45 protein-coding genes and 1 pseudogene (1 of these 46 running past the window's edge) are annotated in these 57,671 nt (G+C 48.0%); 21 read left to right on the top strand and 25 right to left on the bottom strand.

Features of this window, described 5'->3' with window-relative positions; all coding sequences use genetic code 11:
- The 4 genes from GC178_12660 to GC178_12645 form a co-directional block, all read right to left on the bottom strand.
- A protein-coding gene (locus GC178_12660) for a DEAD/DEAH box helicase (protein ID MBI1288415.1) crosses the window boundary here: on the bottom strand, nucleotides 1-1,147 show its 5' portion. 137 nt of this gene lie to the left of the window's left edge; the window shows 1,147 of its 1,284 coding nt (coding positions 1-1,147); it begins with the start codon at nucleotides 1,145-1,147; the stop codon falls past the left edge of the window.
- Between the two features lie 90 nt (nucleotides 1,148-1,237).
- A complete protein-coding gene (locus GC178_12655) occupies nucleotides 1,238-2,248 on the bottom strand; it encodes a hypothetical protein (GenBank protein ID MBI1288414.1) in 1,011 nt (336 codons plus the stop codon).
- Between the two features lie 418 nt (nucleotides 2,249-2,666).
- Nucleotides 2,667-3,662, bottom strand: a complete 996-nt coding sequence (locus GC178_12650; protein MBI1288413.1) for a T9SS type A sorting domain-containing protein — start codon at nucleotides 3,660-3,662, stop codon at nucleotides 2,667-2,669.
- 131 nt (nucleotides 3,663-3,793) lie between these two features.
- Nucleotides 3,794-6,277, bottom strand: coding sequence for a T9SS type A sorting domain-containing protein (locus GC178_12645; GenBank protein MBI1288412.1), 2,484 nt, complete (start codon nucleotides 6,275-6,277; stop codon nucleotides 3,794-3,796).
- A gap of 126 nt (nucleotides 6,278-6,403) precedes the next feature.
- On the opposite strand from GC178_12645, the gene GC178_12640 reads away from it, so the two are divergent.
- The 10 genes and pseudogenes from GC178_12640 to GC178_12595 all read left to right on the top strand — a co-directional run bounded on the left by GC178_12640 (nucleotide 6,404) and on the right by GC178_12595 (nucleotide 15,856).
- Nucleotides 6,404-6,766 (top strand): hypothetical protein, encoded by a 363-nt coding sequence (locus tag GC178_12640; protein MBI1288411.1) that lies wholly within the window; start codon nucleotides 6,404-6,406, stop codon nucleotides 6,764-6,766.
- 280 nt (nucleotides 6,767-7,046) lie between these two features.
- Nucleotides 7,047-7,751 (top strand): hypothetical protein, encoded by a 705-nt coding sequence (locus tag GC178_12635; GenBank protein MBI1288410.1) that lies wholly within the window; start codon nucleotides 7,047-7,049, stop codon nucleotides 7,749-7,751.
- Between the two features lie 215 nt (nucleotides 7,752-7,966).
- Nucleotides 7,967-8,188: pseudogene (locus GC178_12630) on the top strand (hypothetical protein).
- A gap of 184 nt (nucleotides 8,189-8,372) precedes the next feature.
- Nucleotides 8,373-10,010 carry a hypothetical protein gene (locus GC178_12625; GenBank protein ID MBI1288409.1) on the top strand — a complete coding sequence of 546 codons (1,638 nt, stop codon included), beginning with the start codon at nucleotides 8,373-8,375 and terminating at the stop codon, nucleotides 10,008-10,010.
- A gap of 854 nt (nucleotides 10,011-10,864) precedes the next feature.
- The gene (locus GC178_12620; GenBank protein ID MBI1288408.1) at nucleotides 10,865-11,419 is read left to right on the top strand and encodes a transposase; all 555 of its coding nucleotides are present in this window, start codon (nucleotides 10,865-10,867) and stop codon (nucleotides 11,417-11,419) included.
- Nucleotides 11,416-11,907 carry a hypothetical protein gene (locus GC178_12615; protein MBI1288407.1) on the top strand — a complete coding sequence of 164 codons (492 nt, stop codon included), beginning with the start codon at nucleotides 11,416-11,418 and terminating at the stop codon, nucleotides 11,905-11,907. The genes GC178_12620 and GC178_12615 overlap by 4 nt, the downstream gene beginning before the upstream one ends.
- A 188-nt stretch (nucleotides 11,908-12,095) precedes the next feature.
- Nucleotides 12,096-12,662 (top strand): chalcone isomerase, encoded by a 567-nt coding sequence (locus tag GC178_12610; protein ID MBI1288406.1) that lies wholly within the window; start codon nucleotides 12,096-12,098, stop codon nucleotides 12,660-12,662.
- A 75-nt stretch (nucleotides 12,663-12,737) separates the two neighbouring features.
- A complete protein-coding gene (gene lysA / locus GC178_12605) occupies nucleotides 12,738-13,979 on the top strand; it encodes a diaminopimelate decarboxylase (GenBank protein ID MBI1288405.1) in 1,242 nt (413 codons plus the stop codon).
- 36 nt (nucleotides 13,980-14,015) lie between these two features.
- A complete protein-coding gene (locus tag GC178_12600; protein ID MBI1288404.1) occupies nucleotides 14,016-14,537 on the top strand; it encodes a hypothetical protein in 522 nt (173 codons plus the stop codon).
- Between the two features lie 125 nt (nucleotides 14,538-14,662).
- Nucleotides 14,663-15,856: a T9SS type A sorting domain-containing protein gene (locus GC178_12595; GenBank protein MBI1288403.1), complete on the top strand. Its 1,194-nt coding sequence runs from the start codon at nucleotides 14,663-14,665 to the stop codon at nucleotides 15,854-15,856.
- 61 nt (nucleotides 15,857-15,917) lie between these two features.
- On the opposite strand, the gene GC178_12590 is transcribed toward GC178_12595, so the two are convergent.
- From GC178_12590 to GC178_12575, 4 genes are all read right to left on the bottom strand, one after another.
- Nucleotides 15,918-17,549, bottom strand: a complete 1,632-nt coding sequence (locus GC178_12590; GenBank protein MBI1288402.1) for a T9SS type A sorting domain-containing protein — start codon at nucleotides 17,547-17,549, stop codon at nucleotides 15,918-15,920.
- 161 nt (nucleotides 17,550-17,710) lie between these two features.
- Nucleotides 17,711-19,597 carry a T9SS type A sorting domain-containing protein gene (locus GC178_12585; protein ID MBI1288401.1) on the bottom strand — a complete coding sequence of 629 codons (1,887 nt, stop codon included), beginning with the start codon at nucleotides 19,595-19,597 and terminating at the stop codon, nucleotides 17,711-17,713.
- 33 nt (nucleotides 19,598-19,630) lie between these two features.
- Nucleotides 19,631-20,356, bottom strand: coding sequence for a response regulator (locus GC178_12580; GenBank protein MBI1288400.1), 726 nt, complete (start codon nucleotides 20,354-20,356; stop codon nucleotides 19,631-19,633).
- Entirely contained in the window at nucleotides 20,353-22,260 is a 1,908-nt protein-coding gene (locus tag GC178_12575) for a tetratricopeptide repeat protein (GenBank protein ID MBI1288399.1), read from the bottom strand. The genes GC178_12580 and GC178_12575 overlap by 4 nt, the downstream gene beginning before the upstream one ends.
- A 416-nt stretch (nucleotides 22,261-22,676) precedes the next feature.
- Between GC178_12575 and GC178_12570 the strand changes: the two genes are divergently transcribed.
- The 3 genes from GC178_12570 to GC178_12560 all read left to right on the top strand — a co-directional run bounded on the left by GC178_12570 (nucleotide 22,677) and on the right by GC178_12560 (nucleotide 25,862).
- Nucleotides 22,677-24,725, top strand: coding sequence for a tetratricopeptide repeat protein (locus GC178_12570; GenBank protein MBI1288398.1), 2,049 nt, complete (start codon nucleotides 22,677-22,679; stop codon nucleotides 24,723-24,725).
- A gap of 39 nt (nucleotides 24,726-24,764) precedes the next feature.
- A complete protein-coding gene (locus GC178_12565) occupies nucleotides 24,765-25,196 on the top strand; it encodes a DUF4279 domain-containing protein (protein MBI1288397.1) in 432 nt (143 codons plus the stop codon).
- 72 nt (nucleotides 25,197-25,268) lie between these two features.
- The gene (locus GC178_12560; GenBank protein ID MBI1288396.1) at nucleotides 25,269-25,862 is read left to right on the top strand and encodes a DUF1949 domain-containing protein; all 594 of its coding nucleotides are present in this window, start codon (nucleotides 25,269-25,271) and stop codon (nucleotides 25,860-25,862) included.
- Between the two features lie 3 nt (nucleotides 25,863-25,865).
- On the opposite strand, the gene GC178_12555 is transcribed toward GC178_12560, so the two are convergent.
- The 12 genes from GC178_12555 to GC178_12500 all read right to left on the bottom strand — a co-directional run bounded on the left by GC178_12555 (nucleotide 25,866) and on the right by GC178_12500 (nucleotide 42,945).
- Nucleotides 25,866-27,971, bottom strand: coding sequence for an acylase (locus GC178_12555; GenBank protein MBI1288395.1), 2,106 nt, complete (start codon nucleotides 27,969-27,971; stop codon nucleotides 25,866-25,868).
- Between the two features lie 403 nt (nucleotides 27,972-28,374).
- Nucleotides 28,375-31,467, bottom strand: coding sequence for an ATP-binding cassette domain-containing protein (locus GC178_12550; protein ID MBI1288394.1), 3,093 nt, complete (start codon nucleotides 31,465-31,467; stop codon nucleotides 28,375-28,377).
- 70 nt (nucleotides 31,468-31,537) lie between these two features.
- Complete coding sequence (locus GC178_12545) at nucleotides 31,538-31,966, bottom strand: hypothetical protein (protein MBI1288393.1); 429 nt, start codon at nucleotides 31,964-31,966, stop codon at nucleotides 31,538-31,540.
- Nucleotides 31,963-32,880: a hypothetical protein gene (locus tag GC178_12540; protein MBI1288392.1), complete on the bottom strand. Its 918-nt coding sequence runs from the start codon at nucleotides 32,878-32,880 to the stop codon at nucleotides 31,963-31,965. The genes GC178_12545 and GC178_12540 overlap by 4 nt, the downstream gene beginning before the upstream one ends.
- 194 nt (nucleotides 32,881-33,074) lie before the next feature.
- Nucleotides 33,075-35,519: a TonB-dependent receptor plug domain-containing protein gene (locus GC178_12535; protein ID MBI1288391.1), complete on the bottom strand. Its 2,445-nt coding sequence runs from the start codon at nucleotides 35,517-35,519 to the stop codon at nucleotides 33,075-33,077.
- 15 nt (nucleotides 35,520-35,534) lie between these two features.
- Nucleotides 35,535-36,650 (bottom strand): hypothetical protein, encoded by a 1,116-nt coding sequence (locus tag GC178_12530; protein ID MBI1288390.1) that lies wholly within the window; start codon nucleotides 36,648-36,650, stop codon nucleotides 35,535-35,537.
- A gap of 3 nt (nucleotides 36,651-36,653) precedes the next feature.
- Nucleotides 36,654-37,796, bottom strand: coding sequence for a DUF4856 domain-containing protein (locus tag GC178_12525; GenBank protein ID MBI1288389.1), 1,143 nt, complete (start codon nucleotides 37,794-37,796; stop codon nucleotides 36,654-36,656).
- Between the two features lie 139 nt (nucleotides 37,797-37,935).
- Nucleotides 37,936-38,850 (bottom strand): T9SS type A sorting domain-containing protein, encoded by a 915-nt coding sequence (locus tag GC178_12520; protein MBI1288388.1) that lies wholly within the window; start codon nucleotides 38,848-38,850, stop codon nucleotides 37,936-37,938.
- A gap of 42 nt (nucleotides 38,851-38,892) precedes the next feature.
- Entirely contained in the window at nucleotides 38,893-39,270 is a 378-nt protein-coding gene (locus GC178_12515) for an anti-sigma factor antagonist (protein ID MBI1288387.1), read from the bottom strand.
- Between the two features lie 80 nt (nucleotides 39,271-39,350).
- The gene (locus GC178_12510) at nucleotides 39,351-40,277 is read right to left on the bottom strand and encodes an aspartate carbamoyltransferase catalytic subunit (protein MBI1288386.1); all 927 of its coding nucleotides are present in this window, start codon (nucleotides 40,275-40,277) and stop codon (nucleotides 39,351-39,353) included.
- Nucleotides 40,274-40,819, bottom strand: coding sequence for a bifunctional pyr operon transcriptional regulator/uracil phosphoribosyltransferase PyrR (pyrR, locus tag GC178_12505; protein ID MBI1288385.1), 546 nt, complete (start codon nucleotides 40,817-40,819; stop codon nucleotides 40,274-40,276). The genes GC178_12510 and pyrR overlap by 4 nt, the downstream gene beginning before the upstream one ends.
- An 83-nt stretch (nucleotides 40,820-40,902) precedes the next feature.
- On the bottom strand, nucleotides 40,903-42,945 hold the full coding sequence (locus GC178_12500) for a 30S ribosomal protein S1 (GenBank protein ID MBI1288384.1): 2,043 nt from the start codon (nucleotides 42,943-42,945) through the stop codon (nucleotides 40,903-40,905).
- A 329-nt stretch (nucleotides 42,946-43,274) separates the two neighbouring features.
- Between GC178_12500 and GC178_12495 the strand changes: the two genes are divergently transcribed.
- The 3 genes from GC178_12495 (at nucleotide 43,275) to GC178_12485 (ending at nucleotide 45,119) form a co-directional block, all read left to right on the top strand.
- The gene (locus tag GC178_12495) at nucleotides 43,275-44,504 is read left to right on the top strand and encodes a 4-hydroxy-3-methylbut-2-enyl diphosphate reductase (protein MBI1288383.1); all 1,230 of its coding nucleotides are present in this window, start codon (nucleotides 43,275-43,277) and stop codon (nucleotides 44,502-44,504) included.
- A gap of 106 nt (nucleotides 44,505-44,610) precedes the next feature.
- On the top strand, nucleotides 44,611-44,865 hold the full coding sequence (locus GC178_12490; GenBank protein MBI1288382.1) for a type II toxin-antitoxin system prevent-host-death family antitoxin: 255 nt from the start codon (nucleotides 44,611-44,613) through the stop codon (nucleotides 44,863-44,865).
- Entirely contained in the window at nucleotides 44,862-45,119 is a 258-nt protein-coding gene (locus GC178_12485; GenBank protein MBI1288381.1) for a Txe/YoeB family addiction module toxin, read from the top strand. Before GC178_12490 ends, GC178_12485 begins: the two co-directional genes overlap by 4 nt.
- Before the next feature lie 547 nt (nucleotides 45,120-45,666).
- Here the strand turns inward: GC178_12485 and GC178_12480 are convergent.
- The 3 genes from GC178_12480 to GC178_12470 form a co-directional block, all read right to left on the bottom strand.
- Nucleotides 45,667-46,359: a (d)CMP kinase gene (locus GC178_12480; GenBank protein ID MBI1288380.1), complete on the bottom strand. Its 693-nt coding sequence runs from the start codon at nucleotides 46,357-46,359 to the stop codon at nucleotides 45,667-45,669.
- The gene (gene porQ / locus GC178_12475) at nucleotides 46,349-47,434 is read right to left on the bottom strand and encodes a type IX secretion system protein PorQ (protein MBI1288379.1); all 1,086 of its coding nucleotides are present in this window, start codon (nucleotides 47,432-47,434) and stop codon (nucleotides 46,349-46,351) included. The genes GC178_12480 and porQ overlap by 11 nt, the downstream gene beginning before the upstream one ends.
- 68 nt (nucleotides 47,435-47,502) lie before the next feature.
- Nucleotides 47,503-48,321 carry a 4-(cytidine 5'-diphospho)-2-C-methyl-D-erythritol kinase gene (locus GC178_12470; protein MBI1288378.1) on the bottom strand — a complete coding sequence of 273 codons (819 nt, stop codon included), beginning with the start codon at nucleotides 48,319-48,321 and terminating at the stop codon, nucleotides 47,503-47,505.
- Nucleotides 48,322-48,443: 122 nt separating this feature from the next.
- Between GC178_12470 and GC178_12465 the strand changes: the two genes are divergently transcribed.
- From GC178_12465 to GC178_12445, 5 genes are all read left to right on the top strand, one after another.
- Nucleotides 48,444-49,397 (top strand): acetyl-CoA carboxylase carboxyltransferase subunit alpha, encoded by a 954-nt coding sequence (locus GC178_12465; GenBank protein ID MBI1288377.1) that lies wholly within the window; start codon nucleotides 48,444-48,446, stop codon nucleotides 49,395-49,397.
- Between the two features lie 159 nt (nucleotides 49,398-49,556).
- A complete protein-coding gene (gene gatB, locus GC178_12460) occupies nucleotides 49,557-51,011 on the top strand; it encodes an Asp-tRNA(Asn)/Glu-tRNA(Gln) amidotransferase subunit GatB (GenBank protein MBI1288376.1) in 1,455 nt (484 codons plus the stop codon).
- Between the two features lie 193 nt (nucleotides 51,012-51,204).
- On the top strand, nucleotides 51,205-52,347 hold the full coding sequence (locus GC178_12455) for a redoxin domain-containing protein (GenBank protein ID MBI1288375.1): 1,143 nt from the start codon (nucleotides 51,205-51,207) through the stop codon (nucleotides 52,345-52,347).
- 123 nt (nucleotides 52,348-52,470) lie between these two features.
- The gene (locus GC178_12450; protein ID MBI1288374.1) at nucleotides 52,471-55,626 is read left to right on the top strand and encodes a hypothetical protein; all 3,156 of its coding nucleotides are present in this window, start codon (nucleotides 52,471-52,473) and stop codon (nucleotides 55,624-55,626) included.
- A gap of 124 nt (nucleotides 55,627-55,750) precedes the next feature.
- Nucleotides 55,751-56,512, top strand: a complete 762-nt coding sequence (locus GC178_12445) for a UDP-2,3-diacylglucosamine diphosphatase (protein MBI1288373.1) — start codon at nucleotides 55,751-55,753, stop codon at nucleotides 56,510-56,512.
- Nucleotides 56,513-56,579: 67 nt separating this feature from the next.
- On the opposite strand, the gene GC178_12440 is transcribed toward GC178_12445, so the two are convergent.
- Both GC178_12440 and GC178_12435 read right to left on the bottom strand, forming a co-directional pair.
- Complete coding sequence (locus tag GC178_12440) at nucleotides 56,580-56,942, bottom strand: hypothetical protein (GenBank protein MBI1288372.1); 363 nt, start codon at nucleotides 56,940-56,942, stop codon at nucleotides 56,580-56,582.
- Nucleotides 56,943-57,062: 120 nt separating this feature from the next.
- Nucleotides 57,063-57,671, bottom strand: a 609-nt coding sequence (locus GC178_12435; protein MBI1288371.1) for a suppressor of fused domain protein, incomplete at its 5' end; no start/stop codon positions are given.

Raw genomic sequence — 57,671 nt, 5'->3', positions numbered from 1 at the left:
GCGCGGTCTCAGGATCCTGCGGTTCAAAACCCGGAATGATCTGTCGTGTGAGCTTTTCACCCAGCAGTTTCTCAATGCCTGTTAGGTAATCCACCTCATCGCCACCTACCAATGAGATGGCCTCACCGCTTGCACCTGCTCTGCCTGTTCTGCCAATGCGGTGCACATAATCTTCCGGCACATTCGGCAATTCGTAATTGATCACGTGTGGAAGCAACGGAATATCCAAACCACGGGCGGCAATGTCGGTGGCCACCAGCACACGGATCTTCCCGCTCTTAAAACCTGCCAACGCGCTGGTACGTGCGTTCTGCGTCTTGTTGCCATGGATAGCCGCTGAAGTGATCTTGGCCTTCTCCAACTTCTGACTGAGGCGATTGGCCCCGTGCTTGGTGCGAGTAAAGATGAGCACCTGCTGCCAATTGCCCTCCGAAATGAGCTTAATGGTAAGCGCGGTCTTCTTTCCCTTATCTACACGGATGGTGCGCTGCTCTATCTTCTCTACCGTAGTGTTCTCAGGCGTAGCCGAAACCGATACCGGATGCGTAAGGTAGGTCTGCGCCAGCTTCTTTATCTCTTTGCTGAAGGTGGCAGAGAACAGAAGATTCTGTCGCTTGGCAGGCAGAAGGTGGATAATGCGGTTCAGGTCGCGCTGAAAGCCCATGTCGAGCATGCGGTCGGCCTCATCCAGCACCAGCATCTCCACATTATCGAGACGGAGAAGGTTCTGACCGTGCAGGTCCAAAAGTCGGCCCGGGGTGGCAACCAAAATATCTGCACCTTGCTTAATGGCACGAACCTGCGGATTCTGATTCACGCCTCCGAAGATGACCGTGTACCGCAGATGCAGATACTTGCTGTAATCCTTGAGCTCCTCACCGATCTGTGCCGCCAGTTCGCGGGTCGGTGTGAGGATGAGCGCCCTTACTGGACGATTATGCTTTTCCCTTCCCTGCGAAAGCAGTTGCAACATGGGAAGCGAAAAGCCTGCGGTCTTACCCGTGCCCGTTTGGGCAGATGCCAAAACATCCTTGCCTTCGAGCACTACCGGAATACACTTTTCTTGAATGGGTGATGGGGTTTCGTAGCCTTTATCGTTGATGGCACGAAGCAGAGGTTCGGCCAAGCCGAGGTCTTTAAATGACATATAGTTTGATAGATAGTTGTGAAACAGCCATCAAATCGTTCAATGCCATTTCCGTTTTTGCTGGCGCGAAGGTACTCTTATTAACAAGAGTTAGATTTCAAGGAAATCATTGAAGCGTACGGCAACACCTGTTCTGATGGATTCCAACGCAGCATCGGCCAGTTGGTGCGAGAGCACACATTCCTCGTGCGACACATTGGTCAACTTTCTGTTGCGAATGCCATCTGCAAACTGCACCATCTCCTCAAAGTACGCTTCCTTATACCGCTGCGGGAAACTGTAGTTGTACGGCTCGTGGCTTCCACCCTTTTCGGTGTACACGTTCACGGAGTTGTTGCGCTCGTTCTCCACGGTGGCCATGCCGTTCTTCCCGAAAACCTCTATGCGCTGGTCGTAGCCATAGGCGGCAATGCGGCTGGTATCGATGCTGCACACGAGTCCATCGGGGTACTTGATGGTCACCATCACGGTATCGTAATCGTTGTAGCTGGCAATGGTCTCATCGTAAGCGTGCCCTGCGGCAAATACCGTTTCGGGACGTTTGGCCCCGAAGAGGAACATGAGCATGTCGAAATCGTGAATGAGCATATCGTGGAAGATGTTTCCCGATATTTTGAGGTATTCGTACGATGGCCGCGGATTATCGCGCGAACTGGCCTTCACGATACGTGCATCGCCCAGTTCGGGCAATCTGCGTTTAAGGGCCATGAAGTTTTTATCGAACCTGCGCTGAAATCCCAGATGCAAGGCCAAACCATGCTTTGATGCCAGCTCAAAACACGTGTTTATCTCCTCTACCGTGTGCCCCACGGGCTTTTCCGTAAAAACGTGTTTGCCTGCGTTCAGCGCATCGCAGATGTACTGGAAATGCGCATCCGTTGGCGATGCCACAATGACGGCATCCAAGGCATCATCCGTTAGGAGTTCGGTCAACTCGGTACTCCACTTGCAACCGCGAGCTTCACCTTCGCGCTGCGCCAAGGCGGCATCGGTATCTACTACCGAATGCAGTTCGAGGCCGTCCATACGTTCAATGGATGTAAGATGGAAGTTGCCTGCCCTACCAAGGCCGACAATACAGATGCGGAGGGTGTCTTTCATGCCCGCAAATTAGTGTGGAATTTCTTCGTTTTTGTGATGATGAGGAACCAACCAACACTGAATCGAACAACAACAATATCATTGAGGTCCGCTGTGCTGAACAGAGGGCTCCTCGCACACTTGGAACGACAACAACACCCTCACAAGAAGCAGGGTTAGCATCCATGTATAAGCAGCATTCAGCGTTTCCTTTGAGGTCGACAAAAACTTCAATGAGATGGAAACAAGAATGCTACATTACCAAATTGAGTGGCCTGAGCACTTCGACAGGCTCAGCAGCCACGAAGTGGAATGATGTATCGAGAAGTGCGCGGGTATGCCTCCCCACGGTCCTCGATACGTCCGCTTGTGGCGGACACTCGGACTGCCCCACGCACAGACAGCGGCAGCAACCCAAAAGCGAAGAGCAATATTCTTTTCATTCCTTCTGTATAACGTTTCTGAATTTTCCCTGCTCGGTAGCTACCACCACCACGTAGGTGCCTCTGGCAAGGAGTCTGATGTCAATGGTTGGGCTGTAGGCCTGTTGGTGAACCTGGCGGCCCATCATATCATACAGGCAAATGCCCGTGGCCTGCCGCACATTATCGGGCAACTGTATGCGCAGGGTGGTTGTGGTAGGGTTGGGGTAAATGGTGAGGGGCAGATAGTCGGTTTCGGAAACGGAGCCATATAGGTCAAATCGTCCAACAACAATTTTCCTGATCATCCATCCAGCCTGTTCCGATTCAATGTCATCACTTTGAAAAACAAACCTCATATACAGTTTATTGCCAGCTGTTGCATGGCTGCCATTTGCTTCAACCGACCGATTTTCATCTCCCTGAAAAACTGGATAGCCCCAAATGAACTGAACCCCACTCCATATCCAGTCCGGTAATGTCCCAGAGAACATATATCCCGTATCGTACATGGTTGTGCGTGTTTGATTGATGGGATAATGGTAAAAACGTGTGGTAGGACATGACACCTCTTCTGCTTTATACCAATTCAAGCTGTCGAATGAAATTTCGATAAAAGCGCCTTCAAGATCAGATTGAATATCCAATTTGTGTTGGAACAGGATGAAATTTCCTCCAGGCCATCCTCCATAAAAATCTCCAATTGAGATATTCAGGTGTGCATTTGCCCCAATGGGGTAACTATTTACCGAATCAGTTATCCACCCCTGAAAAGGTGAAATACTATCAAACATCGGTTTATAGCCATGACCATATTGCCAAAGACCTGTCTCATCCACCCAAAAAAGTGACGTATCTGCAATAGGGTCAATGGTATCTGTAAAGCTGTGCATCGATTCAGAACTATAGCATTCGAACTCACTTGGCAGATCACCACAACTTACCGACTGCCAATTCTGCCCCACCCCTACCAGCGGCAGCAACCCAAAAGCGAAGAGTAATATTCTTTTCATTTTTTCTTTTTTGTCATTTCACCTTTCCTGTCATTCCGAGTGTGCGATGAATCTCAGTTCAGCGCACTTATCTCAGAGACCCTTCCCTTCGACAAGCTCAGGGCAGGCGCTCCGTCAGGGTGACAAACGGTCTATTCCTTCTGTATCACATTTCTGAATCTTCCCTGCTCGGTAGCAACCACCACCACGTAGGTGCCTTTGGCAAGGGGGCTTATGTCAATAGTGGGGCTGTAGGCCAATTGCTGCACCTGTCGGCCCATCATATCATACAGGCAAATGCCCGTGGCCTGCCGCACATTATCGGGCAACTGGATGCGCAGGGTGGTTGTGGCGGGGTTGGGGAAGATGAGAATCGCATGCTTTTCCCGTTCGTATATAGCATCAATACATCTGTAGGCAAAAAATGCCCCTGAGTATTTATTGAAAATACTGTCATTTGCATAGCAGAGATTCTGAGGTTCAATTCGGACATCGTAACCATACCAATTCCCATAATAGGTGTCTGGTGTACAAGTGACCGAGTCAATCATTATCAATTCCGTGCAGGATCCAGGAGGGATATCTCCAATATTCAGAACCATGATGGAATCTAAAGGGTCATAGCTGGACCATGGAATACTACTTGCCAAAGGAATTACTCTATCAGAATACTGTATCTCGACAGACACATCACGAACCGTGTCCAGACCATGATTGCAAAAGATATGGGAATACTGAAGAACGGAATCACAGCATACCGACTCACCCATTGAACTTTTACCTGTAAGCAGTCCGCACAAATTGTAATTATTGGCAAAATCAAAACCATCAGCCACAGAGTCAATCGTATGTAACTGAACCGAATATTCGTTGGTTACCGGACAATTAAGCGCATTTGTAAACTGATGCGACTGGACTTCTATCTGAGAGATGACATACTCGCCCGTATCTACAGCTACTGTGTAATTGCCCAATGAATCAGAGGTTCCGTAGTAAGGGCCGGGAATTGCAACTACTGAGAATCCTTCAATCGGATCATCAACAGAGTCGATAAGGCAATTGGAATTATTATCGTTAAAGATATTTCCGGTAATGGTGTTGTTCGATACTGGAGCGTAAGACCTATCATAAATAAGTGCGGCATAGTCGAAATAAGCATCATCCGTCCCGCTCAAAACGTTCTCATCAAACACATAACTGAAACCACTCACTCCTCCGTAGCCGAATAATATGGAACCATTGCCCGAAGCAGCTATTCTCATACCTCCATTGCCGGACTTAACGTATTTGACCCACTGAACGGTGCCGGAGGTGTTAACCTTCATTACAGCACTTTCATCTTCCTGATATTCTATTTCAAAACCATTGAAAAAAAGCGAGTCTGTTGCAAAGATGGAACCGATGTGCATATACGTATTCCCATCCTTTGCTGTAACGGACGACCTACATAATACATCCCTACCTGACTTTGTCCAGATCGATTGGCCAGATGGATTCAATTTATCGAGCCAAGAAAACCTGTCACTATTGGGAACCGGTGATACTAAGACGGAACTGTATCTTGAAACATAGACATTGCCGAATTCATCAGTATTCAGCCCTTTAAGTTCATCCCTGACCAAACTACTGGTTCTTTGAGCCCACAGGCAATTACCGAGTGGGTCATATTTTGCGATGACAGAATTGACAAATCCTGAACCAGTAAGTGTTGTCTGCGCATCGAATATGATCTCTCCGATCACATCGGTCCAAATTATTCCGAGAAACACATTCCCATCCGGATCGGACGTAAGCTGGGTTGGATTCAAATACCGGGCATCTCCCTCTACCACCTTCGCCCATTCTGTGTTAGCCGTATCGTTCAATTGAGCCAGAAACACGCGTCTCGTATGCGTGTTCGGATTTAGGACAGCACCTCCAATTTCATAGTTGTATAGCATTCCTGTAATCAGAATATCCCCTGACTGCGTGCAAGCTATATCCGAAAGTGATATTAGACTGTCACTGTTCGTTGGCGAATAAGCGTTCTCGTAGATCTTTGACCAAACAAGCGCTCCCGAAGTGGTGTATTTGGCAATAAAATAAGAACCGACACCCGTATCAACCGTTACCAGAGATATTCCAAAATGAACGGTGCCTTCAAGGAATCCGATAACGCAAATATTACCATTGTTGTCGTAGGCAATTGCCGTTGTACCTATTACGCCCTTAACTGTTCTTAGCCAAACAGTTTCTCCTGCGGGATTGATTTTAGCCAGATAGAATCCACCCTCATCAGTAAAAACAAGAGGAAATCCAGTAAAAAGTGTTGACCCATTGAAATGGCCGGTAATATATGAGTTGCCTTCTTCGTCCATGGCAACATCCACAATCGAACCAGAATAAGTATCGTGAAGATTCAACTGTCTTGCCCACACAAAATTCTGTGAGAAGGATTCGCCAGCAGTGATCAAGTCCGACAAGAACATGATTACAAATAGGAAAAATGAACGTCTCATGGCATCCACAACATTTCCCCTAAAGGTATGCATTGAATGCATGATGTAGAACACTTGTGTTCTGTAATTGAATGAATGGCCGATTTTCGGTAATGAAATGCCCGTTTGGCGGAGTGAACGGAAAAAACACTGCCCCATTGTTCGTACTTACGCGCAACCTTGCACCGCGCAATAAACAACAACCTGTTAATAAAGAAGACAGGTCAACCCTGTACCTCACCCTCAAACACGACTACCTTGTTAATGTCATATAACCTATAAATCATGAAACAGCCTAAGAATTGGAAACTGAAGGTGACAGAGATGGGAATTATGCATTACATCCCCATCAAACGTATTGTAAGCATGGTATGCGAACTCAACTGCTGCAATATCTACTATTACAACCGGCAAAAGAAGCTCGTATCCATTACCGGCACCAAGTCCATGGAGCATTACCTCGAACATTGCCATGGCATGCTCGACCGCCTGTGCAAAAAGGCCAGCTGCAACCTGAAGTATGTGGCCGGAATGCAGAAAGACCTCATCCTCTTCGACCCGCAGGATGCCGCCCTACCCGCCATTTACATACCCGAAGAAAAAATAACAGAGGTGAAAGACCTGCTCAATTCCCGTTTCACGGGCTGAAAACCCGGTTTCACACGCTCAAAACCGGGTTTCACATGTTTGCTGCCGAGACGTAACACCCCATTGCTGAAATTTGACAGAGCAACAACGGCCGTGTAAAGATCTTTTGACGGTATAGAAAGATCTTTCCGGTTTGCACAAACGCCTTTAAACGGAACAGAAAGTCAATTCCACAATGAAGAAACATCTTTTTACAACCAACAAAAACCTTTAGCAAACGTGCAATGACCATTATGCGCCATGCAAAAGACCTTATGCAACGGCCAAAGATCATCCTACCATGTATAAAGCACTTACGGTCATCCGAAAAGACATTGAAAGAAAACGCAAACAATTATTCACCAAAATCATCTACATCATGGCAAAATTGAAAATGGCCCTCAGTGGCCTCAGCATCCCCGACTACATTGTCCGCACTTCCGGCATATCCAATTCTGTGGCAACCAATGTGGCCACCTTTGCAACGCCCAACCCACCGCTGGCCACCATAGATGCGGCCATTCAACTGCTGGCCGTCCGCCAACAGGCGGTGGACAATAAACAGGGCAAGAATGCCACCTACCTGCGCGATGAGGCAAAAAAGGCACTTCACCCCCTCATTGTGCAACTGGCAACGTACGTTTCGGGCGTGGCCAATGGAAATGGAGACATCATTCTGCTATCCGGATTCAAACTTGTTGATGACAAAAGTTCCGTAGGGGAGCTCTCCCCGCCAGACACCTTTAAACGGCAAGCGGATGGGCAGGGAACAGGAAGTATACGCCTGTCTTGGAAGGGTGTGGACCGCAGCAGCGGCTACATGGCAAGCATTGCCCCCATCCAAACAGACGGTGAAATAGGTGCATGGACCACCTACAAGGCCAAACGTCTGAGCTATACATTTAAGAATCTGGTAAGCGGGCAGTTGTATGCCATGCGCGTGGCCACCCTCAGCGCAGCCGGACAGGGAACCTGGAGCATTACCGTTACCTACAGGCCGCAATGAGCCGTTGGCTCTTAGCTACTGGCCATTGGCCATGCAATTGGGAAAAAGGCTCCGCGGTGCGGGGCTTTTTTTTTACCAAAAATAAAACAACGACATTTCCTTGTTGAATGATGTAATTGAGTATATTGCAGCAGGTTAAAACAACTAACGGCAGTGTTTGATATCGCAAATGCTTTCTTTAGCAAGTAGTTGTAGCGCATTTGAAATTGGGACTAATGAAGTCTGACAAAAACAGAGTTGAAATTGCAAGTGACGTCTTCAATCGAGACGGAATTGGGATTGAGGTTTATCAGGAGAATGAATTAGTAATGGAAATTTTTCGTAACGATACGCAAAAGACGAGAACCGTGACATTTTATAAGAATGACGTACCGTTGGACTTTATTGAAGAGTGCATTGCAACTTTCAAAAAGGACATACCATGGAACTTTATCGACTACTCGGAATTTGAAAAAGGAGAGAAAAACTATCCCCAACACCCACCAAACCTAACGCTTGTTACGGTGCATACAGACGTGACACGCGCAGCCATACGCAACTCGGCTGTCCAAGACACAGAGCATTACGATTACGTACAGGCCACAATAAATCTACTAAGAACATTCATTTAAAACCAAAATCATGAGCATGAATATCGATGTAATACGAAAAGCCATCAAGGAGAAAGGACATTCTTGGGAAGCTGAAGAAAATCACATTACCAAAATGGATCCCGAAGCAAGGATCAGAATGTTGGGGGTTATTGAAGAACCCGAACCAGAAGGTCTATTGATAAACAAACGGAGCGTTGTGGATCTGGCAGCCTTACCGAGTCAGATCGACTGGCGCAATAACAATGGCAATTTTGTTACGAACGTCAAAGATCAAGGGTCATGCGGGTCTTGCGTTGGGTTTTCTTCCTGTGCGGTATTTGAGAGCATGGTAGGTATTGAGCATGGGGTTGAAAAATTGAACAACCTATCGGTTGCCGATTCATTTTTCTGTTCAACACATGGAACCACATGCGAGGGGTGGTGGCCAGCTTCGTTTTTCAACGATAACCTGAGCAGAGGCGTTATCCCGGACCTGTTATTCTCATACGATGCAGCGTTTCCTACATGGGCATGTCCTTATTGCGAAATATTGCCACACCGTTCCAACTATACATACGCTTATGGCAGTATCAACTCTGCAAATACTGTAGATACCACTAAGGCGTATTTGGTAAATACAGGTCCTATTGTGGCCTGTTTCAACGTGTATCAGGATTTTTACGGATACAAATCAGGCATATACAAGCATACCACGGGAAACCTGGATGGTAGTCATGCCATCTGTATTGTAGGCTTCAATGACAACAACGGTAATGGTTACTGGATATGTAAGAACTCATGGGGACCGAACTGGGGAATGCAAGGCTATTTTTTCATCGCCTATAATCAGTGCAATATTGATCTTAACATGAAATACGGTATTTCCGGAACCTCCCTTCCGGCCACCCTTCCACCAAATAAGCTCTACACGACAACGCAGGGAAGTGATGGTATTTGGAAATTCGATCTTCTAACCCAGGCCAAACCGGTACAGATACCATCTACGGCCGGTTTGGGTTTCAGGTCTACAATTGCAATCAACAATACCATGTACATGACCACGCATGGTAGCGATGGCATATGGAAGTTCAACATGATAACCGAGGCCACACCTACTAAGATACCATCTACAGCTGGACTTGGGTTCTGGGGTATTATTCAGAATGGTAATACCCTGTATCTGACGACTCAGGGTAGTGATGGAATATGGAAATTTGATATGACCACAGAATCTACCCCAACTAAGATTCCATCTACGGCCGGTTTGGGTTTCAGGTCTGCAGTTGTTGTTAACAACACCATATATCTCACCACTCATGGCAGCGATGGTATTTGGAAGTTTGACATGGCCACCGAAGCTATTCCCACTCAGATATCATCTACAGCTGGACTTGGATTCTGGGGCATTAAACAAGTAGGCAATATTCTCTACCTGACCACTCAAGGCAGTGATGGAGTCTGGAAATTCAATCTCAATACAGAGGCGAGACCTTTGCAGGTGCCATCTTCAAAAGGATTAGGCTTCAGGGAACTTACTGCTTTCCAAAATATTTTTTACCTGACCACGCATGGAAGTGACGGTATATGGATATTCAGAGCAAAATCAGATTGTAATGCTGAGAAACCGATTCAGATCATGTCAACGACCGGACTTGGTTTTTGGGGAATCATTTCCTCCGGTCAATAATGTCAACTCAATGTGTTTTCTCAAATTATCGTCCAGTTGTTTCTGAAAATTTACCGCGGATATGTTTCCAAAACAAGATCTTAACAGACATGGAAATAAAACCGATATCAGTAAGAGTGAAAGATTCATATGACATCGCACTAACAAACAGAGGCAGCACTGGACTTTCCATACAATGGGAAATAAGTGACGGCAATATTGCTACCGTCACCAGATCAGAGAGCACTCCGTTGAGAAAAATACGGCCGGGCGATTCAATTCAAACCACCTACACAATTCAATTTCATGAAACCGGTAGGGTCAAGATCAATTTTTATGAATCGAGGATATGGGATGATAGCTTTCCGAAAACAACCCTTGCCCAACTCGAATTCAATGTGAGTTGAGTTGCGATGTGCGCGGATACATAGGTGTTCGATCAATGCTGCATCACGAAAAACCTAAGATCAAACCCTATAGTGCGGTTGCATTGTAGGGTTTTCTTTTCGAGTATAGCGTTGGCGGCAAGCAGAAAAACCAATGACGACAGAAGTAATAGTCTTACTAATTCTGGCTTACCTGTTGTCTTCTGCAATAGTTTATTCAAGGACCTCTTGCTCGCGCAAGACTTTCGAAGGCGCTGCCCTGAGGAAAGCCGAAGGGACGTCTTGTGTGGAACAGAACACAATCGATTTTAACCTGATCTACTTGTCAACTAATCAACTGGTCAACTAATCAACTAGTCAACTACCCCCCGCTCGCGCAAGACTTCCGCAGGATGTCTTGTGTGGAACAGAATACGATCAGTCTGCGACTGATCTCCATTACTGACCTGAAGAAGCCGTTCTTCTTAACTTGCTCAAGTAAAACCGACCATGAGCACGCGCTATAAGTTCCACAACCCGGAAGGGGTTTACTTCATCAGCTTTGCCACAGTAGGCTGGACAGATGTATTTACCAGAGCAGCATACAAGGAGATATTTATTGAAAGCATACGTTACTGCCAGCAGCAGAAAGGATTGGAACTGTTCGGCTGGTGCCTCATGACCAACCATGCGCATCTGCTGGCAAGGGCCAAGGAAGGCCATCGGCTCAATGACATTATCCGCGATCTGAAGAAATATACTTCAAAGCAACTCATAACGGCCATTGAGCAGAACCCGCAGGAAAGCAGAAGAGAATGGTTGCTGGGTATGTTTGCCAACGCAGGAAGCCATAATCCGAACAACACGAGGTATCAGTTCTGGCGGCAGGACAATCACCCTGTAGAATGCTATACGGCCGATGTTACCCAACAGAAACTGGATTATATCCACAACAATCCGGTGGTAGAGGGAATTGTGCAGCATCCCGAACAGTACCTTTACAGCAGTGCCAGCAACTATGCCGATGGCAACGGACTCCTGCAAATTGAACGGATAGGATATTGAGAGGACCCGATCAAATAAAGATCAGTCACAGACCGATCGCCAAGATCACCACACGAGTGACCCTTCGGAACACTCGCGCGGGCGCAGTCATCTTTATTCTATCATTTCTGTTTACTGGCTGCTGGTCAACGAAAACCGATGACCCAAAAGAAGCTTGGAAATACTGGTTAGGCATCGAAGTCCCGCAGCAAGTTGAACTTTACAATGGTGAATACTATCAATCGCCTCATTTCACATTGGAGTATGAACTGTTTCTAAAATTCAAAACCGATAAGAGTTGGTTTATTGAATTGGCCGCGTACAACAATTTAGAACTTGATACAACGGGAAATGATTGGGCGCGGTGGACGGAATTACCTGCTTGGTTCAAACCTGACAAATACTCTTTGACATATTGCAAAGACCAAACTGACGTATTTGAACGTTCGAGATACATCATTAACCCGAAAACAGGTGTTTGCTACGTTTATGAAACTGTCGGGATGTAAAACCAAAGGGATGTCCTGTGTGGAACAGACTGCGGTCGGTCGCAGACTGATCAACTAATCAACTGGTCAACTAATTCACTGACCAACTAATTAACTGATCCACTGGTCAACTCATCACCTGCCTCATTCTTGCACCCCACCAATTCGTTTAAGCTTTATTTTTGCGCAACCTCTAAAAACCTCAAACAATGAAAATTCTATTCACATCTATGATTGCCCTGATGATGGTGCTGCCATCGCAGGCACAGGTAACCATCAATGGCGTTACGCTGCCGGCCACCATGAAGGCCGGAGACGAGAGCATTACCCTCAACGGGGGCGGCATCCGTAAAAAACTGTTCTTCAAACTGTATGTCGGTGGGCTGTATCTGGCCAAAAGGTCGTCCGATGCCAATGCCATCATCAATGCCGATGAGGCAATGGCCGTGAAGTTGCAGATCACCTCAGGCATGATAAGCAGCGAGAACATGAGCGAGGCCATTCTGGAAGGTTTCGAGAACAGTACCAATGGCAACACCGCCCCGCTCAAGTCGAAGATCGAGGAATTCGTCAACACCTTTAAGAAGAGTGAGATCGTGGAAGGCAATGTCTTCGACATCATTTACGTGCCGGGCGTTGGCGTTCAGTCGTACAAGAACGGCAAGCTGGAAGGGACCATCGAAGGCATGGATTTCAAAAAGGCGCTTTTCGGTATCTGGCTCAGCGGCAAACCTGCCGATGAAGACCTGAAGGCCGCCATGCTTGGTAAGAAGTAGAACTTAGAACGAAGAATCACCCGAAGGCGAAAGTGTGATTCCACTTTCGCCTTTCTTTTTGAACACAACTTGGATATGAACCACCAACAGTTACTTGACCTTGCCGAGGAGTTCGGCACCCCGCTTTTTGTGTACGATGCAGATGTGATGGAGGCGCAGTACAAACGCCTTCTCAACGCCTTTAAGGGCGTGAAACTGAACGTGCAGTATGCGTGCAAGGCACTGAGCAATCAGGCGGTGTTGCAGCACTTCAACGCCTTGGGCGCGGGGCTCGACACGGTTTCCATCGAAGAGGTGCAGCTGGGGCTGCGCGCGGGTTTCACGCCCGAACGCATCATTTACACCCCCAACGGAGTGAGCTTTGAAGAGATAAAGCAGGCCGTTGAACTGGGCGTGCGCGTCAATATCGATAATCTGGTGATGCTGGAGAAGTTCGGCAGCGAGTATGGCGACAAGTATCCCGTGTGTGTGCGTCTCAACCCGCATATTGTGGCGGGTGGCAACCATAAGATACAGGTGGGGCACATCGATTCCAAGTTCGGTATCTCCATCCATCAGATGCGTCACCTTACGCGCATCATTAAAGCTTACGGCATTCATGTAAATGGGCTGCACATGCACACGGGCAGCGACATTCTGGACGTGGGCGTGTTCCTGAAAGGAACGGAGATTCTACTGGAAGCGGCCTTTCAGTTCGCAGAACTGGAATACATCGACTTCGGAAGCGGTTTCAAAGTGGCCTACAAGCCGAATGATGTGGCTACGGACATTGAGGAGCTGGGTGAGAAACTCTCCGTTCAGTTTCAGGAGTTCTGCAAGGAGTACGGCAAGGAGCTGGAACTGGCCTTTGAGCCGGGCAAGTTCCTTGTAAGCGAATCTGGGACCTTCCTCTGCAAGGTGAACGTGATCAAACAGACCACCGCCACCGTCTTTGCGGGTGTGGACACGGGTTTCAACCACTTCATCCGCCCCATGTTCTACGATTCGTACCACCACATTACCAACATCAGCAATCCCGAAGGGCCCGACCGCATTTACACTGTGGTGGGCTACATCTGCGAGACGGACACCTTTGCGTGGGACAGGAAGATACCAGAGATACGCGAGAACGATATTCTGGCATTCCACAATGCGGGAGCGTACGTGTTTGCCATGAGCAGCAACTACAACTCGCGCCTGAAACCGGCCGAAGTGCTGCTGAAAGGTGGCAAGCCTTATCTCATCAGTCGCAGACAGACCCTTGACGACCTGTTGGTGAGCCAGGTGGATGTGAGCCATCTTTTCAAAACCAAGCAGAAAGCAGTGAAAGACAGCTAATTGCTACTTTCGGGAATCGATCAAAACCTGATAGAGATGAAACCGACCACCAAAATATATTTCCGAACGTTTATTGTAAGTGCGCTGATCTTCGGTGCATTGATGACAGCTTATCAGTTCGTTGCAGAAGGTCGGGTGGTGTGGTATCAGCAGCTCTTTCAATCCACATTCTTCGGGCTTTTCATGACCCTGTTGAGCGCATTGTCCGTCAAACGGGTCATCAAGAAACACGGGATCGAGAATCCGACAATTGATGATTTTAAAGTGAATCAGATCATAACCATCGATAGTCCGCTCTCATCAGAACAGGTGCTGGAGCTGATCAACAAGAACGAGGACACTAAAGGCTGGACGCTGAAGTTCGATACCGAAAAGAATCTGAGCGGAAAAACAGATGTGAACTGGAAATCTTGGGGAGAGAAAATAGCTCTCAAATTCACCGATGGAAAGATCACGATCGAAAGTCGGCCAGTGGTTCCGACCACCCTGTTTGACGGAGGTAAGAACCTCGGGAATGTGATGACCTTGAAGGGCATCATTGTCAACGCCACGTCATAACGCGTTTTACTGACCATTCTCATTTCATTTACGGTCTGTGGTTCAGACCTTTACTGCCGCTTATTGAATAGCGGCATCATCATTCATGATATTTTGTGCTGGAGGAAGCCGTGAAACTGAACATCATGAGACATCTCTTTCTTACACTTTTTGCAGTTGTGTCCTTCCTCTTTAACGGAATGGCACAACAAGCGATCACCATCACCCACAATGATATGCCCAATGTGAACGATACGTTCCGTTTGAGCATCTGCGACAACCTTTTGGGAATTGTGAACCTGAATGATGATGGCCCCGACCAGACCTGGAACTATTCCACATTGGGTTCTTTCAATCAGCGCGTGGATGAATTTGTTGACCCCGTTCTGGGAACACCGCTGATCTACAACGTTACGTTCAGCAACTTCTTCGATATGAACTACTTCGCCACCTTGGCCGCGCCAGACCAGTTCGGGCAGTTCGGGGCCAACCTCCTCAATGTGACCGAGGTGTATGACTTCTACCGCGAAACGAACTCCTACTTTGATAATGTGGGGCTCGGACTGACCATCAATGGCTTTCCGTTGACCGCCAAAATGAATCCGCGCGATAAGATCTACGAGTTTCCGCTGGAATACGGAGATCAGGACAACTCATTTGCCCAGTTCGGTGTTTCGGTCCCTTCTTTCGGGTACTACGGACAGAAGATCTGGCGTAGCAATACCGTTGATGCGTGGGGTGAGTTGACAACACGTTACGGCACGTTCAATACACTGCGCGTGACCACCATTTTGGATGTGACCGACACCATCAGTTTCCAAGGTCTGAACTTTGAACAGGCACAGCCTACCTCGTTTGAAGTGAAATGGTTTGCCAAGAACATCGGTATTCCCGTACTCACGGCCAAGGGGCAGATACTTTTCGGTCAGCGCGTGGTCAATTCCATCGAATACCTCGATTCGATCAGAGGATTCACCTTGGCCTCGTTGCCTCCCAATCCCGTTGATACCACAACCGTTGATACGACAACCACAGACACCACAGGAACTTCGGGTATTTGGGATTTCCCCTCTGCCCTACACGACCTCCGCGTGGCACCGAACCCATTCAATGGCGAACTCATAGTTTTCATCGATGCAGATAAGAACGCCACGGTCAATCTGTCACTTTGGGATCTTCTTGGCCGCTGCATTTCAACCAATCTGACCCCAAGCAACACAGTTTCGGCAGGTCAGAACATGCTATGGGTCAATACGGAAGGCATCAAACCTGGAACCTATCAACTTATCATTACCGAAAAGAGTGGCCAACGGCACGCATTGCGGGTGTTGAAACTTTAGAGCAAGAGAAAGGGCCCTTCGGCATTGCCAAAGGACCCCATCCACCTACAAGGACAAAGCATTACCGCTTCATCAAGCGTTCAACCCTTACATTTCCGTTTGTGCTTTTCGCGCTTACCAGATAGATTCCTGCGGGAAGGTGTGAGATGTCGATGTTGGTTTCCTTGGAACCGACCACCGCAATTTGCTGGATGATCCTTCCACTCACATCCATTAGTTGAATTTCGGCAAGATCGGTGGCAGAAACCGTTACAATGCGGCTGGCTGGATTTGGCTTGAGTTTCATCGCGACTTGGTTATCACTTTCAGTTATTCCCACCGTAATTATCGAAACCATATTCGAACTGAGTGGGCAACCCGACACATCTAAGAAGTCAACGTGATAGCTACCATTTGATGTAACCGTATAACTGGAATCCGTGGCACCAGAAATAGCTGTCGGGCCATTATACCATTGAAAATATCCCTGTTCAGGAATTGAAAGTGTGAGGCCATTTTGGACAATGGTCGGTGGATCCTGTAGTTCGTAAGCACCGATGTCAATACTACTGCCCACCACTCGTACCTTTCCTGCTTGGTCCTCTACTGGAGCATTGACGGAGTTCCCTGCATCAATAGCTGGACTTGAACATTTCAAGGCACGTGTTTTGGTGAATGAATGACCGTTATAAGCCAATGTATCCAGCATTGGATCAACCGTCAGATCCGAAGTTAATAACGTAATGTTTGAACCCGAACTGTTTTCAAGAATATTGTTCCCGAGACTGACTGCGGTACCAATGTTGTCTGTATGAATGTTGGCCACTGCATTAGCAACAATGGTGTTGTAAAGTGACAGGCTTCCTGCGTTCCAGATATTGTCTCCGCTACCTTGGGATTCGTTGTCGGACAACGTTGAATTGGAAATGTTCAGCGTTGAACCTGAGCCAGAGAAAATGGCCCCACCATTCCCACCTATGCATTCATTTCCAGAAAACGTGGATGAACGGATATTCAATGTCGCAGTACTATAAATGGCCCCACCATAGGCCGATTGCTGACCAGTAGAAACCATGTTATCGTAAAAACTACAGTAGTTCACATTCATTTCCGCTCCCCGATTATAGACAGCACCCGCAAAACCATCACCGATAGGTCCTGCTGGCATGGCTCCATTATTGAACAGTTCACAATGGTTCAGGGTCAACGTAGCATTTGTGTTATTGAAAATGGCTCCTCCACCCTGATTCAGTGACTGAATATCTGCTGTGTTGTTGTACAGTCTGCAATAGTTCAGTTCGAGCATTCCGCTGTTCAGAAACGCTCCACCAGTAGAAACAAATCCTCGGACAAAATCCACTCCGTAGAATGTGGCAGAACCCGTATTCAGCACACTAAAAATGCGGCAGCTATTATTGGCATCGACCGTGACCGCATCACCATCTGGAAAACCTATGATGACGATGTCCGAACTGATGGTAATGGTAGAACTTGTCATAATGGTTGCACCTTCCAAATTTGGAGCAAAGGTTATGGTATCTCCAGAGGAAGCCTGTGAAATTTCGTCACGCAACGACCCTGCCCCAGAGTCATTTGTGTTCGCAACTACCTGAGCGCGAACAGTTGAAATACAATTCAACAAAATAGTTACGATTGAAATAATTTTTAATACTGATATAGATTTCTTCATGTTGCATAAATTTTTAGAATCCATTACAAGATTACCCACTACACTCTGCCATTCGGTCTGGGATGAATAACTGTCGATGTAGATGTAATAAGTGACTGCCCCTTGAACCTAAAGACTCATTCTAACTAACAAAAAGGGCCCTTCGGCTTTGCCAAAGGACCCCATCCACCTACAATGATAAAGCACTACCGCTTCATCAAGCGTTCAACATTTACAGTACCGTTTGTGCTTTTTGCACTTACCAGATAGATTCCTGCGGGAAGGTATGAGATGTCGATGTTGGTTTCTTTGGAACCGACCACCGCAATTTGCTGGATGATCCTTCCACTCACATCCATCAATTGAATTTCGGCAAGATCGGTGGCAGAAACTGTCACAACGCTGCTCGCTGGATTTGGCATCAATTTCATGGTATTTGAGTTTTCCTGTTCTTCAATTCCTGTGCAAAGTGACACGTTCACATGAACAGTATCGCTGTAGAAGTTATCGTACATATCGTATGCTTCCAGCACAATGGCATGGTCACCCGCACCAAGATTGTCTGCATCAATCACAAATGAATCGGAAGTGCTGTTATCGGCCGTCCAGAGGTATGTACACATGCTTGTTGCAGTAACCGTCTGTGTCTGGCCAGCGCACATCATCAGGTTATCCTCAGAAACAAGGTCGATATTCGCTACAATATCCGAACGCAGTTCGCATAGTGAAAGAGCCCTATCCCAGACCTTCACCTCATCAATATCACCATCAAAATACTCCCCACCGGAAGAAGTAAGCGCACCGACCACCCATGGAGCGGTTGAGAATGACGGAGGAGTTGCAGGTGTAATTGTCTGTAGAATATTGCCATCCTGATAGATGGTCATGGATATGCCGTCCCAAGTACATGCCACATGGCTCCAGCCCCCACCGTTGAATGTTGCTGATGGCGCGGTACACCAAGTATATCCGTTTACATAATAATGGGCAGAAAGCACCCCGTTCTCGATATGTAGAACGATGTCCCGTCCACTATAGGTCTTACTTACGATGGTATGGGTGAATCCTGGGGCATTGCCTCCAAGAACCCATGCCGAAATGGTGAATTCCTGTCCGAGGTTGGCATAGGCGCTTGTATATGGCACCACTACATAGCTCGCAAGCCCATTGAAGCGCATGGCACCTCCAGTACTGCCGAACCTATCTACAACGGCCGTTGCTGAATGGGGCGTGCCGTTGTTTCCGTTGGCAGAAATATCGGTCGCTGAACCTCCATCAAGAGGGAGTTCTATAACAACACCGTTAGTTGCCGGCACAAACGAATTCATCAGACAGGCAATCTCATCATCGGGGGTCGCGTACGCACGAATCAGGATATTGTCGAAATAACCATTGAAGGTTTCTGAAGTACCGAGTGCTCCGACCGTTACATCACCGCTTGATTGAAAGTCAGGCCCTTCTGAAAGCACCATTTCCTTCACAGAAACACCATTTACAAAAAGCTTCATGGTGTTTCCGTCCCAAGTTGCAGCCACATGATACCATGTACCCGTTGTAATGACAGGCACATCGCTGGTAACGGCAGTAATTCCGCTGGAGGAATTGGTAAAATGAATCTGCATCTTTCCATCGAAATGGATACGTAGGTCAATATCGCGATGGCTACCGTTCAATTTGGTTACTACCGAATTGTAAGAATCCAGCGAGCTGGCATTGATCCAAGCCGAAATGGTAAAAGCATCATCCATATCCAAAAACTCAGGTGCGGCAGGAATTGTGAGTCGCTTACCTGTCCCAAGCCCAATGGCTCCTTGAACTGTATTATCATAGCCATTGGCATACAACGGATTTCCAACTGCATTCACTGTATGCGCATAGGCCGAGATATCTGTAAGGTTTCCATTGAGCGGAAGGTTTAGAAGCACTTTCTCTTGTGAACATTGCGCTCTGACCGTGGCCGCCCATGCCAGTAGGGCCATAACGCTTAAAAGGCTCAATAAAAAGGGTACGTGTTTTTTCATAATGTGTTGATTTAGGGGATTAGTATGACACAAGTGTACCCCCATTGTCCAACCCGATCGGGCGGACTTCAACAACCGTTGATGTACCTGTAATAAGTGTTTCGCTCAGAGGCGTTTCAGCAACTCATCCTTCTTACGGACCGAGATCGGAACCTTCTGGTCGGCACTCAGATGAACCGTAAGATTGACCTTATCAATGCGCTGAATGTGATTGAGATTGATAAGGTGAGAATGGTGGATACGCACAAAACCTGATGGAGATAGAAGTACCTCGTATTCCTTGAGATTGGTGGACACCAGAATCGGTTTCTCCTGCCCTTTTACATGAAACCTTGTGTAGCGACCGTCTGCTTCGCAATGGACAATATCATCGATCTTCAATACATAAATATTCTCCAGATCCTTGAGCACCATGCGGTCCTTGATACCCGATGCGTGCTGAAGCATCACATCAATAGGATCGCCACCGTGTTTCCGTAGGTTGAGGTGTGCCCGTTCGATGGCTGCCACCAGATCGTCAGGATCCACGGGTTTCAACAGAAAATCGCAAGCACTCATGCGAATGGCCTTGATGGCATAATGCTGATGCGCGGTAACGAAGATGACCTCGAAATCGCGGTCGGGCAACTGCTTGAGCAGGTCGAAGCCCGTGCCATCTCCCATCTCTACATCTAAAAAGAGCAGTTCTGGCTGTTGCTGTTCTATTTCGGTAAGCGCGGAGGCGACAGAATCCGCCTCTCCGACCACCTCCGTTTCTGGCGAATACAAGTGCAATAAGGCTCTCAGCGCCTCCCGTACATTCTGTTCATCATCTACAATTACTGCCCTCATGCCAGCACAAATGGAATTTTGAATATCACTTCCGTTCCCGTTCCATCTTCATTCAGATCACGGATCTCCAGCGAATACTTTCCTTCTGCCTTTCGGTTCAGTAAAGCAATACGCTCTTTCGTGATTCTGGTTGCAAGCGATGTTTTCTCTTCCGACTTCGGACTGCTCTCTCCCGCCTTTTTCCGACCAATGCCGTTATCTGTCAACCGCATCACCAAATGGTCATCCTGCAACTCATATTTGAGCGTGATCTTTCCATTATCGAGATTCCTGATCCCATGTTCAATGGCATTTTCGATGAGCGGTTGCAATATCATGGGTGGCACCAGAACTTCCTCAGGGTCAAGCTCTTCATCCATCTCCACATCGAACTCGAAACCATTATTGAAACGCAGTTTCTGAATTCCCACGTAGAGTTCGAGCGCGTTCAGTTCCTTATCGAGCGTGATCTTCTCCTCCTGATTGTACTCCAAGAATGCACGCATCACTTTGGCGAAATTGGACAGATACCGAACGGCCTCGCGCAGGTCTTTTCCTCCTAACATGTAGTTCTGAACGGCCGTCAACGCATTGAAAATAAAGTGCGGATTCAACTGTACGCGCAACGACAGCAATCGGTTCTCCAATGCTTCCTGCTGTTGTTTCAGCAATCGCTGCCGCGAAACGAAATAGATGCTGCCCGCAACCAGCAACGCTACCACCACAAGTACAATGATCCAGATATTTCGCTGTCGCAGTTTCAGTTCATTAATCTCATTCTGCTGGCTCAGTTCACGTACCTGCTGCTCCTTTTTCTCGGTCTGATACTTGGTCTCAAGCTCATTCACTATGCGCACGTTATCCTCCCGCAGCAGTGTGTCGGTATAAAGCTTCAGGAGTTCCATGTTCTCATACGCCTTCTTATAATCACCGTGCATGGCGTAAGCCTTCTGCAAGTTCCGCAGTACGCGCTCCTTCGATATGACCGTATTCTCTGCACCTGCATATTCCCATGCCTTTTCCAGACTGTTGATCGCCTCATCCACACGGTTCAGCCGAAGCAATGCTGCACCTTGATAATTGTAAGCATCCGTGAAAGTATGGTTGTGTGTGAATGAACCCTCGTAGGTCAGCACTTCATCGGTGTATTTCAGCGCCCGTTCATACTCCTCTTTCTTGAGCGAAATATTGGCCAGGTGATTCAGTATCTGCGTAAGCGTTTTGCTGTAGTTGATCTTTCTGCTCTCTGCCAGCACGCGCAATGCCAATGCCTCTGACGAATCAATCATATTGTGTTTAAGCAGATTGATGGAAAGATTGGATCCCAACCCAAGCGCAATGCGACTGTTCAACTTCCCTCCTGCCATGTCAAACGCCTTCTTGCTGAATTCCAATTGCTCATCATGACGGCCGATAGTGCCCAGCAATGCCCCGATATTGGTGTATACATAAAGTAGATGTGCCGAATCGTTGTAATGTTCCAGAATAGCGGCCGATGACATCAGAATCTCCATCGCCTTGGCACTACTGTCCATACTTTGGTAGCAACTGCCGATGTTAATGTAAACCTTGGCCAGATTGAGCGAATCGCTTATGAGTCTGCACTCATCCTCTGCTTGCTTGAAATACTTCAATGCCTCCGTATAGTTGCTTTCACGCAGATAAGTGACCCCAACCACCGTAAGCGCATCCATGTGTTCATTCCATTGGCCTGAAGCCTCGGTGCATTCCAACACCTTATTGGCAAAATAGCGGAGCGAATCATTGGCATCATACCGATGCGAATAGGCCGTGGTAGAATCCATGTACAAACGGCAAACGACCGTGTCGCCCACAGCAGCCGAATGCTGAGAGAAAGCTGTCTGAACCAATATCAGACACAGGCCAATGGCCAAGACCGATGACATTCGTAGGTGGCGGATCATCAACTTGAAGTTGCAGAATTAGAGGTTGCGGATGCGCTTACGCGTAATAACTGTAATAGATACGGTAATAAGTGCAAGCATCGCTAATCGGTTATTGAGTTATTCGTTATTGGGAGATGATCGTACGCAGAGCTATCGAAGCGTTATGTATGAGGCAGAGTCCGATGGTTCTGTCATTCCGAGCGAGTGAGGAATCTCAAGAGATGTGAGATGCTTCCTTGGTTTGGCTGTTATTAGTTATTGAGTCATCCGTATTCAGCGTACCAATTCCCCAACTGAATAGTTCAGGGTCACTTTGGGGATAATCGTTTTGGGTTATTATGGCGTGACCTTAAAATAACCAATAACTCAATAACCTGATTCAAGACCGAACACCGAGCATAAGTGTTTAGCGAGGAAATCGGTAGCTTCACAGAGTGAAGAAATGGTTGACCTTTCTATGCCTTTTACCCCTTTTCGGCCTTGGCCAGAATGCACTTTTGCAACAGGCCATTTCGGTGCAGAATTTCTATCCCGACTCTGCCATTCAACTGGCTGAGCAGGTCATAGAAACCGACACCTCCAAGCAAATCCGATCGAATGCGTTTGAGGTCATCGGCATCGCCAATTGGGTGAAGGCGGATTATTCTGCTGCCATTCAAGCCCATGGCAAGGCACTTGACATCCGCAAACAAATCGACTACAAGGATGGCATCGCCTATTCGCTGAACAACCTTGGGTTGAATTACCAAGGGCTGGGCGATAAGAACACGGCAGTTGACCATTTCCTCAATGCCTTGGAAATGGCCAAGAGCATCCCAGATTCTGGATTGATGGGTTCCATTCTTGGGAACATCGGTATTCTCTACGAGGAGCAGGGCGAAGACGACAAAGCCTTGGACTTCCATCTGCAATGTCTGGACATCGCTACCAAACTCAGCATTCCGAGATTGATGGGCAACACGTGGAACAACGTTGCCCTCATCTACAAGAAGAAAGCTGAGTACGGGAAAGCCGCTTCGTACGCCCAAAAGTGTTTCGAGATACGCAGGAAGTATGGAAATGAACTCGGTCAGGCGCAGGCGCTCAACCTCCTTGGCACCATTGCATCCAAGCAATTCATGTACGCCAAGGCCGATTCGCTCTATCAGGCAGCCTTGGCCATTTACAGCAAGAAGGAAAACGCTTGGGGCGAGGCCATGGTGCTGGGAAACATTGGCCAAGATGCTGCGGCAACGAAACAGTATTCCAAGGCCAAGAAATATTGTCAAGAGGCTTTGGAGCTTTCGCAACAACACCAGTTGGAATGGGAAGGCCCGTCATGCAAGTGTTTGGGAGATGCGTACATCGGACTGAAGGATGGCGCAAAGGCACAACAGTACTGGCAGCAATATTTCAATTATACGGATAGCGTGCACAGATACAATCTGGAGAATGACATCTCACTGCTGCGTCAGCGTTTTGAACACGAGAAGGAGCGCATGCGCATCGAATCTGAAATTGCACATCAGAAAGAACTGGCCGAAGCAGAACTGAACAGACAACGCCAGTTGAGCAATGCTTCCATCGGCATTGGGATGATGGCGCTGATCCTGTTCTTCGTGCTGTTCAGCAATTACCGCAGCAAGCAGCGCGACAATGAACTGCTGGAGAAGATGAATTCGGAGATCACCGAACAGAAGGCCGTTATTGAAGAGAAGAACGAGCACATTACGGACAGCATCCGCTACGCGCAACAGTTACAGCACGCCATTCTGCCCAAACATGCAGCGTTTGAAGGAAGATTCGACCGACACTTCATTCTCTATCGACCGAAGGATATCGTTTCGGGAGATTTCTACTGGTTGGAAGAGGCCAACGGAAAGACCTTTGTGGCCGTGGCCGATTGCACAGGTCATGGTGTGCCTGGCGCGATGGTGAGCATGGTCGGCTACCAAGGATTGAACAAGGCCGTACGTGAGAACCAGCTTTCCAAACCATCAGAGATTCTGCAAAGCCTGAGCGATCATATTGAGGAACAGTTTGAGAAGAGCGGTGGCAGCGTGCGCGATGGAATGGACATTGCGCTTTTCGCCATTTCCAAAGACCAAAAGCAGCTGACCTTTGCAGGTGCGCACAATCCGCTCCTCCTCGTTTCCAAACGAACAGAGATTGCCAACTGCACGCTAAAAGAAGGTCAGGACGGCTGGAATGTGTTTGAGGTGAAGGCCGACCGCAGAAGCATCGGTGGATTCTTTGACGCAGGTCCGTTCACCGACCATGAGTTGACGCTCGAAAAAGGCGACACGCTCTTTGTGTTTTCTGATGGCTATGCCGATCAGTTCGGTGGGCCGAATGATAAGAAGCTGGGCATCCGAAAGCTCCGCAACGTTCTGCTACAAGCAGTAGCAAACAATGATCTTCATTCGCTGGAATCGTTCTATCTGGAATGGAAAGGCCCAAGCGAACAGATCGATGATGTGAGCCTGATCGGGCTGACGATTTAAGTAAATGTGAACGCTCTATTTTCATCTCAGAAATCCATAATGAAAACAAATGAACCGAACGTTTATTTTGTACTGAAAGGTGCTGACTTTGACCCAAACGAGTTGACGAAAAGATTGGGTATTGAACCGACAAATTGTTGGAAGAAAGGAGACAAAGGGAAATACAACCCATTTATGGGCTACTCTTGTTGGGAACTTTCCACTCAAGGAGTGGCCGAACCACTTCCGATTGACAAACTGGTCGGTAAAATCATTAGTCATCTGAACGAAAAAATCGAAACAATCAATCAGTTAAAGAACGAATTCGATTTATATTCTGTTCTTGAAATTGTGCTGTACATTGATACTAACCCTGAAGTATCAACACCAGAGCTTCGACATAGTCTAAGTACAATTGAATTTTTATGTAGAACAGGTACCATATTAGACGTGGACATTTACAGGTATGATTCAACGGATTCAGAGGAGTGAAAGAATTATGGAAGAACGCTCTCGAAAAGTTATGCTTCTCTCATTACATCAAATCGTTTCTATCTATAACCCATGTCGCAGGCATTCCGCACCATTTCCCAACCGACCGAAGGGCTTTTCAAAGACCGAGGTTCCAAGTTCATTGCCTACGCTTTTCCTATCACAAACGTAGATGATGTGAAACCGCTTTTGGACCGATTGCGTGTTGAGCATCCATCTGCAAGACACGTCTGTTACGCCTATCAGTTGGGAACAGATGGCAACGACTATCGCGCCAACGATGATGGCGAACCCAACGGCTCTGCGGGGCTACCCATTCTCAACCAGATAAAAAGCAAGGATGTGACCAACACATTGGTGGCCGTGGTACGCTATTTCGGAGGCACAAAACTGGGCGTTTCGGGACTGATAAATGCCTACAAGGAAGCTGCGAAAGACGCGCTGGAAAAGGCCGCTGTGGTGGAAAGAATTCCTACCGCCATCATCAGATTACAGTTCCAGCATTCGAGCATTGGCGATGTGGAACGCATTATCCGCCAGCATGGCTGGAACATCAAGCATCAAGATTTCGGCATGGATTGCAAGTGGGAAATTGAAATGCCTGAAAAAGAAAAGGAAGAAGCATCTGGCCTCTTCCTTTCCATCGAAAATGTTTTACTGAAGTAATTGCTACTGCGGATGATAGATCTTCTCGGCTCCCTCGTAGATCTTCTGTCTGTCCAAGGTCATCGGCTTGGTCTTTTCGGCCACGAACATTTCCATCTGATCGGTGTAATGCGGACTATCTGGATGCGTTGACGTGCCGTAAGCATTGATGGTGTTGATGATCGGCTTGCCGTCCTTTCCGAAGTCGATGAGCATGATGTAAGAATCGCCCACGAACGTTCGGAGCAGTCCTTTCTTGTAAGGTCGCGTGATGTTGGCCGCAAGCACCTCTGGCGCACGGCCCACATCCAGCACCACATCTCCACGCACGTGTTTCTGCACATCTCCCAACCGCACGCGCAGCGACCCGAAATACTTCTTCATGTGCTTGGTGGCCTTACGTACGGCCTCCACATATTGCTCTTCGGTCAATGCATTGGAGTTGTAGGTCAACCCCTTCGAGAGGATCATATCCATGATATTGTTGAAGGTGAAAACCAATAAGGTGGCTTCCCTGTCATCCACATCGGCCACGTGGTCCCAAGCGCGGATCACCTCAAAAGATTCCTTCAGATCGGGATATTTTTCCACGTCAATGCTGTCCAGCATCCACATGTTATTGATGTTGTAACCGCGCATTTCCTCATTGTACTTCTTATCGTACTTCACCGTCTTGAAATCCTCCCAGGTCATTTTTCCGAAACCAGAGATGAGTTCCTGCGCACGGATAGCGCGGTTGTTGATCCTGCTTTCATCCTGATACCCGAACGTGGGGTCGAAATCGGCCGCTTTCAGATTCTCTTCGGGAGCGGTGGCGAAAAAAGGCGTTCCATTGGTGTTGTACAGATAGCCGCATTCTGGATTAAGGTAGGTTGCCAATTCCGAAACGGGATGGAATTTCTCTTCCCAAAGCGTATACGAAGTGTTTCCAGGAAGTACATTCAACCAATTGTAAGACGAATCGCGATAGGGGAATTTGCCCAAACTCATGTACTGGATGTTTCCCTCGCCATCGGCATAAATATTATTGGTCCCAGGGAAATGCCCCATGGCCATGGCCGCATTGTATTCCTCCAAATTGGTGGCCTTGTTCATGTAATACAGTTGTTCGGTACCCGCCAGATCCATGTTGGCAGGAAAACGGATGGCATAGAAACCGTCCTTGTTACGGATCACCGTGCCGTGCTTGCTGCGGTAGAACTTCTTAGTGATGGGAATTCGGAACGGCCCGACCTTCACCTTCACCGTGGCCTTGAACGGCACCAACTTCTCGTAACCATCATCAAACTTATAAAGGAGTTTTTTGTGCGGATGCATTTCCAGTTTGTACACATCGCACAGATCGGGATGGTTGAGTGTGGCCGCCCAGCCCAAGTGTTCATTCACTCCGTGGAAAATGTTGGCACCACCAGGGAATGTTCCTCCCAAGATGTTCAACCCTTCCTCGCTGACCAGATGCGCCTCATACCACGAAAACAGCCCTTGCAACGGCTGGTGCGAGTTGACCGCCAGATACGTGTGTCCGTTGGCCGTTTTGTTGCCATTGAACGCCAGCGCATTCGAACCATCAGGCAGGTTTCCCGTGTACTTCACATTCCGCTCGTAGAGCGAGATGGAACGCGTAAATATCTGCTGTATCTCGATGTAAACGCTGGTAAGGAACACCAATGTAAGCGTGTTGGCCTTCACAATATCCTTGGATGAGATCGGGAACAGCCCTTTGCGCAGAATCTCGTCTGCATGCGTTTCAGCAAATCGGTTCAGCCCCGCAGAGTATGCATCCAGGTATTTGAGGTAATGGTCCGAGAATGCGCCATCCCAGCGGTTTTCAACCTCTTCCGAAACACGGGTGATCTTTCCCATGAAATCGAGCAACGCCCCGTCCTTTCCCGTCACTTCTCCCAGCCTTCCGTTGGCTGCCAGCAGCAGTTGCTGAACGGTATTGAAATCGTCTTCGCAGGTTGCCCACGCCAGTCCGTAGGCCGCATCCGCATCGGTCTTGCCGAAGATGTGCGGCACGCCCCATTTGTCGCGTACAATTTCAATGTTGTTAATGTCTATCTGTGCTTGCGCGATGGTAGCGCAAAGCGTGATGAGCCCCAGAATGAGACCCGAAATTCTGCCTTTCATAAGCCGTAAGAATTAGGGTTGATGCCGCATTAACTACGGCTCTTCAAAAATAGTATGCATGCAGCGCTTTTTCCAGCTCAACAACATTAAATGAATATGAAAGAGACATGAATGAAAGTGTAAGGCGCGGTCAGCCAATGCAAAAGTTCTGTCAGCAACAGGAAATGTAGCATGATGTGATGCAATTGAACCATTAGATATGCTGAATGAATCCTCCGCACATCTGGCGATTCCATCAGCAGTTTCAGAAGGTCAGTCCGCAATATCAAGGGCGCGCTCCGCAAAGCCAGCGGCATCGTCCGCAAGGTCAAAAGGAGTGTCCGCAAAGCCAAAGGCAATGCGGTTGGCGTTGCGGAGACCGCTCTCTGCGCGTCAAAGCAAATAACTGTGAAATTGGTTGGGATCAGCCCCTTTTCGGAAGCATTTCCTTCAGGCGGTCGAATGTGTGATCCATCCAAGCGAGAAATTTGGACAGTGCATCGAAATAGAGCGTGATCATCAAAAAGATGGACATGAGCCAGATAACGGCCACATTGGCCCAATACGTATCGATGTACATTCCGAAGAGATTCTTGCGTGGCGCGAAGAAATGCGAGCGGAGGAATACGCTTCCCATCGGATCCTGATAGATCGGGTGCAAGCGCTGAATGAGCTTGTCATCGCGTTCAATGATGCGATAGAAATCGCTGCTATTGAGCACAAGGTCGCCCAGACTTTCATTGTAAAAATCATCGCGCAAGCGATTGAAAACCTCCCGTTCTTCAGGTGTTTTCACCTTGGATGCGATTACACGGTCCTTTTGCGCATCCATCTGGTTGCGCACCTTCACATAATGTCGTTGCAGGCGCTCCAAATGGTCACGCACCTCCTCCAGCAATTTTGGAGTGACCGTTTCGGGCGTGAGTTCGTCCACTTTACTGAACTGCACTTCCGAATTGAACGCATTCTCCTTGGCCAATTCCTTCCGTATCAGTCGGATAATAAGCTCCTTCTTGTCCTGATCCACGCTATCGCTTTGAAGCATATTTCCAAGCGTGATCACCTTCTTGCGCATTTCTGGTATCCAATAGTCCTTGCGAAAGGTGGCCTCACTGACGGTCTTTTCGTAATCGAACAGATCCTTCTGATAAGCATTGTTCTTGAACTGATGCACGGCCAACGCCTCATACGCCCATTTGGAGGCCATGATCTCACCCGTGAACGGCACATACTCGTCCGAAGAAAAACCAGGGTTCAACTTATCGAACTCAACGATTACACCGCTGAGCAGCAACTGCGGAATAATAAGGAACGGAATGAGGATATAGATGGTCACCGCATTTCGGAAACTGGCCGAAATGTTCAGTCCGAGCATGTTGGCGAAACAGGCCGTGGAGAACAGCACCAGGAAATACGCCATGTTCATGCCCTGAATTTCGAGAATGGCATTGCCGATGAGCACGAACGCCAGCGTTTGCACCAGTGAAATGAAGAACATGATGATGATCTTGGACACGAGGTAACTGGAACGGCTTAGGTTCAGGAACTTCTCCCGTTTCAGGATCTTTCGGTCCTTGATGATCTCCTCGGCACTTACGGTAAGTCCGAAGAACAGCGCCACCACCACGCACATGAACATGTAGGCGGGAATGTTGTCGTTCTCGCGGAACATGTAGCCCACTTCATCATTGGCATAGTACCTGACCAACGAGGCAAGGATCAACGCCAGCACAGGCGTTTCCAAAAAGTTGATGAGCATGTACTGCGTATCGGCCAATTTGGCGCGTACATCTCTGGTAATGAATACTTTGAACTGTGACCACAGCGAAGGAATGGTGGCCACTGGCGGCAGCTTCCCTCCTTTTCCATCCGAATCGGCAAGTTCTGCATCCATTCTTCCCGAACGGATAAACTTCTCATTCCAGTCGGCAGGTTTCACCTTCCGCGATTGGGTGGGCTGGCCATATTCGTCCAACACCTTTCCTTCAATGATGTTGAAGACCTGCTCGGGATTGACGTTACCACAATTGAAGCACTCCACGTCTTCGCTGGTCACATCATTGATCTGCGACTTGAAGTAGCTGATGGCATCGATCGGGTTTCCATAGTAAACTGGAAAACCGCCTGTATCAAGGATCAACAGCTTATCGAACATCTTGTAGATGTCGGAAGATGGTTGGTGAATGACCACATAGACCAACTTTCCCTTCAGCGCAAGTTCCTTCAACAGGTCCATAATGTTCTCGCTGTCGCGGGAAGAAAGCCCCGATGTCGGTTCATCCACAAACAGGATGGAAGGCTCACGGATAAGCTCCAACGCAATATTCAAACGCTTGCGCTGCCCACCGCTTATCTTCTTGTTGAGCGGACTTCCCACCTTCAGATCCTTGATCTCGTGAAGACCGAGGCTCTTGAGCGTACTCATCACCATCCGCGTGAGCTTGTAACTGCTCACATTGTCGAAACAGAGTTTGGCGCTGTAGTAGAGGTTCTCGAAAACTGTCAGGTCTTCTATCTGCAGGTCGTCCTGCGAGATGTACCCGATGAGCCCTTCAACCTTCTCTGGTTCCTTGTAAATATCGATTCCGTTGATGCGAACAGCGCCTTTGGTAGGAGCCGTGGTTCCATTCAAAATATTGAGCAGTGTGGATTTTCCAGCACCGCTGGCACCCATAATGCCAAGCAACTGGCCCGAATGCTCGCGACAGTTCAGTTCATGCAATCCCTGCTTGCCTCCTGAGAAAACGAATTCGATGTTCTTTACCTCGAAAACCAGATCGTGGTCAACAGTAGCGCGCATAAAGCGGCTGACGATGTTGCTGTAGTAGATGGGCGAGATGCCCGAAGTTCGGATAGACGAGCCTTGCGAGAGAATGTTCACACGCCCAGAGCTGACGGGCTGCCCGTTAATGAAGAGTGTTTCAGTACCAAAATATCGGAACACATAGAGTCCAACGCTTTGGACATTAAGTACCCGAATCTCACCATGGAGTAATTCTGCATAAATATGATGCGACCGTTCAAGTTTTAACTCTGGCTGATTACTGATAACCAGAATGTTCTCCGAATCATGCTCATCATACTGCTTCGCCTTTACGAAATGCAGGCAGCGAAGAAATTCCTGCTCATCAATATTGAAACTGTCGGAAACCGTGTTCACAAAATCCAGTTCCTGCCCGTCAATAGAGCCATCGGAATTGACGAACTCCAGCAGACGGAACAGCACAATGATCTTCTGTTTCTGCGTCAGCTCGGCATTGATGGCCATGCAGATCTTGAGAATCTTGACCGAGGAACGCGAGATACGCTTCCGTTTCTTCTCGTCCTGTTCATCGGGACCACCGTGATACTCGCGGAAAAAATCATCGAAGGTTTCGAGATAACGCAGAACGAGTTCCTTGTTCAGCTGCTGCTCAAGGAACACCTTCACCACCTTTCTTCCGCGGTCAGAAAAGCTTTCGTCCTTGGCTACCAAGGCAAAAAGCTGCATAAGGGCACGGAGTATACGTTCGCTCATCGGCTACAAACAAAAAAGGTCTCCTTACAACGCAGTAAGGAGACCTCGGGTTACGCGAATCGCGTATTTCCTATTGCTTAAATCCAATGACCATGGTGGCGCAGCCAGATTTCACGTTCACGGTGTTCAGTTTCGCTTCAATGGTGCAATCGATGGTAGAACCGAATTCGAAATCCCAGTAAGGTGTGTTCTTATACTCGCTGCTGGCGAAAAGTTGGTTGTGTTCCTCATCATATATCTCAAAGATGAGGTTGCCATCGGTAAAGCCGCTACAGCCTGCAATTCGGTAGGTGCTGCCACCGTAGAACGTGGCGCGGAATTCGGCCACCTGATCTCCGTTCAACAGCGCTCTGTACGACTGCCCGTCAGAGATGTAATCGGCTGTCACATTTTCCGAACAGATCTTTGCAATGGAATCGCATTGTGCCGAGGCACTTCCCACATAGGCCAACCCCATAACGAAGGTTGCCATCAGTATTCTCAAGGTCTTAGTTCTCATTGTTGGCCTACTATTTTGTTTCTGATCATTTTAACTCGTTCCGCAATTGCCTCCAAATGTTCAGGAGTAATCACAACAGTTGTCTTACTGTTGATCTTCGTGGTCTTGTTGGCAATATCAACTTCAGACTTCTCGTACGAGTACTGAATATCGATGGCATCGAAATCGTACGCCAGCTCGATCAGGTCATCCACCAACACATCATACTCTGGTTGATTGTAGTACGGAGTGAGCATCTTCACGATATTGTTGAGCGTGTACTTCTGCTCACCGATACGGTTGATGACATCCTGATTCTTGTCCTTCACCGCGATCTGAGTAGAAAAATACAGCGTCTCCACCCATCCTCCAGCAAGAACAAGCGCCCCGACATTCAATCGGTCGTTGTCTTTCAAGAAAGCATCTGCATTTCTGTAAGCAACAGCAACAAGATTCAGCATGGAATCACGCTTTCCGAAATTGCTTTCAAAACGCTTGATGGTCTGCTCATCAAATGCGCCTGTAATTCCCAGTTCATCCGAAAGTTTGTTGATCACTCCCAGATATTTCAGGGCATCCTGACTTTGATCGTAAATGGTCACGTAGCCCACATCAGCACCATAGACCCCGAGATTGACCGCCTTCTGGAAATTGGTGGCGTAAGTGGTCACTTTCTTGGAATCGTTCAGATAACCTTTGCTGTAATCAGCACCTGATTTCTCAATAAGCAAAGCAGTCTGAATCGGAGACGGAATACTGAACATGTTTCCACCGATGGACATCAGTTTGGTAGCGGAGCTGTCCACTTCGGAAACACCTTCTCCTCCCCCATCGTCTTTTTTCACGTCCGAAACACAGCCTACAAGGAACATGGCCGCGCATGCCACCGCCCCGCTGTATCCGATCCACTTTTTAAAATAGTTGCTTTTAGTCATGACCTCTTTCTGGTTAATGTGGTTCGCAAGTAACAAAAATTAGCACGAAACGACAACGGGCCTAACGCTCCGCAACCCCTTGATTCTACAAGAGTTATCGATAAACGACCAAGCGGTTTGAGGTAGGATTCCCATTGTCTTTGATGCCCTGATACTTAAAAAGCAGGACGATGGTTACAAAAATCCGATCACTCTTAAACCTTTATTGCAATGGTAATATAGAAGGTGCGACCCGATGACGGAATGATGCCTGGTCCGGGATATCCGACCGCTCTTCTTGTGAAGTACCAGTTGTTGGTCAGGTTCTCAATACCAGCGTTGAATGTGAGCTTCCAATACTTGTAAGCAAAGTTCAGATCCATCACATAATAAGATGGTACAAGGCCATTGACAGAATTGCCTGTACTGATGGAATTGGTGGCATCGGTAAACTGCTTATCGGTGTACGAGAACAGATACGACATGCGAAAATCCTTATAGCCGAAATCCAATCCAGTTCGGATGAGCAATGCAGGTGTCAGTTCCACGCGCTTGTTTCGGAAGGCACTTTCTTCGGATGCGATGTACTTGGCGCTGAGCCAGGTGATGTTGGAGAAGACATCCAGTTTCCAATCTGAGTTTGGACGGAATGTTTGAATGGTGCTCCACCGCAGGTAGCTTTCCACGCCCACGCTCCGTGCATTGGCCACGTTGGTGCGCAGCCTGTAAACGCTGTAAAGCAGCGGATCCACCTGTTGCACATACCCGATGCGGTCGTTGTACATCATCATAAATCCTGTCACTTCATATTGAAATGCGTTCCGAATACGCCCTCTGATCCCAAGGTCGGCATTGTAGCCTGTCTCGTCCTTCATGTTCGGATCGGTCTTGTAACTGGGATTGGCAACCCACAGGTCATTGAAGTTGATGGATTTGTAATTCTGTGAGAAATTGGCGTAGAGTTCGATTCCTTTCAGCGGCTTGTAACTCACCCCGATACCGAAAAGCGGAAACCAACGCTTCCGTCTCGATTCGCCCGTTTTCAAGCTGTCCAAGATCACATTGTCTGCCTGATCGCGATAAACCGTATGCGAAGAACCGACCGTTTTCGTATCAATGTACTCAATTCGAACGCCTGGCGTGATGCTCAGATTCTTGCGAAGGTTGAACACATTCTCAGCAAACCACGCCACATTCCCACTGGGATGACTGGATGCTGACTGATTCGCCACCACATCCACATACTCGAAAACGGGTCCGTAGGTGGAATCTGCTGCTCCTTGTCTGCTCTTGGTGAATCCTTTGTAAACCCGTACGCCTGTCAGAAATGTCTGCGGTTGATTTTTGATGTGATAACGCTGTAGAAATCGAAACTCTCCACCCACATTATTGAAATCGCCATGGATAAGATTCCGATACTTATCAATGTCGGACACTCCAGGATTATTGATGGGATCACTCACATTCGGTGGGCTCAGGAATCCCAGCGCTTCGCGGATGGCCATCAATCCGAACAGGCGCACATCCACTTTTGTGGCCGAAGAGAACTCATGTCGAATGGAAAGTGCCATCACATTCCATTTTACGCGAAACCAGTTTCTATCGCGGTAGGAAGCTCGCGGATCCTGTGCGAACTGTGCATCTGTGAGCCCTCCTGCCTGACGCGCCAAATACCACATACGCGTGTATTCGGCTTTTATGGTAGTTCCTTTTTTCGAAGTGTACTTCAGCGCAGCGTAAGCGTTGTAACTGTCAAATTCAGAATTGCAACGCCAACATTTGCCCAAGCGGTATTGGAATGACGTGTAATAATTGAATCGTCCAATGGTTCCTCCCAAAGACGTGTACGTATTGTAAAAGCCATACGAACCGACCGACTGAACCGCCTCAGCTTGAATCTTGGCACTGTCGGGGCCTTCTTTCATCACAAAATTGAGCATCCCACCGAACTGCGGGCCATATTGCAGCGAGGCCGCACCGCGCACCACTTCGATCTTTTTCACCGCAAGCATCGGTGGCGAGTAGTAACTTTCAGGATAGCCAAGCGCATCTGCAGCAATATCATAACCATTCTGGCGCGTATTGAAGTTCTCGGTTCGACTCGGACTCAAGCCTCTACCTCCTACTCCGATCTGTATACCGCCACAGTCCGATTCCCAAATGTTGAGCCCCGTAACCTGCGAAAAAACCTGCCGCGCACGGTTCGATGCCAAATTGGCCGTGACCTTATCCAACTGAATAACCTCGGTCTTTCTTCCCGCATAAATGGCCATTCCATCTACTGCACGTAGCGTGGTCATCACACCATTGTCTTCACGCTTATCCGTTACCGTAACCGTGTTCAGGTCCTTTGAAAGTGGCTTCAGGATCACATCCAGAATGTGTGTCCCGTTCTTGGGGTCGATCGTTCTTTCCTCCTTTTTGTATCCCTGCTGGAAATAGGTGATCTTCTTTAGCCCAGGCGTAAGGCCGTCCAGTCTATAGCGCCCTTTTTCATCCGTAGAGAAATTGTCTGGCACGCCTTCCACATGCACAACCACTCCAAAAAGCGGTTCTTCCGCCTCATCGCGCACCACACCTTTGATGGTGATCTGCGCAAATGCACTCGGAATGCAGAAAAGAAGGAACAGCCAAAAAATGGCAGTACGAGGAAATGACATCAAATTCCGCTTTCGCTAATCACCGTCATTATCCTGGTAATTGATCTGTACGCCCAAGGCGGTGGTAAGATCATACTTGATCTTCGGTACCATCTGCTGCAACTGTGTGTGAGCATTATCAACCACCTGTTGGTTACTGACCAAGGTTTCCGACATCGGGTCGGGAATGGCGTCAATGGCCGAGATGATGTTACTGAACTGAGTGAGAATTTCAGGGTTCAAGGCTTCACCTGTGGTTGTACTCTTGGCCTCCAAGCAGTCCATGTAGTCGTCCAGACCAAGGCCATCTGCTTGGTCTGCCCCAATTCCAGCGTAGAGTTTCTGGAACGCTTCGGCCTGCCGCTTTGCCAATTGGGCAGAACCACCAGCGTAGTACGCTTCCACCTGTTCGGGCAAGACAATTCCGCCATTGAACTTTCCAAGCGGAATTTTGAACTTGAAATTCTTCAATGTCTCAAAATCGTGGTTCAGATCGTTTACCACCAATGAAATGGAAGAACCCGTTGCCGTTCCCGTGTTATTGATGAATGTCTGTCGGTAATTTGCTCCCGAAGCATCCCAAGCAGTAATTATGGATGATGCGGTCGAACTCAGTTCTGATGTCAATCCCACCAGATAATCAAGTCTGTTCTGAGCATTTGCATCTGTCGTGAACAACGCAAGAATATCAGAATCTGAAGATCCCTCCGGGCCGAACAACAGGTAATCCAATGCCGGAAAGCCCACATTTGCGTTCGGACTGGCACTTACTTCTGCCCCATTCTGAACGTTGGTTTCAATCTGCGAAGCATTGGTCGGGAATGTATTGAACCGCTGACTGAAAGGCACACCGGAGATCAGTCCAGGCCCGAAAGCAAACATGCTGCATTCCTGATATTGACCATAAGCAGCACCGAAATAGATCCTGACCTCATTCAGCAATCCAGATGTAGGCGTTGCTGCAAACTGCTGCGCCTGTGAATGAAGCAACGTTAAGCTCACATCAAGATCGGAAAAACGTGGAATGATAATGTTGTCGGCATAATTGGTCAGCATGCCGGTCTCATCAAAATCGCAATTGCTCAGATTTGGCGATGTGTCGCAACTGGCAAAAAACAATACTCCAGAAATTGCAAGCAATAGTTTCTTCATCGATTATTGGATTTCACCGCTTGGAAAAGCCATTCTAATATGCTCAATGGCCGTCTCTATCTGCTGATCGGTAAGGTTGTAAAGATTCGTATTCGGTCCGACAATGGCCAACGCGTCTTCAATATGCGAATAAGTGTAATTCGGTGGATATTTAGAATTGCCTCCAGCAAAATGATATTTGAGCGCCAGCAAGAAACCGATCCCTTCACTCATCTCATGATGACGTTTGTAGTTCGGTGTACCTGAAGTTGACAACCCCTCGCTCAAGTAATCTACAGCACTTGCTGCGGCAATAATGGCCCATTTATCCTGAATCTTCTGAATGGCCTGATCCCGTATTTCATAATCTCGTGCAGTAATGGCAGCACGGGCTGTTCGGAAAGCATCGGCAACTTCATCATTCATTCCAGAATATAGCCCACCATTGGTCTTGTTGCAGTACTCACCCCAAAATCGTGCGTCATCAACGGTAGCTAAGTCCGGGAAATCTGTGGGCACTCCAAAATAACCGAATGCCTCGTCAAAATAGTGTTCCATTTGTGTGTAATTCTCACCATTTTCCACATCTTCATTACCGACCACTCCCATTCCATCCGCAGAAAGATATACTTCCATTGCCTGATAATAGAATACGGCTCCCATCAGTCCTTTGATAATGACCTGTCTGAGCTCTATTCCATTGGCATTTACGCGGTAACCGATGGTCGAATCTGCACTTCCATCCACCAATACTCCGGCCGTTCCGCTGTATGCCGTTCCGCTTGCTTGACTTGCAATTGCAAGTTCATCCATAAAAGACTCAAACATGGCCACGTCATTCTGAAAACACTTGGACCTTAGGTCTTTAGCAAACGTTTGCCCCGTGAACGCGTCATTCTGATTGGCAAACATGTCTTTCAATTTGTTCGCATCCAGTGGAGCTGAGCCGACCGCATTCGCAGACTTCATATACGTACCCATCAGTTCCAGCATATCGAGTCTTTCGGTCTGACCTGAATAGTCTACCGTTGAGCTACCATTGCGGGTAAAGTTGTAGATAGACGGAACGTCAAGGTCCGAACCATTATCTGAGTTGCAAGAGTTCAGAATAAAAGATGAAATAGAAATACTTATTACGAATAGGATGCGGTTGGATAGTCTGGGCATGATGGAAGTTTTTATTTAGATTGATTTTAAATAACGGCACAAATCTATACCTGACCTTTCCTGAGAGCAATACCATATTGAGGGTATAAAAAAAGGCCCCGAAATTCGGAGCCTTTCTTCTATTCTGAGAAACTCAGAATTATCTTACGTTCATCTTCTTAGTGATGGTCTTACCGTTGTTAGAAACAGTATAGATGTAAAGACCAGAAGCCATTTGATCTGTTCTCAGCTTGTAGTCGTTAACTCCTTTCTTAGAAAGAACGTTATCCTTGTGAACCAATGCTCCCAACATGTTGTAAACGCGAATTTCAACGTTGCTTGGAGTTGGAGTTGTGAAAGAGATCATTGCGTGATCTGTTGCTGGGTTAGGATATGATTGAGCTACGTCAAATACATTTCCATTCAACAATTCTGACACCCCAGTTGGACCATAAACACGAAGTACATAGTTGTCTACTGGTAGCGGATCGGCAAGTGATGTCTCAGACAACCAAGTACCATTGGCCAAAAGGAAACCGCTTACATCAGGATTTGTAGCTGCAACACGTGCATCAACCAAAACTACAACCGGATAATCAGTGTAACCAACGACAGGAGCTGCAGCAGTAACCGAAGCGGCATCAGCCGTAATTTGAAAACACCCTTGTACCGGAGAGAGTGTAGTGGCATTGTTCGGAGTTCCGTAATTGTTCCACCACGTTGAGTCAGAAGGGTCGTTAAAATCAGTTCGTGGATCGGCTGTCTCGTACGTATCGCCTCCACCCGTAAAGTTGAACCCTGCAGGAGCCCCATTGATCTGATAGATCTTGAATGCATCAATGTAAGCAGTTACTGTAAAACCACCAGCGGTAACGAGGGTATCGCTGATCGTCTTCATGCTGATTGTTGCATCGTACGCCATGTTAATGGTAGCGTAATTGTTGGCCAGAAATGTTGTGCTGTCTGGGAAGAAATTACCGGAAGCACCAGCGTACTGAGAATCAAAAGAACACTGAGCGCTGGCCGTGCCAGTTGCCAATGCTCCCATAACTAAAAATAATAGAGCTTTTTTCATGATTGTTTTTAAGGTGATTATTTGAGATTAAGTTTTACAAAATTAAGATTCTTCTGAACCAAGACCCTTTTCGATGGATTCCAATGCAAGAAAATCCACAGCCTCTTCGAAGGTCGGTGTGATATTCAGGATGGTATCCAATTGTGAAATAGAGATCAATTTAGAAACCGAGCGCTGAAGACCACACAGTACGAATGTTCCGCCAGAGTTCTTGCAAAGACGGTTGGCCACCAAGATGGCGCTCAAACCAGAACTGTCACAATAGCGTGTTTCAGTAAGGTCGATAATGATGTTACTGAACTCATCTGCATTCAGAACAACCAACTCCGATTTAAGCGATGGCGAAATCTGACTGTCCAGTTTTTCAGCCTTCACCTTAACAACTGCGTAATTGTCCTTCTTATCTATTTCGAAATTCATTTAGCCTTGGCTTTGTTGCGAAATTACCAAAAATTCGATGGCGAAAGGTAATACCAAATTCAATTCCCTACGCAAAACTCCTACTCTATTTTTCCTGCAAGAAGATAAAGAACCGCCATCCTGACGGCCACACCATTCTCAACCTGATCTAAAATGATGGCCTGATCGCTGTCTGCCACATCGGATGTCACCTCCACGCCTCTGTTAATTGGCCCAGGATGCATGATCGTTATCTCTTTGTCGAGTTTATCCAAAATCTGTTTGTTCAGACCATACTGAAGCGTGTATTCTCGCAACGATGGGAAATACTTCACGTCCAACCGCTCCATCTGAATACGGAGCATATTTGCCACATCGCACCATTCGAGTGCTTTAATAAGATTTGGTTCGTACTTCACGCCAAGCGATTCGATGTACTTCGGAATAAGTGTTGCCGGACCACAGACCTTTACTTCTGCCCCCAGTTTTTGCAGCGCGAAAATGTTCGAAAGCGCCACCCTTGAATGCAGAATATCACCTACAATCACCACTTTCTTTCCAACCACTTCACCGTAGCGTTCACGAATGGAAAATGCATCCAACAGTCCTTGCGTGGGGTGTTCGTGCGTGCCATCACCGGCATTGACAATCACTGCATCTATGTTCTTCGAGAGAAACTGTCCTGCCCCAGGCAATGGATGTCGCATAACGACCATGTCCACTTTCATGGCCAAGATGTTGTTCACCGTATCAAGCAGCGTTTCTCCTTTCTTTACGGATGAACCTGATGCAGAAAAATTGATAACATCAGCCGAAAGGCGCTTTTCGGCCAATTCGAACGAGAGTTTGGTTCTGGTGGAATTCTCGAAGAAGAGGTTGGCAATGGTAATGTCGCGTAGCGAAGGAACCTTCTTTATAGGTCGGTTGATGACCTCTTTGAATTCATCAGCCGTCTGAAATATCAGTTCAATATCCTCTTTGGTGATGTACTTGATGCCAAGAAGATGCTTTACCGATAATCCGTTCATTCTGTTTCTGGTGAATAGAGTTTTACTGTATCATTTCCGCCTCCTTCGGTGAGTGCGACCTCCACTCTTTCAGAGACGATCGTATCAATTCGAGCGCCCACATAGTTCGGCTCAATAGGAAGTTGACGGCTGAATCTTCGATCCACCAACACCACCAACTCAATGACCGATGGCCTGCCGAACGCCATCAGCGCATCCATTCCTGCGCGGATCGTTCTGCCTGTAAAAAGGACATCATCGATCATGATGACCTTTTTGCCTTCCACCAGAAAATCCATTTTGGTTTTGGATGGAATGAGCGGAATGTCGCGTCTGCGATGGTCGTCTCTATTGAACGTGATGTCCAGCGAACCGATCTGAATCGATCTTCCGACCATTTTTTCCAGCAGTCTGTGAATGCGCTGCGCCACGAATACACCTCGCGGTTGCAGACCGACCAAAACTGTGTTTGAAAAATCGTTGTGATTTTCAATGAGCTGATAGCAGATTCTTTCAATGGAAAGATTGAGCTGCTTACTGTCAAGGATTATTCGCGACCCGATGCTCATTTAACGGTGGCAAAGATAGTTGCCTAATGGGTAAAAAAAAGCCCCCGAAATTCGGGGGCTTTCTCAATTTTTCAGAATTACTTCTTTTTCTTCTCAGATTCTTCCATCTGAGATTTCAGATCCGCAAGTGCATCAAGATCACCAAGTGTGGTCTTTTCTTGACTTTGCTGAACTTTCTTCACGCCACGGCTGGTTGAAGATTTTGTCTTCTCTTTCTCATCCGCCTGAGCAGCATAAGCTTCATCAGAATGAACTTTTGCGTGAGAGACAAGAATTCTTCTACTGTCCTTGTTGAACTCGATCACTTTGAAATCTGCGGTCTCGTCATTTTTCAGATCGGAACCATCTTCTTTCTTCATGTGACGCTTAGGGCAGAAACCTTCCACTCCGTAAGGAAGTGCAACAGTTGCGCCTTTGTCGTTCGAACCGGTAACAGTTCCCTGATGTACGCTATCGATGGTGAATACCGTTTCGAATACGTCCCAAGGATTCTCTTCCAGTTGTTTGTGACCCAAGCTCAGTCTTCTGTTCTCGGCATCGATCTCCAACACTTTTACTTCAAGGTCGGCATCAATGCTGGTGAACTCCGATGGATGCTTGATCTTCTTGTTCCAAGAAAGGTCTGAGATGTGAACAAGTCCATCAACTCCTTCTTCCAGCTCAACGAAGATTCCGAAGTTGGTGAAGCTGCGAACCTTGGCTGTATGCTGCGATCCAACTGGATATTTGGTCATGATGTCTGCCCATGGGTCTGGCATCAACTGCTTCATACCCAACGACATCTTTCTGTCCTCCTTATCCAAGGTAAGCACTACACATTCTACCTCGTCTCCAACTTTCAAGAAGTCAGAAGCGCTTCTCAAGTGCTGTGACCAGCTCATTTCAGAAACGTGAAGCAGTCCTTCAACTCCTGGAGCGACCTCAACGAACGCACCGTAATCGGCAACTACAACCACTTTTCCTTTCACCTTGTCTCCAACGTTCACCTCTTGTGTCATTGCATCCCAAGGATGTTGGCTCAATTGCTTCAGACCAAGTGCAATTCGCTTCTTGTCATCATCGAAGTCAAGGATAACCACGTTGATCTTCTGATCCAACTCAACGATCTCTTCTGGATGGTTGATACGTCCCCAAGAAAGATCTGTGATGTGGATAAGTCCGTCAACACCTCCAAGATCCACGAATACACCATAAGAAGTGATGTTCTTAACGGTTCCTTCAAGGATCTGTCCTTTCTCCAATTTACCGATGATCTCTTTCTTCTGAGACTCAAGCTCTTCTTGGATAAGCGCCTTGTGCGAAACGACCACGTTCTTGTACTCGTTATTGATCTTAACGACCTTGAACTCCATTGTTTTACCAACGTAGATATCGTAGTCGCGGATAGGCTTCACATCGATCTGAGAACCAGGAAGGAACGCCTCAATTCCGAATACATCGGCAATAAGACCACCTTTTGTTCTGCACTTGATAAGACCGCGGATAACCTCATCTTTCTCAAGAGCTTCGTTAACACGCTCCCAAGAACGAAGCGCGCGCGCCTTCTTGTGAGAAAGCACCAACTGGCCTTCTTTATCTTCTACTTTTTCAATATACACCTCAATGGTGTCGCCAACTTCAAATTCAGGATTGTAGCGTGTTTCGCTCACTGGAACCGCTCCTTCTGATTTACCACCGATGGTAACGATGAAGTCCTTCTTCGTCTTATCGATGATCTTTCCGTCAACAACATCATGCGAGTTGAAAGAAGTGATGGTTGAGTCGTACATCTCCTCCAACGCCTTTCTTTCCTTCTCAGCGTAAACCACATCTTTTTTGCCGATGGCACTCCAATCGAAATCGGCTGGACGCTCCATTGGTTTGCGTGGTTCTGCTTTCTTTTCTGCTTTTACCTCAGCAACTTCTTCTTTGGCCTCAACTGCTGGCGCAGCTTCTTCAGTAGCAGGAGCTTCTACGGCTGCTGCTTCGTCTTCGGACTTCTTGGTTGCTTTTTTCGCAGCTGGCTTCTCAGACTTATCGGCTGCTTTTTTGGTGGTTTTCTTGGCTTTTGGCTTTTCAGCTACTTCGCCTTCTACAGCAACTTTTTTCTCTTCAGTTGCCTCTTTTTTTGATTCTGCCATTAGATGGGCAAGATTTGTATCTCAGCGTTCCCGATAATGCCGAGAGATTGTTTTTCTAAAGCTCTTGTTCGGGGAGAGCCTCCCAGTTTTGGGCGCGCAAAGATAGTGTTTCCTTTTCAAGGATAAAACGGCAAAACGAAAAAGGAAAATGTGACCGCATGTAAAAGCAACAGATTCTCAGTTGAACACAGATTTCATAATCAACCGATCTGAGCAATCTGTGAAAATCCGTGTATCTGTGGCTAAAAGATGTTCACGTTCGTTTTTCATTTCATCCTTTTCTCATTATTCACCATTGCTACAGGCAATGAGTAACTTCGCTGCCGCAGATGAAAAAATTCGACATACCTGAGTTTTACCGAAGTCCCATAATTGGGCCACTGAAGGAAATGCGCAAGAACAAGGACCCGCGCAAGCAGGACTTCACTCCTACCGTTTTGGATTTCGGCCCTGTGCAATTCTACATCGCGCGGCATTTCGGTTTCTGTTATGGTGTGGAAAATGCCATTGAGATCTCCTATCGCGCGCTGAGCGAAAACCCAGGCAAACGTATCTTTCTTCTAAGTCAAATGATCCACAACCCTGCGGTGAATGACGACCTGCAAGGTCACGGCATCCAGTTCATTATGGATACTTATGGGAATCAACTCATTCCCTGGGATGAGATTTCTTCCGATGATATTGTCATTACGCCCGCTTTTGGCACCACGGTGGAAATTGAAAATCTACTGAAAGAGAAAAACATCCAGCCCGAACTGTACAATACGACCTGTCCGTTTGTGGAGAAAGTTTGGAAACGTTCGGCCAAACTGGGCGAGGATGATTTCACCGTGATCATTCACGGAAAGCAGAAGCACGAGGAAACCCGCGCTACCTTCTCACACAGTTATCAGAATGCGCCTTCGTTGGTTATTAAGGATATGAACGAGGCGCAGACCCTTGGCGAGATCATTCTTGGGAAACGAGGTTTGGATGAGTTCGAAAGCCTTTTCCGTGAACGTGCTTCCGCAGATTTTGACCCGAAAACCGATTTCGACCGCATTGGTGTGGTGAACCAAACGACCATGTTGGCCACCGAAACACAGGCCATTGCAGACCACCTTAAAAATGTGATGGTGGAGAAATTCGGTGAAGTGGAATACAAGGAGCATTTCGCAGACACGCGTGACACGCTCTGCTACGCCACCAACGACAACCAGTCATCCACGCTTGGACTGATGGAAACCGATGCCGACCTGGCCATCGTTGTGGGCGGTTACAACAGTTCCAACACATCGCATTTGGTTGAACTGCTTGAAGAGAAATTCCCAACCTATTATATCAGTTCAGAAAACGATATTAAGGAAGACTTCAGCGTGGAGCATTTCAATTTCCACGAAGGAACAATAGAACACACCGAAAACTTCCTACCCAAAACCAACCGACCGCTGAAAATTGCTCTGACCAGCGGTGCAAGTTGCCCCGATGCGGTTGTTGACCGCGTACTTCAGAAGGTGCTTTCCTTCTTTATGGACAGTAAGGAAATTGGGAAGGTGATGGATGAATTGAAGACGGTTTAGCTTAACCGCAAAGACGCAGAGATTTCGCGAAGAACGCAAAGTCGTCAACTTTTTGAAAGTTGACGACTTTAGATTTGTACGTATTTTTGTACAAAATCACGTACTCATGTTGACCACGAACATTTCCGACTTCCGAAAGGACATTAAGAATTACCTAAACAAGGTGACGAAGGATTTTGAGACGCTGATCATCAATCGCGGAAAAGATGCGGGTGTGGTTGTGATCTCATTGGAAGAATACAATTCGTTGCAGGCCACACAGCACGAACTTTCTTCTAAGAAAAACGAAGAACGGCTCGATAGCGCCATCAGCAAATTCCAAAAGGGTGAAGGCTTCTCCAAAGACCTGATAGAAGAATGAAACTCTGTTTCGTGGATGAGTCTTGGGAGGATTATCTGTACTGGCAACAGACGGATAAGAAGATGCTCAAACGCATTAACGCGCTTATCAAAGATATTTCCAGATCACCTTACGATGGCATCGGTAAACCTGAACCGCTCAAACACAAATACCGTGGTTATTGGTCTCGGAGGATTGACGGTGAACACCGCATCATTTACCGTGTGGTGGATGATGAAATCTGGATTGTGAAATGTCGGTTTCATTATGATTGACCGCGCGCTACAGAAGGTGCTTTCTTACTTCAATGAAAGTCGTGAGATTGAGGTTGTGATTGGGGAGTTGGAAATCGTGTAGGTATTGAATACAAATACGGTGCCTGAACATAAGTTACGGAGGGCTCATATATTGCACCAAAAGTTTCACAAAGTCAATACCACTTTCATTTTTTTTCGCTAAATGTTCACGGTACATTTACATCAGAAACAAAAAAGCACTCTAGTGAGTGCCTTTTGTTGATAGTGCCTCCCAGGGCAAAAACCAGAGAGGATGAAATAGAGCCTTACCTTTTGAAGGTTGCCTCATAAGCAATACTTAGAGAGGTTCTCGACTGGTTGGAAAGGGATGTTACCGCATCCCTTTCTTCATTTCATCCGATGGCTAAAGTAGTTCTACACATCGATTTACCAAAGAACTAATTGAAGTTTTTAAAAGTGTAAGAGATGCTGTAAAACGTCCCAATAAAGTTACTGATAAAGATGCCTGTGAGTAAGGTTATTCACGACACTATATATTAAATCATTGGTTTTCAGTTTAGTTTTTTCAACCAACCACCTTCTGATTCACCCACCCCAAAGCCATTTCCAATTGCTGGTCTGGCGTTAGAACAGAATTATCAAGTACCACGGCATCTTCTGCTTGAATAAGCGGGTTTTCCTTGCGGGAAGTGTCTTCCTGATCGCGTGAAACGAGGTTATGACGCACCTCTTCCAATGAGACGTCTTTGCCTTTGGCTTTCAGTTCATCGAATCTGCGCTGGGCGCGAACTTCGGGCGAAGCCGTCATAAAGATCTTCAATTCAGCATGCGGGAATACGGCTGTCCCAATATCGCGGCCATCCATTACCACTCCTCCGCGCTTGCCCAATTCCTGCTGCATGGAACGCAGCTTGGCGCGCACTTCCTTAATCACGCTCACGTGGCTCACCACTTCCGAAACACGCATGGTGCGTATCTCCTCTTCCACGTTCTTCCCGTTCAGGAAGGTAGTGACCGCCTGTGTTTCGGGATTGTACTGCAGATCAACTTCAATATTATCAAGTTGCGCGATCAAACCTTGTACTTCAACATGCTCCTTGCTTGCCAACCCGTTTTCAATGGCGAAAAGTGTAATGGCGCGGTACATGGCACCACTATCTACATAGGTGTAATTGAGCTTGGATGCGAGTTGCTTGGCAAGGGTGCTCTTGCCGCATGACGAGTAACCATCTATCGCGATGGTTATTCTACCCTTCACTTTTCTCCTTTTTCGGTTTGTCCTTCTTCACCCTTTTCGGCATCGGAATGTGCTTGCCCAAATTGGTGGAAATGGAGATCTGGTTGGTTCCTCCCGCCAAATGGTAGGTGGCGCGGCTGTACGAAATGGTAAACCGATTGACCTTAATGCCGATCCCCCACGAGAAACCGACCGTTCCCGGTTTGCTGGAAACTTTGAACTCCTGTCGCCTTCCGTAATTGTAGCCTGCACGCAGGAAGATCCTTCTTGCAATGGTCAATTCCGTACTAAAAATGAAATGCCGCATAATGGCATCACCCACGTTCTTTTTCTGCACGATGGCCTCCCCTGTCAAGGGATCCACCGCTGGTGGCGAATTGGTCGGGTCATGGTACGAAAGGTCTGGTTTCTGTAAATCGACAACGGTCATGGAAAGTCGTAGCGGAATGTATTTCAGTTTGTGGCTGATACCCAGATCGAGACTGAGCGGAAGTGGCTCGTACTGACCTGAAACGTAAGGTTTGATCTGCGAACCCAGGTTGCGCGCCACCAAACTCACCGTCCAGTTTTTCGGGTGATGGAACGTGGCCGCCAGATCGGCCGCCATGCCGAAACTGTTGTAATCCGCCAATTGCGAATAGATCAATTTGACGTGCGCCCCAGCTGAGAAGAACTTACCGAAACCGCGCGCGTAGGTGGCGTGCATCATCGTCTCATTGGCCGAGAAACTCCCTTGCACCGTTCCGTTCACATCTGCCCGCGTGAAATCGCCATAGTTGGCGTACATCACGCCAAAGGCCATATTGCCGATCTTATCGAAGGTGCGTGCGTAACCGAGATAACCGTAGTTGATGCCCGCGTAGTAATTGGTAAAATCCGTAGCGAGATAGTTGTTCATGGAGCTGTCCAGAATGGACGGGTTCATGTACAGCATGTCAAGGTCTCCGTCCTTGATGGCGATCTGCTTACCGCCCATGGCCGCATTACGGGCAGAAGCGGTCATGTTCAGAAAACTGTACGTGGCACTTCCGCCCAACTGGGCGAAAGACGGAAGAGACAATGAGATAATGAGACAGAGAGAAAGTATGGCTCGCATCAAAGGCAAATAAACGGATAATTCACGGCTGCGGTAACGGTCAGGGTTTGGACTTATTGCCCAATTCCTCACAACTGTGCGATTTTTACCGAATAACCGTACGAGAACTTCACATCGCTCGGTTGCTTTTCAAAAAGTCCGAAGACGGTGGAACCACTTCCGGTCATGGAAGCGTAATCGGCCCCCAAAGCATAAAGCTGTTCTTTCAGTTTTTCAATTGCCGGATGATTGGGAAAAATAGAAGCTTCGAAATCATTCTTCACACCATTCTTCCATTCCGAAACATCTTTCGAAAGCAGTTCTTTCAATGAGAATTCTGGCTCGGAAGGCGTGATTCCCGCGTATGCTTCCTTTGTTCCGATGTGAATATTGGGATTCACCAGTATGATCCAATATCCCGAAAGGTCAAGATCGAACGGTTCGAGCACTTCTCCCCTGCCCGTCACGTACGCAGGTTTGTTTCGGATGAAAAAAGGGCAATCACTCCCGACCTGCGAAACGATGGCTTCCAGTCTTTCTTCGGAAAGTCCCAGATCGAACATATCATTCAGCATCGCAGCCGCAAAGGCCGCATCGGCACTTCCACCGCCCAATCCGGCACCTATCGGCACGATCTTGTGCAAATGCATTTTCACCGAAAACAGGTCGAATTCGTCATGCATCAGTTGGTAAACCCGTTCGCACAGATTCGGCTTGCCATCGGATGGAATATCAATTCCGGAAGAGGTGAAGGTCACTCTTCCACTTCCTTTCGATTCCGGAACAATTTCCAGAATATCGTACCAAGGAATTGGATAGAAAACGCTTTCGATGTCGTGAAAACCATCAGAGCGTTTCCGAACCACATTCAACCCAAGGTTGATCTTCGCGTTGGGGTAACCGATCACGGGGCGAATGTATTGATTAGGTCATTACAGAATAGGAGAATCAGGCAATTCCGTTTGCAGATTTCGCATGGCTTTGAACTACCAACAGAAGTCGCCTATCTTCGCGGGCTAAACGTACAGCCATGGACTTTCTCGATTTTGAAAGTGACATTCAGGAGTTGGAAGAACAGCTGGAAAAGACCCGCGCCATTCAGGCAAAGGGAAAGACGGATGTTTCCAAGAGCATTGAAGAACTGGAGGCGAACATTGCCAAACGCACGCAGGATATCTACAGTCAACTGACGCCTTGGCAACGAGTACAGGTTTCGCGCCACCCAAAACGACCTTACACCCTTGCTTACATAAACGCGCTTACTGAAGGAACTTTTGTGGAGTTGCATGGCGACCGCAATGTGAAGGACGACAAGGCGATGGTGGGCGGTTTCGGTAGCATTGATGGAAAATCGGTGATGCTTATCGGTCAGCAGAAAGGCATCAATACCAAAATGCGCCAGTACCGCAATTTCGGCATGGCCAATCCTGAAGGGTATCGCAAAGCGTTGAGATTGATGAAGTTGGCGGAGAAGTTCAACAAGCCGATCATCACGTTCATTGACACTCCTGGAGCTTTCCCAGGAATTGAAGCGGAAGAGCGCGGACAGGCCGAAGCCATTGCCCGCAACATCATCGAAATGATGCAATTGCGTGTTCCGATCATCTGTGTGGTCATCGGTGAAGGAGCTTCGGGTGGTGCTATCGGAATTGGCGTTGGCGACAAGGTTTTCATGTTGGAGAACACGTGGTATTCGGTCATTTCGCCTGAGAGTTGTTCGACCATTCTATGGAGGACACGCGACCAGAAAGAACAGGCTGCGGCAGCATTGAAACTGACCGCGCCAGACCTGTTGGATCAAAAAATCATCGATGCCATCATTCCCGAACCGTTGGGAGGAGCGCACCGAGATTACGAAACGACCTTCGCAAACGTGAAAAAGGAGATCAAGAAACACCTCACGCGTTTGCACAACATGGATGCGGATGAACGCATCCAAAAACGAATTGACAAGTACAGCCAAATGGGCGTTTTCAATGAGTGATCTGCGATTGAAAATCGGACAGGCATTAAAAAAATCCTCCGCCTCGTTCCTCGGCACCTCCTTTTTAAGGAGGAATGAGCTCCTTCCCCCTTTGAAAGGGGGTGACCTGAAAGTGGAGCTTGTGGAACTTTCACGGTCGGGGGATTTATCATGGAAAGGATGAACGAATTAATTGAAAAATACCAGGCCGTAATCGGTCTTGAGGTACACGCCCAGTTGCTGACCCAAAGCAAGGCGTACAGCAGCGACAGCACCGAATTCGGTGGCATGCCCAACAGCAACGTAAGTGTGGTAACGCTCGGCCATCCGGGTACGCTGCCAATGGTGAACCGATCGGTGATCGATTACGCCATCAAGCTTGGTTTGGCCTGCGGTTGCGAGATTCGCGAACGGAACGAATATGCACGGAAGAACTACTTCTATGCTGACCTTCCGAAAGGCTACCAGATCACGCAGGACACCACGCCTATTTGCAATGGTGGCAAGATCACGATCAAACTGGAGAACGGTGAAACGAAGGACATCCGCATTCAGCGCATCCACATGGAGGAAGATGCTGGAAAAAGCATGCATGATGTAGATCCTTACGACACGTTGGTTGACCTTAACCGTGCAGGCGTTCCGCTTTTGGAGATCGTTTCCGAACCGGACATCCGCAGCGCGGAAGAGGCCTATGCTTATTTGGCCGAAGTGCGCAAACTGCTGCGTTACCTTGAGATATGCGATGGCAACATGGAAGAAGGCTCCATGCGTTGCGATGCCAACATTTCGGTAATGCTGAAGGGTGCTGAGAAGTTCGGAAACCGTGTGGAAGTGAAGAACATGAACTCGCTTCGGAATGTGCAGCGCGCCATCCGTTTTGAGATCAAACGACAGATAAAAGAGGTGGAAGCTGGTGGTGTTATCAGTCAGGATACGCGCAGTTTCGATGCTGCCAACGGAAGCACGTTCGTTATGCGAAGCAAGGAACAGGCGAACGACTATCGTTATTTCCCTGAGCCAGACCTACAACCGATCATCGTTAGCAAGGAATGGATCGATCAGGTTCACGCAACCATGCCAGCACTGCCGAATGAACTTCATGAGAAGTTTACAACGGAGTTCGGACTGAACGAATATGATGCGGGCGTGTTGACAGACAGCAAACCCGTTGCCTTATACTTCAACGAACTCACTTCGCACACCAAGAATTACAAGGCCGCTTCGAACTGGGTGACGGGCGACATCAAATCGTACGTGAACGAGTTTGCCATTCACATGGAAGATTTCCCGGTGAAACCGGAAACCATGGCCAAACTCATTGCCTTGATCGATGATGGAAAGGTGAGCCATTCGGCCGCTGCCCAGAAAATTTTCCCTGCGTTGTGCCAGAATGCCGGCAAAGAACCGTTGGACATTGCCAAAGAACTCGACCTTATCCAAGAGAGCGATTCAGGCCAGTTAGAAGAATGGGTGAATGCGGCTTTGGCGGCCTATCCTGATAAAGTGGAAGAATACCGCGGAGGAAAAAAAGGCGTGCTCGGCCTTTTCATGGGTGAAGTGATGAAACTGAGCAAGGGCAAGGCCGACCCGAAACTGGCAAACCAACTGGTTCGGCAAAAACTTGAGGGTTAGGTTGAGTTTACAAAGAGATAGCGTTTACAAAGTTGACAGGTTCGGTATGATCAGCAGCAAAGACGCAGAGGTTTTGCCAAGAACGCAAAGAACTCTCCGCTTTGGGGAGATGCCAAAGACAGAGAGTTCCTCTGTGTATCTCTGTCACTCAAATATTCTCGGTGCAATAAAACCGTAATTGTTCCTTTGTGAAATGAAAACGAATAAGATGAAAAATTGGATGATGGCGATTGCAGGAATGCTGTTTTTGGCTGCTTGCAATCAGAATGATGCGGTGGTGAAAGGCAACCTGACCAATGGCGAAGGAGAAATGGTGAAACTGGAACGTATGACCTCAACAGACGTGATTCCTGTCGATTCGGTCGAGGTCGGTTCGAACGGTGATTTCAAACTCAGCACGGGAGAAATCACGGAGCCTGCATTTTACCGTTTGAGTGTGAATCAGAACAACTTCGTCATCCTTCTGCTCGATAAGGGCGAAAAGGCCGAAGTGAGCGGTAACGCACTCGATTTCTACAAGAGTTATGACCTGTCCGGTTCCGATGGTTCGCTGAAACTGCGCGCGCTGGACAAACGCCTTCGCAGAGACTATGAGATGACGGACAGCCTGCGCAAAGTGTTCATGCAATATCAGGCGCAGGGACATCCACGGTTGGATTCCATCACGCAGTCTATTGATGAATTTTTCAAGGAAGCACAGACCAAAAAGACCGCTTTCGTTAAGGATTTCATCGAACAGAATCCGACCTCGCTGGTGTCGCTTTCCGCGGTGCAATCAGTACGGTTTGATGAGAACTCGGAACTGTTTGATAAAGTGGCTGAAAACCTGGGCAAGGCTTATCCGAACTCAGATTACGTGAAATCATTCCAAAAGCAACTGGTGGAACTGAAAGCGCGGCAGCAGGCACAGGCACGGACAGGCGTTGGTGCAGAAGCTCCCGAAATGGTACTCAAAACACCCGAAGGCGAGACCGTCAAACTTTCCGATTTCAGAGGGAAAGTGACCATGATCGATTTCTGGGCATCATGGTGCAAACCGTGCCGCATGGAAAACCCGAACGTGGTTCGCATTTACAACAAGTATAAGAGCAAAGGCTTCGAGATCTTCGGGGTTTCTTTGGACCAAGACCACGACAAGTGGGTAGAAGCCATCAAACAGGACGGCCTGACGTGGAAGCACGGCAGCGAACTGAAATACTGGCAATCGAGTTTCATCCCCGCGTACAGCCTTGAAGGCATTCCGATGACCTATCTGTTGGATGAGAACGGAATCATCATTGCCAAAGGATTGCGTGGTGATGAGTTGGAGCAGAAACTTGCTGAGATCTTCGGCTGATAAGAATTACTAATTCCGCTACGCGGTACGAATATGACGAATTGCGAATATGAATTTTGCAATTCTTTCAAATGATATCCTGCTTGTGTAAGCAACTTTTGAAAAGACATTTTTCAGCCACAGATGCACAGATTTTCACAGAGGATTTCACAGAATGAAATGAATATCTCTGTGCCACATCTGTGTTCCTCTGTGTTTCTCCCGAATGGTCGGGACAAGTTGTGGCCATTTCATGTTGATACGCATAAAGACGGATCAGCATATTCGCATATTCACATTCGATTCGTAATTCGTATCAGCCTTATATTATCTCTCATTTTTCCTACTGCTCTTTCAGCGCAGGATTACTGGCAGCAGGAGGTCAACTACGAGATACACGTTTCGTTGGATGATGAGCAGCATGAACTGCATGCTTCGGAGTCCATCGAATACGTGAACAACTCCCCCACTCCGCTCACGTTCATCTGGTTCCACATTTGGCCCAATGCGTACAAGGATGGCCACACGGCTCTTTCCAAACAGATGCGGCAGGATGGCGACTTATCGCTCTACTTCGCGCATTACCGCGACCGTGGCTGGATCGACAGTCTCGATTTCCAAGTGGATGGCGAGAAGGCGCGGTTTGAGGTCGACCAAACGAATGAAGATATTGGAAGGCTATTTCTGGACAAACCACTGCAACACGGAGAACGGATTACCATCACCACTCCGTTCCATGTCAAAATTCCGAAGGGGATCTTCTCCCGCCTCGGCCATTTGGGACAGGCATACCAGATCACGCAATGGTACCCGAAACCCGCAGTGTTCGATAAGGATGGTTGGCACCAGATGCCGTACCTCGGTCAAGGTGAGTTCTACTCGGAATATGGCACCTTCGATGTGCACATCACGCTGCCTGAGAATTACGTGGTGGGTGCCACGGGCGACCTTGTGAATGGAGAAAATGAACTTGCGTGGCTGGACGGAAAAGTGAAGGAAACCGAAGCCATCACCGAGTTCAATCAGCGTGATCTTTCGTTCCCAGCATCTTCCACCAACACCAAAACGGTGCATTATCATCAGGAGAAAGTGCACGACTTCGCGTGGTTTGCCGACAAGCGTTACCACGTGCTGAAAGGAGAGGTCGCTCTGCCCGGTTCAGGCCGAAAGGTGACCACATGGGCCATGTTCACCAACAACGAGGCCGACCTTTGGAAGAACTCCATCGAATACCTGAATGATGCCACCTACTATTATTCGCTGTGGGTGGGCGATTACGCGTACAATCACGTCACGGCTGTGGACGGTGTGCTTTCGGAAGGTGGCGGCATGGAATACCCGAACGTGACCATTATCGGTGAGAGTGGTAATGCCACTTCGCTGGAAGATGTGATCATGCACGAGATCGGTCACAACTGGTTCTATGGTATGCTGGGCAGCAACGAACGCGACCATCCGTGGATGGACGAAGGGCTCAACTCCTTCATTGAGACGCGATACATGCAGCGCAAGTATCCGAATCTGATGCTGAGAGATGTTTACGGTGGCCGCAAACTCATCGACTTTGGGATGAAACTGCTGGGCGTTTACAACATGAAGCATGACCAGATAGGCATGCAGGCGTACACGGTTTCGGCACGCAGTAACACGGATCAACCCATTGAATTGCCGTCCAACGATTACACCAGCATCAACTACGGCACCATCGTGTATATGAAAACGGCCATCGCGTTCAATTACCTGATGCAATATCTGGGCGAGGACCGCATCAATGACCTGATGCATACCTACTTCCAGCGGTGGCAGTTCAAACATCCGCAGCCTGCTGACTTTGAAGCCATTTCGCACGAAGTGCTGGGCGATTCGCTCACGTGGTTCTTCGATGATGTGATCCGCGATGAGAAGAAGATGGATTATTCCATCAGCCGCATCAAAAAGGAAGATGGCCGTCTGAAACTGAAGATCAACAACGTTGGCAGCATTGCGGGGCCGTTCCCCATTACCACCATGCGCGGGAAAGACACCCTCGCAACGCAATGGTTCAAGGGCATCGAAAAGTCGGGGTGGATAGAAGTGAACTGCGAGGATTGCGATGAGGTGATCTTGGATGCCGAGCAGGTCATTCCCGACATCAACCGCAAGAACAACCAAGCGCGGGTGAACGGCATCTTCCGCATGACCGAACCCCTGCAACCTCGCTTTGTGGCGTATTACGAGAATCCGAAACGCACCCAGTTCGCCTTGGCCCCCACCTTGGGCTGGAACACGTACGATGGCCTCATGCTCGGTTTTGCCGCGTACAACGACATCATGCCCAAGAACAAACTCTCGTACATGCTCATGCCCATGTGGGCATTCCGTTCCAAGACCATCACGGGTTCGGGACGCATTGCTTACACGTTCCATCAGCGGCAGCATTACCCGAATGTGACGCTCGCCATTTCGGGTCAACGCTTCAACGTGGGACGCATCTCGCCTTACTACAACCCTTCGGATGTGTACAGTCCGCAGCTGCCGCGCAACATTCTACGGCCCGAACTGAAATTCGATTTCCTGCCGCACCACAGGCGCAGCAACCGCACGCAGAGCATCCGCCTGCGCAATACCATGTACATCACCGAAAAGGGCAAGGTGATCCGCCACATTCCGCAGCTCACCTACCATTTCAAGCAGGCATTTGCCCCACACATCGGAGAACTGACGGCCGACCTGCAATGGCTGAACAACGAGGCCAAGTTCAGCATTGAGGCCATTTACCGCTTCAAATTCCGCAAGGGTTACGGGTTCCGTGCGCGGCTCTTCTTCGGCAAGTTCATCATGAAATCCTCCACGCCCGCGTTCAATTTCCGCATGAGCTCCTTCCGCGAATACCAGGATTACCTCTACGAAGGCACCTTCATCGGGCGAAAGCTGAACAACGGTTTCCTCGACCAGCAGATGATGGAGGCCGATGGCGGATTCAAAAGTCAGTTCAAGGTGGGGCAGACAAATGATTGGATCATTGCGCTCAACCTCAGTTCCACCATCTACCGAAAGGTGCCAATTGAACTTTTTGCAAGCGTGGGAACCTACGCCAACGCCAGTTCGGCATTCCCCGGTTCGCAATTGTTCCTGGCCGAGTTCGGGGCAAGCGTCATCATCGTCCGCGATGTGCTGGAGGTCCATTTCCCGTTCCTCTACTCGCGGGATGTTCGGAATGACGTGAACTTGAACACATCCAATTACGGACAGCAGATTCGTTTTACATTTAACCTCAATGAACTGAAACCGCAGCAGCGTCTGCAACAATTGCTCAATTGAGGTTACGAATTGCGAATCACCACGAATATGACGAATGCCATTCTCTGTGCATCTCCCCTTCTCAAAGTCCCTCTCTGTAATAACCCCTTTGTGAAACTTTGCACCTCATTGCGTTCTTTGTGAAATAATCCGATCCGTGGCCGAAAGAACCAAGATCTACTTCGCATCCGATTTCCACTTGGGCGTACCCACCAAGGAAAAGAGCCGCGAGCGCGAGAAACTGCTGGTGGATTGGCTGGATCGCATCTCGGCCGATGCCAAAGAGGTGTACCTCTTGGGCGACCTCTTCGATTTCTGGTATGAGTACCGCTCGGTAGTGCCGAAGGGGTTTGTGCGGTTTCAGGCCAAAATTGCGGAGCTGTGCGACCGAGGCATTCCCGTGCATGTATTTACGGGCAACCACGACATGTGGATGTTCAACTACTTTGAGGAGGAACTGGGCGTGAAGATGCACCGCCAGCCCACGACCCGCGAATGGAACGGCAAGAAGTTCTTCATTGGCCATGGCGATGGGCTGGGCCCGGGCGATCACGGCTATAAGTTTATCAAGAAGGTATTTGCCAACCCGGTGTGCATCTGGCTGTTCAAATGGTTGCACCCGGACATAGGAATTCGATTGGCCAATTTCTGGAGCGGCCGCAGCCGCGAATCAAACATGGAATCGGACGAGAAATACCATGGAGATGACAACGAATGGCTGCTGCAATACTGCAAAAGCGTGCTTCAGAAAGAGCATTACGATTACTTCATCTTCGGACATCGCCATTTGGTGTTGGACCGCGTGGTGGGCGACAACAGCCGCTACATCAACCTTGGCGCATGGTTCAAAGACCCGCACTTTGCCGTTTGGGATGGCGAGGAGTTGGTTGTGCGGGGAGTCAGTTGATCAGTTAATTCGTTGACCAGTTAATTAGCAGATTGGCTTATTGGCCAATTAGCAAATAGCCTAGGCTTCACTCAGCGTTGGGCTGCGAAAGCTGTTCCTTCAAACTTTGAAGATTCACTCGAAAGGTCTGGTATCCGAGGTATTCCACCACGAGGCTGTCTGTGGTAGAAGCCTGTGCGAATTTGAACTGACCATCAAGGTCAGTAAGGATTTCCAAGGGTTTTGAATCCCCTTCCCGATAGACCTTCACCGTGGCAAACAGAAGTGATTCCTTATTTGCCCTATCCAGCGCAAATCCGCTGATCCAACCATTATCCAACGTATTCAACACAACGGCTATTTGCCCTATGGCGATGCAGCCGCCTTGGTGCTTCAGGTAAGACCGCGACTTTCGATTCACGATCAATCGGTTGTATTCGCTTCTGTTCAATGAAAATGTTGCAGGAGGATAATAGTAACTCCTGGTATATCGGGGCGTGGCGCAACCAACAAGAATAAAAAACAAAAGAAGGGACGGGATATGCTTCAATTTCTGTCCATGTCTGTTTCATCAGAACAACCCGAACAGCTTCTTTCTTTTGGCGGTGTTGGGTCGGTCCAACTGAAGGATGTCGGACACACCGAACTTGTCGAAGCCATCGAAAAGGGCCTCCACGCCTTTGTTCATCTTCACCTTCACCTCCTCGTCATAGAGCGGGATGAGCGTATAGAAATCAATGGACCTGTTCTCCAGTTTGAGTGTGTGGAATTCTAGGCCGAAGACGATGGACGGCAACAGCACCATGGTGTTCAGTTTGGTGTTGGGCGCAAAAGGCCCGGCCGGGTCTCCGTTGGGGATTGTATGCCCATAACCCAACCACGTATTATATTGGTGTGGGAACCGCGCCAACATCTTCAGCCAGCGCACGGGCCAATAGTTCCTGTCATCCTTGAAATCGTCTTCCGATATTTTCCAATCGGCTGGCAGGCAGATGCTGAGTTCGGCAAAATCGCAGCCCTCCAATTCCTCGGGGGTGTTCATTGGTCTGTCGCTCATGCCCGAAGTGACCAACGTGTGGAAAGGCCGTTCCTCGGTGGGTTTCACCCAATGGACATCAATATGAACGTGTTCTGACACCAACTCATGGAACACACTATGGATCTTTCCCACATGTTTTTC

This window comes from Flavobacteriales bacterium (assembly GCA_016124845.1).
GTDB lineage: Bacteria > Bacteroidota > Bacteroidia > UBA10329 > UBA10329 > UBA10329.
Note: the sequence above shows the minus strand (reverse complement) of the source record. Positions and strands in the feature narration are given on the sequence as shown.

Bases quoted from the DNA above. Each gene is read 5' to 3' on its own strand.
- GC178_12655 (MBI1288414.1), bottom strand. From the start codon at position 2,248: ATGAAAGACACCCTCCGCATCTGTATTGTCGGCCTTGGTAGGGCAGGC.
- GC178_12650 (MBI1288413.1), bottom strand. From the start codon at position 3,662: ATGAAAAGAATATTACTCTTCGCTTTTGGGTTGCTGCCGCTGGTAGGG.
- GC178_12645 (MBI1288412.1), bottom strand. From the start codon at position 6,277: ATGGGGCAGTGTTTTTTCCGTTCACTCCGCCAAACGGGCATTTCATTA.
- GC178_12640 (MBI1288411.1), top strand. From the start codon at position 6,404: ATGAAACAGCCTAAGAATTGGAAACTGAAGGTGACAGAGATGGGAATT.
- GC178_12635 (MBI1288410.1), top strand. From the start codon at position 7,047: ATGTATAAAGCACTTACGGTCATCCGAAAAGACATTGAAAGAAAACGC.
- GC178_12625 (MBI1288409.1), top strand. From the start codon at position 8,373: ATGAGCATGAATATCGATGTAATACGAAAAGCCATCAAGGAGAAAGGA.
- GC178_12620 (MBI1288408.1), top strand. From the start codon at position 10,865: ATGAGCACGCGCTATAAGTTCCACAACCCGGAAGGGGTTTACTTCATC.
- GC178_12610 (MBI1288406.1), top strand. From the start codon at position 12,096: ATGAAAATTCTATTCACATCTATGATTGCCCTGATGATGGTGCTGCCA.
- lysA (MBI1288405.1), top strand. From the start codon at position 12,738: ATGAACCACCAACAGTTACTTGACCTTGCCGAGGAGTTCGGCACCCCG.
- GC178_12600 (MBI1288404.1), top strand. From the start codon at position 14,016: ATGAAACCGACCACCAAAATATATTTCCGAACGTTTATTGTAAGTGCG.
- GC178_12595 (MBI1288403.1), top strand. From the start codon at position 14,663: ATGAGACATCTCTTTCTTACACTTTTTGCAGTTGTGTCCTTCCTCTTT.
- GC178_12590 (MBI1288402.1), bottom strand. From the start codon at position 17,549: ATGGATTCTAAAAATTTATGCAACATGAAGAAATCTATATCAGTATTA.
- GC178_12580 (MBI1288400.1), bottom strand. From the start codon at position 20,356: ATGAGGGCAGTAATTGTAGATGATGAACAGAATGTACGGGAGGCGCTG.
- GC178_12575 (MBI1288399.1), bottom strand. From the start codon at position 22,260: ATGATCCGCCACCTACGAATGTCATCGGTCTTGGCCATTGGCCTGTGT.
- GC178_12565 (MBI1288397.1), top strand. From the start codon at position 24,765: ATGAAAACAAATGAACCGAACGTTTATTTTGTACTGAAAGGTGCTGAC.
- GC178_12560 (MBI1288396.1), top strand. From the start codon at position 25,269: ATGTCGCAGGCATTCCGCACCATTTCCCAACCGACCGAAGGGCTTTTC.
- GC178_12555 (MBI1288395.1), bottom strand. From the start codon at position 27,971: ATGAAAGGCAGAATTTCGGGTCTCATTCTGGGGCTCATCACGCTTTGC.
- GC178_12550 (MBI1288394.1), bottom strand. From the start codon at position 31,467: ATGAGCGAACGTATACTCCGTGCCCTTATGCAGCTTTTTGCCTTGGTA.
- GC178_12545 (MBI1288393.1), bottom strand. From the start codon at position 31,966: ATGAGAACTAAGACCTTGAGAATACTGATGGCAACCTTCGTTATGGGG.
- GC178_12540 (MBI1288392.1), bottom strand. From the start codon at position 32,880: ATGACTAAAAGCAACTATTTTAAAAAGTGGATCGGATACAGCGGGGCG.
- GC178_12535 (MBI1288391.1), bottom strand. From the start codon at position 35,519: ATGTCATTTCCTCGTACTGCCATTTTTTGGCTGTTCCTTCTTTTCTGC.
- GC178_12530 (MBI1288390.1), bottom strand. From the start codon at position 36,650: ATGAAGAAACTATTGCTTGCAATTTCTGGAGTATTGTTTTTTGCCAGT.
- GC178_12525 (MBI1288389.1), bottom strand. From the start codon at position 37,796: ATGCCCAGACTATCCAACCGCATCCTATTCGTAATAAGTATTTCTATT.
- GC178_12520 (MBI1288388.1), bottom strand. From the start codon at position 38,850: ATGAAAAAAGCTCTATTATTTTTAGTTATGGGAGCATTGGCAACTGGC.
- GC178_12515 (MBI1288387.1), bottom strand. From the start codon at position 39,270: ATGAATTTCGAAATAGATAAGAAGGACAATTACGCAGTTGTTAAGGTG.
- GC178_12510 (MBI1288386.1), bottom strand. From the start codon at position 40,277: ATGAACGGATTATCGGTAAAGCATCTTCTTGGCATCAAGTACATCACC.
- GC178_12500 (MBI1288384.1), bottom strand. From the start codon at position 42,945: ATGGCAGAATCAAAAAAAGAGGCAACTGAAGAGAAAAAAGTTGCTGTA.
- GC178_12495 (MBI1288383.1), top strand. From the start codon at position 43,275: ATGAAAAAATTCGACATACCTGAGTTTTACCGAAGTCCCATAATTGGG.
- GC178_12490 (MBI1288382.1), top strand. From the start codon at position 44,611: ATGTTGACCACGAACATTTCCGACTTCCGAAAGGACATTAAGAATTAC.
- GC178_12485 (MBI1288381.1), top strand. From the start codon at position 44,862: ATGAAACTCTGTTTCGTGGATGAGTCTTGGGAGGATTATCTGTACTGG.
- porQ (MBI1288379.1), bottom strand. From the start codon at position 47,434: ATGCGAGCCATACTTTCTCTCTGTCTCATTATCTCATTGTCTCTTCCG.
- GC178_12465 (MBI1288377.1), top strand. From the start codon at position 48,444: ATGGACTTTCTCGATTTTGAAAGTGACATTCAGGAGTTGGAAGAACAG.
- gatB (MBI1288376.1), top strand. From the start codon at position 49,557: ATGAACGAATTAATTGAAAAATACCAGGCCGTAATCGGTCTTGAGGTA.
- GC178_12455 (MBI1288375.1), top strand. From the start codon at position 51,205: ATGAAAACGAATAAGATGAAAAATTGGATGATGGCGATTGCAGGAATG.
- GC178_12450 (MBI1288374.1), top strand. From the start codon at position 52,471: ATGCACAGATTTTCACAGAGGATTTCACAGAATGAAATGAATATCTCT.